The 57,125-nt window shown below is 67.8% G+C and carries 47 protein-coding genes and 1 tRNA gene (1 of these 48 only partly in view); 21 read left to right on the forward strand and 27 right to left on the reverse strand.

Annotated features, from left to right (window positions below; genetic code table 11):
* From ACXYMN_RS08865 to ACXYMN_RS08875, 3 genes are all read right to left on the reverse strand, one after another.
* A protein-coding gene (locus tag ACXYMN_RS08865) for a VCBS domain-containing protein (protein WP_459013216.1) crosses the window boundary here: on the reverse strand, window positions 1–2,533 show its 5' portion. 4,253 nt of this gene lie to the left of the window's left edge; 2,533 of the gene's 6,786 nt are visible here — the first part of the coding sequence; it begins with the start codon at window positions 2,531–2,533; the stop codon falls past the left edge of the window.
* A gap of 287 nt (window positions 2,534–2,820) precedes the next feature.
* Window positions 2,821–3,858 carry a phosphotransferase family protein gene (locus ACXYMN_RS08870; protein ID WP_459013217.1) on the reverse strand — a complete coding sequence of 346 codons (1,038 nt, stop codon included), beginning with the start codon at window positions 3,856–3,858 and terminating at the stop codon, window positions 2,821–2,823.
* 326 nt (window positions 3,859–4,184) lie between these two features.
* Window positions 4,185–5,294, reverse strand: a complete 1,110-nt coding sequence (locus ACXYMN_RS08875) for an extracellular catalytic domain type 1 short-chain-length polyhydroxyalkanoate depolymerase (protein WP_459013218.1) — start codon at window positions 5,292–5,294, stop codon at window positions 4,185–4,187.
* 229 nt (window positions 5,295–5,523) lie between these two features.
* Here ACXYMN_RS08875 and ku point away from each other — a divergent pair, with 229 nt between their 5' ends.
* Both ku and ligD read left to right on the forward strand, forming a co-directional pair.
* Window positions 5,524–6,354, forward strand: a complete 831-nt coding sequence (gene ku, locus ACXYMN_RS08880; RefSeq protein ID WP_459013219.1) for a non-homologous end joining protein Ku — start codon at window positions 5,524–5,526, stop codon at window positions 6,352–6,354.
* Between the two features lie 3 nt (window positions 6,355–6,357).
* A complete protein-coding gene (ligD, locus tag ACXYMN_RS08885) occupies window positions 6,358–8,820 on the forward strand; it encodes a DNA ligase D (RefSeq protein ID WP_459013220.1) in 2,463 nt (820 codons plus the stop codon).
* 42 nt (window positions 8,821–8,862) lie between these two features.
* Here ligD and ACXYMN_RS08890 read toward each other — a convergent pair whose 3' ends face one another.
* The 6 genes from ACXYMN_RS08890 to ACXYMN_RS08915 form a co-directional block, all read right to left on the reverse strand.
* Window positions 8,863–10,170, reverse strand: coding sequence for a TRAP transporter large permease (locus ACXYMN_RS08890; RefSeq protein ID WP_459013221.1), 1,308 nt, complete (start codon window positions 10,168–10,170; stop codon window positions 8,863–8,865).
* Window positions 10,170–10,676: a TRAP transporter small permease gene (locus ACXYMN_RS08895; protein WP_459013222.1), complete on the reverse strand. Its 507-nt coding sequence runs from the start codon at window positions 10,674–10,676 to the stop codon at window positions 10,170–10,172. Before ACXYMN_RS08895 ends, ACXYMN_RS08890 begins: the two co-directional genes overlap by 1 nt.
* Before the next feature lie 63 nt (window positions 10,677–10,739).
* On the reverse strand, window positions 10,740–11,759 hold the full coding sequence (gene dctP, locus ACXYMN_RS08900; RefSeq protein WP_459013223.1) for a TRAP transporter substrate-binding protein DctP: 1,020 nt from the start codon (window positions 11,757–11,759) through the stop codon (window positions 10,740–10,742).
* 111 nt (window positions 11,760–11,870) lie between these two features.
* A complete protein-coding gene (gene leuD / locus ACXYMN_RS08905) occupies window positions 11,871–12,458 on the reverse strand; it encodes a 3-isopropylmalate dehydratase small subunit (protein ID WP_459013224.1) in 588 nt (195 codons plus the stop codon).
* Window positions 12,458–13,855 carry a 3-isopropylmalate dehydratase large subunit gene (gene leuC, locus ACXYMN_RS08910; protein WP_459013225.1) on the reverse strand — a complete coding sequence of 466 codons (1,398 nt, stop codon included), beginning with the start codon at window positions 13,853–13,855 and terminating at the stop codon, window positions 12,458–12,460. The genes leuD and leuC overlap by 1 nt, the downstream gene beginning before the upstream one ends.
* Entirely contained in the window at window positions 13,852–14,649 is a 798-nt protein-coding gene (locus tag ACXYMN_RS08915) for a GntR family transcriptional regulator (protein WP_459013226.1), read from the reverse strand. Before ACXYMN_RS08915 ends, leuC begins: the two co-directional genes overlap by 4 nt.
* 150 nt (window positions 14,650–14,799) lie before the next feature.
* Between ACXYMN_RS08915 and ACXYMN_RS08920 the strand changes: the two genes are divergently transcribed.
* The 7 genes from ACXYMN_RS08920 (at window position 14,800) to ade (ending at window position 23,908) form a co-directional block, all read left to right on the forward strand.
* Entirely contained in the window at window positions 14,800–15,357 is a 558-nt protein-coding gene (locus ACXYMN_RS08920; RefSeq protein WP_459013227.1) for a nuclear transport factor 2 family protein, read from the forward strand.
* The gene (locus ACXYMN_RS08925; RefSeq protein WP_459013228.1) at window positions 15,354–17,063 is read left to right on the forward strand and encodes a hydantoinase B/oxoprolinase family protein; all 1,710 of its coding nucleotides are present in this window, start codon (window positions 15,354–15,356) and stop codon (window positions 17,061–17,063) included. The genes ACXYMN_RS08920 and ACXYMN_RS08925 overlap by 4 nt, the downstream gene beginning before the upstream one ends.
* Complete coding sequence (locus tag ACXYMN_RS08930) at window positions 17,060–19,138, forward strand: hydantoinase/oxoprolinase family protein (protein WP_459013229.1); 2,079 nt, start codon at window positions 17,060–17,062, stop codon at window positions 19,136–19,138. The genes ACXYMN_RS08925 and ACXYMN_RS08930 overlap by 4 nt, the downstream gene beginning before the upstream one ends.
* A gap of 1 nt (window position 19,139) precedes the next feature.
* Window positions 19,140–19,754 carry a cysteine hydrolase family protein gene (locus ACXYMN_RS08935; protein ID WP_459013230.1) on the forward strand — a complete coding sequence of 205 codons (615 nt, stop codon included), beginning with the start codon at window positions 19,140–19,142 and terminating at the stop codon, window positions 19,752–19,754.
* On the forward strand, window positions 19,751–20,617 hold the full coding sequence (locus ACXYMN_RS08940) for an isocitrate lyase/PEP mutase family protein (RefSeq protein WP_459013231.1): 867 nt from the start codon (window positions 19,751–19,753) through the stop codon (window positions 20,615–20,617). The genes ACXYMN_RS08935 and ACXYMN_RS08940 overlap by 4 nt, the downstream gene beginning before the upstream one ends.
* The gene (locus ACXYMN_RS08945) at window positions 20,610–21,974 is read left to right on the forward strand and encodes an FAD-dependent oxidoreductase (protein ID WP_459013232.1); all 1,365 of its coding nucleotides are present in this window, start codon (window positions 20,610–20,612) and stop codon (window positions 21,972–21,974) included. Before ACXYMN_RS08940 ends, ACXYMN_RS08945 begins: the two co-directional genes overlap by 8 nt.
* 239 nt (window positions 21,975–22,213) lie before the next feature.
* Window positions 22,214–23,908 (forward strand): adenine deaminase, encoded by a 1,695-nt coding sequence (gene ade, locus ACXYMN_RS08950; RefSeq protein ID WP_459013233.1) that lies wholly within the window; start codon window positions 22,214–22,216, stop codon window positions 23,906–23,908.
* Between the two features lie 155 nt (window positions 23,909–24,063).
* Here the strand turns inward: ade and rlmB are convergent, their stop codons facing one another.
* Complete coding sequence (gene rlmB / locus ACXYMN_RS08955; protein WP_459013234.1) at window positions 24,064–24,846, reverse strand: 23S rRNA (guanosine(2251)-2'-O)-methyltransferase RlmB; 783 nt, start codon at window positions 24,844–24,846, stop codon at window positions 24,064–24,066.
* A 127-nt stretch (window positions 24,847–24,973) separates the two neighbouring features.
* On the opposite strand from rlmB, the gene ACXYMN_RS08960 reads away from it, so the two are divergent.
* A tRNA-Tyr gene (locus ACXYMN_RS08960) sits at window positions 24,974–25,057 on the forward strand.
* A gap of 54 nt (window positions 25,058–25,111) precedes the next feature.
* Here the strand turns inward: ACXYMN_RS08960 and ACXYMN_RS08965 are convergent.
* The 3 genes from ACXYMN_RS08965 to ACXYMN_RS08975 are packed head-to-tail and all read right to left on the reverse strand — an operon-like array spanning window position 25,112 to window position 27,140.
* A complete protein-coding gene (locus ACXYMN_RS08965) occupies window positions 25,112–25,903 on the reverse strand; it encodes a metal ABC transporter permease (protein ID WP_459013396.1) in 792 nt (263 codons plus the stop codon).
* A gap of 11 nt (window positions 25,904–25,914) precedes the next feature.
* The gene (locus ACXYMN_RS08970; RefSeq protein WP_459013235.1) at window positions 25,915–26,661 is read right to left on the reverse strand and encodes an ATP-binding cassette domain-containing protein; all 747 of its coding nucleotides are present in this window, start codon (window positions 26,659–26,661) and stop codon (window positions 25,915–25,917) included.
* Window positions 26,658–27,140 (reverse strand): transcriptional repressor, encoded by a 483-nt coding sequence (locus ACXYMN_RS08975; protein ID WP_459013237.1) that lies wholly within the window; start codon window positions 27,138–27,140, stop codon window positions 26,658–26,660. The genes ACXYMN_RS08970 and ACXYMN_RS08975 overlap by 4 nt, the downstream gene beginning before the upstream one ends.
* A gap of 92 nt (window positions 27,141–27,232) precedes the next feature.
* Between ACXYMN_RS08975 and ACXYMN_RS08980 the strand changes: the two genes are divergently transcribed.
* Window positions 27,233–28,180 carry a zinc ABC transporter substrate-binding protein gene (locus tag ACXYMN_RS08980; protein ID WP_459013238.1) on the forward strand — a complete coding sequence of 316 codons (948 nt, stop codon included), beginning with the start codon at window positions 27,233–27,235 and terminating at the stop codon, window positions 28,178–28,180.
* On the opposite strand, the gene ACXYMN_RS08985 is transcribed toward ACXYMN_RS08980, so the two are convergent.
* The 6 genes from ACXYMN_RS08985 to ftsY all read right to left on the reverse strand — a co-directional run bounded on the left by ACXYMN_RS08985 (window position 28,177) and on the right by ftsY (window position 35,595).
* Window positions 28,177–29,436 carry an NAD(P)/FAD-dependent oxidoreductase gene (locus tag ACXYMN_RS08985; RefSeq protein WP_459013239.1) on the reverse strand — a complete coding sequence of 420 codons (1,260 nt, stop codon included), beginning with the start codon at window positions 29,434–29,436 and terminating at the stop codon, window positions 28,177–28,179. The genes ACXYMN_RS08980 and ACXYMN_RS08985 overlap by 4 nt on opposite strands.
* A gap of 120 nt (window positions 29,437–29,556) precedes the next feature.
* A complete protein-coding gene (locus ACXYMN_RS08990; protein ID WP_459013241.1) occupies window positions 29,557–30,024 on the reverse strand; it encodes a CoA-binding protein in 468 nt (155 codons plus the stop codon).
* Window positions 30,025–30,258: 234 nt separating this feature from the next.
* Window positions 30,259–32,565 carry a xanthine dehydrogenase family protein molybdopterin-binding subunit gene (locus ACXYMN_RS08995; RefSeq protein WP_459013243.1) on the reverse strand — a complete coding sequence of 769 codons (2,307 nt, stop codon included), beginning with the start codon at window positions 32,563–32,565 and terminating at the stop codon, window positions 30,259–30,261.
* A 143-nt stretch (window positions 32,566–32,708) separates the two neighbouring features.
* On the reverse strand, window positions 32,709–33,308 hold the full coding sequence (locus ACXYMN_RS09000; protein ID WP_459013245.1) for an inner membrane-spanning protein YciB: 600 nt from the start codon (window positions 33,306–33,308) through the stop codon (window positions 32,709–32,711).
* A gap of 39 nt (window positions 33,309–33,347) precedes the next feature.
* The gene (locus ACXYMN_RS09005; RefSeq protein WP_459013246.1) at window positions 33,348–34,250 is read right to left on the reverse strand and encodes an EamA family transporter; all 903 of its coding nucleotides are present in this window, start codon (window positions 34,248–34,250) and stop codon (window positions 33,348–33,350) included.
* 118 nt (window positions 34,251–34,368) lie between these two features.
* The gene (gene ftsY / locus ACXYMN_RS09010; RefSeq protein WP_459013247.1) at window positions 34,369–35,595 is read right to left on the reverse strand and encodes a signal recognition particle-docking protein FtsY; all 1,227 of its coding nucleotides are present in this window, start codon (window positions 35,593–35,595) and stop codon (window positions 34,369–34,371) included.
* A gap of 109 nt (window positions 35,596–35,704) precedes the next feature.
* On the opposite strand from ftsY, the gene ACXYMN_RS09015 reads away from it, so the two are divergent.
* Window positions 35,705–36,601 carry a lytic transglycosylase domain-containing protein gene (locus ACXYMN_RS09015; protein WP_459013248.1) on the forward strand — a complete coding sequence of 299 codons (897 nt, stop codon included), beginning with the start codon at window positions 35,705–35,707 and terminating at the stop codon, window positions 36,599–36,601.
* 154 nt (window positions 36,602–36,755) lie between these two features.
* On the opposite strand, the gene ACXYMN_RS09020 is transcribed toward ACXYMN_RS09015, so the two are convergent.
* The 4 genes from ACXYMN_RS09020 to ACXYMN_RS09035 form a co-directional block, all read right to left on the reverse strand.
* Complete coding sequence (locus ACXYMN_RS09020; protein WP_459013250.1) at window positions 36,756–37,229, reverse strand: hypothetical protein; 474 nt, start codon at window positions 37,227–37,229, stop codon at window positions 36,756–36,758.
* Window positions 37,230–37,269: 40 nt separating this feature from the next.
* Window positions 37,270–37,881: a hypothetical protein gene (locus ACXYMN_RS09025; protein ID WP_459013251.1), complete on the reverse strand. Its 612-nt coding sequence runs from the start codon at window positions 37,879–37,881 to the stop codon at window positions 37,270–37,272.
* A gap of 491 nt (window positions 37,882–38,372) precedes the next feature.
* Entirely contained in the window at window positions 38,373–38,768 is a 396-nt protein-coding gene (locus tag ACXYMN_RS09030; RefSeq protein ID WP_459013252.1) for a hypothetical protein, read from the reverse strand.
* Between the two features lie 39 nt (window positions 38,769–38,807).
* On the reverse strand, window positions 38,808–39,836 hold the full coding sequence (locus ACXYMN_RS09035) for an alkane 1-monooxygenase (RefSeq protein ID WP_459013253.1): 1,029 nt from the start codon (window positions 39,834–39,836) through the stop codon (window positions 38,808–38,810).
* 178 nt (window positions 39,837–40,014) lie between these two features.
* Between ACXYMN_RS09035 and ACXYMN_RS09040 the strand changes: the two genes are divergently transcribed.
* Complete coding sequence (locus ACXYMN_RS09040; protein WP_459013254.1) at window positions 40,015–41,700, forward strand: NAD(P)H-dependent oxidoreductase subunit E; 1,686 nt, start codon at window positions 40,015–40,017, stop codon at window positions 41,698–41,700.
* A gap of 77 nt (window positions 41,701–41,777) precedes the next feature.
* Here ACXYMN_RS09040 and ACXYMN_RS09045 read toward each other — a convergent pair whose 3' ends face one another.
* The gene (locus ACXYMN_RS09045; protein WP_459013255.1) at window positions 41,778–44,057 is read right to left on the reverse strand and encodes an NADP-dependent malic enzyme; all 2,280 of its coding nucleotides are present in this window, start codon (window positions 44,055–44,057) and stop codon (window positions 41,778–41,780) included.
* 553 nt (window positions 44,058–44,610) lie between these two features.
* Here ACXYMN_RS09045 and ACXYMN_RS09050 point away from each other — a divergent pair.
* From ACXYMN_RS09050 to ACXYMN_RS09075, 6 genes are all read left to right on the forward strand, one after another.
* Complete coding sequence (locus ACXYMN_RS09050) at window positions 44,611–45,003, forward strand: cytidine deaminase (RefSeq protein WP_459013257.1); 393 nt, start codon at window positions 44,611–44,613, stop codon at window positions 45,001–45,003.
* On the forward strand, window positions 45,003–46,316 hold the full coding sequence (locus ACXYMN_RS09055; protein ID WP_459013258.1) for a thymidine phosphorylase: 1,314 nt from the start codon (window positions 45,003–45,005) through the stop codon (window positions 46,314–46,316). The genes ACXYMN_RS09050 and ACXYMN_RS09055 overlap by 1 nt, the downstream gene beginning before the upstream one ends.
* Before the next feature lie 142 nt (window positions 46,317–46,458).
* A complete protein-coding gene (locus ACXYMN_RS09060; RefSeq protein WP_459013259.1) occupies window positions 46,459–47,667 on the forward strand; it encodes a phosphopentomutase in 1,209 nt (402 codons plus the stop codon).
* The gene (locus tag ACXYMN_RS09065) at window positions 47,664–48,674 is read left to right on the forward strand and encodes an adenosine deaminase (protein WP_459013260.1); all 1,011 of its coding nucleotides are present in this window, start codon (window positions 47,664–47,666) and stop codon (window positions 48,672–48,674) included. The genes ACXYMN_RS09060 and ACXYMN_RS09065 overlap by 4 nt, the downstream gene beginning before the upstream one ends.
* Complete coding sequence (gene upp / locus ACXYMN_RS09070) at window positions 48,671–49,303, forward strand: uracil phosphoribosyltransferase (RefSeq protein WP_459013261.1); 633 nt, start codon at window positions 48,671–48,673, stop codon at window positions 49,301–49,303. The genes ACXYMN_RS09065 and upp overlap by 4 nt, the downstream gene beginning before the upstream one ends.
* A gap of 69 nt (window positions 49,304–49,372) precedes the next feature.
* On the forward strand, window positions 49,373–50,341 hold the full coding sequence (locus ACXYMN_RS09075) for a hypothetical protein (RefSeq protein WP_459013262.1): 969 nt from the start codon (window positions 49,373–49,375) through the stop codon (window positions 50,339–50,341).
* 72 nt (window positions 50,342–50,413) lie between these two features.
* Here ACXYMN_RS09075 and ACXYMN_RS09080 read toward each other — a convergent pair whose 3' ends face one another.
* Window positions 50,414–51,442: a hypothetical protein gene (locus tag ACXYMN_RS09080; protein ID WP_459013263.1), complete on the reverse strand. Its 1,029-nt coding sequence runs from the start codon at window positions 51,440–51,442 to the stop codon at window positions 50,414–50,416.
* 148 nt (window positions 51,443–51,590) lie between these two features.
* Here ACXYMN_RS09080 and ACXYMN_RS09085 point away from each other — a divergent pair, with 148 nt between their 5' ends.
* Both ACXYMN_RS09085 and ACXYMN_RS09090 read left to right on the forward strand, forming a co-directional pair.
* Window positions 51,591–52,244: a sulfotransferase family protein gene (locus tag ACXYMN_RS09085; protein WP_459013264.1), complete on the forward strand. Its 654-nt coding sequence runs from the start codon at window positions 51,591–51,593 to the stop codon at window positions 52,242–52,244.
* A 209-nt stretch (window positions 52,245–52,453) separates the two neighbouring features.
* The gene (locus ACXYMN_RS09090) at window positions 52,454–54,346 is read left to right on the forward strand and encodes a propionyl-CoA synthetase (RefSeq protein ID WP_459013265.1); all 1,893 of its coding nucleotides are present in this window, start codon (window positions 52,454–52,456) and stop codon (window positions 54,344–54,346) included.
* Window positions 54,347–54,411: 65 nt separating this feature from the next.
* On the opposite strand, the gene ACXYMN_RS09095 is transcribed toward ACXYMN_RS09090, so the two are convergent.
* Window positions 54,412–55,920 carry a peroxidase family protein gene (locus ACXYMN_RS09095; RefSeq protein ID WP_459013266.1) on the reverse strand — a complete coding sequence of 503 codons (1,509 nt, stop codon included), beginning with the start codon at window positions 55,918–55,920 and terminating at the stop codon, window positions 54,412–54,414.
* Between the two features lie 376 nt (window positions 55,921–56,296).
* Window positions 56,297–57,058, reverse strand: coding sequence for an NAD kinase (locus ACXYMN_RS09100; protein WP_459013267.1), 762 nt, complete (start codon window positions 57,056–57,058; stop codon window positions 56,297–56,299).
* Window positions 57,059–57,125 lie beyond the last annotated feature (67 nt).

The raw sequence follows: 57,125 nt of genomic DNA on the forward strand, positions 1-57,125 counted from the left end.
CCGACCCGCTCGACGCCCAGACGACCATCAGGTCACCGTCCGCAAGCTGCGTCACCGATGCATATCGTTGCTGTCCATCCGTCACCGTGTTGACCTGAACATCGCCGCCAACAAGCTGCGGCGACATGCTCACGGGTTCCGCAACACCGTTCAACGCCAGATCCGGTGCATCCGCCACCGCGGTCACGTCGATCGCGACGCTGGCGGGGTTCGACGCTTCGACCCCGTCGCTGACCTGGTAGTCGAACCCGGCAGGGCCGCTGTAATCCGCGTCCGACGTGAAGGTAACGCTGCCGCCCGCGCCGATCCCGAGCGTGCCACCCGTGACCGACACGGTATCGCCCGCCGCGACGGCCACGCCATCTATCGCCACGATGGTCAGGGTCTGGCCCGCATTGGCATCGCTGTCATTGACCGCGAGATCCAGCACGGTGGCCACGTCCTCCAGAATCGCACCCGGCGCGGTGAAGTCGTCGTCCACCGCAACCGGCGGCGCGTTGTCGTCCGAACCGGCGATGCCGACCGTGATCGTCGCGCTGGCTGTGCCGCCATTGCCGTCGCTCACGGTATAGGTGAAGACGTCCGTAGCCGTCTGCCCCGCGACCAGCGCCTCGGTGTCGGGGTCGCTGTCGTCCAGCGCGTAGTCCCAGGTGCCGTTCGCCGCGAGGGACAGCGTGCCGTAGGTTCCGACAATTGCCGTGGCCACGCCCGTGGTCAGCGCTGGCCCGGCGCTCTGATCCCCCGCCGCAACGCCCTGAACGGTCAGGATGTCCGTCGCATCGGGATCGCTGTCATTGGCCAGCGCATTGCCGCCGGTCGCATCGTTCCCGGGAACGCCAAAGCCTGCCTCGATCAGTGGCTGACCGTCATCGACATCCGCGACAGCGGTGGGCGCATCGTTGGTTCCGGCGATGGTCACCGTCACCGTCTGCACCGCCGTCGCGCCGGACCCGTCCGTCACCGTCGCGGTGAAGCTCTCGGTCGCGACCTGGCCCTCGGCCAGCGCCTGCACCTGCGCATCCGCGTTGTCGATCTCGTAGCTCCAGACGCCGGTCTCCGGATCTACCGACATGGTCCCCAGCGCCGTGGTGTTGGCGGCATCCGCCGCGATGGTCCAGGTCGCCGTCTCCGCCGCATCCACGTCCGAGGCCGTGAGCTGGCCGGTCGCCTGCGCCACCCCGGGCACGGCGGTGCCGTCGTCGAGCACCCCCGCCTCGGTCACCGCCCCAAGCTCTGCGCCCGCCGCCGTGGTGATCTCGGGCGCATCGTTGGTTCCGGTAATGGTAATGCTTACCGTTGCGGTGTCCGTATCGCCGTTGGCGTATTCGATCTCGTAGTCAAAGCCGACCAGGGCCTCCTCGCCTTCCGCGAGCGCCTCGAACTGACCAGCAGGATCGAAAGAGAAGGTGCCTGCGCCGGGATCGCCCGGCGCGCCCTCGGTGAAGACCAGGACACCCGCCGCCGGTCCGCTTCCGGGCACCAGACGCACCGCAACCACGTCCTGGGTGCCGAGGTCGTTATCCAGCACGGAGGCAAAGGTGGTTGCGGCATCGTCTTCCCCGACGTCCGCGGCATCGTCCAGCGCGGCGTGGACGCTGACTGCCTCGAACGCGCTCGCCTGCAAGCCGAAGCTCGAGAAGGTGAAGGCGTTGCCGTTCGCTTCGCCTGTCGCGGGGTCGGTATTCGCGGCGATGAAGGCTTGATAGTCGGCGATCTCATCCGCTGCGGCGGCGTATTCCGCCTCGGTCAGGTAGAGGTGCAGCGTGTCGACCCCCGCACCGCCGGAATAGACATCCGTGGCACCGGCATTTTCCGCCACCACATAGGCTGCCGTGTCGTCACCGCCGCCTGCATAGACCAGATCGTCACCGGCACCGCCGTCGAGATAATCCGAGAAGCCCTCTCCGGAGCCAGAGCCAGAACCAGAACCAGAGCCAGAACCCGAGCCGGACCCGTGTCCACTGCCCGACCCCGACCCGCCGTCATCGCCGAACAGGATATCGTTCCCGGCACCGCCAAGCACCGTGTCCGACCCGATACCACCGATCACCAGATCATTCCCGGTGCCGCCGTCGAGATAGTCATCGAAGCCATCCGATGCGCCGGAACCGCTTCCCGAGCTGGATCCGGAACCGTCGCCGGTCAGCGTGTCATTGCCATCGCCGCCATACAGAACATCGGCACCGGCACCGCCCTCCAGCGCATCGTCACCGTCACCGCCATCGAGGCTGTCGTTGCCGTCGCCGCCCTTGAGTTCGTCGTCGCCCGCGCCGCCCTTCAGCGTGTCGGCACCATCACCGCCCTTGAGCTCGTCGTCGCCCGCGCCGCCATCCAGAACATCGTCGCCCTGACCACCATCGAGCTTGTCGCGGCCATCGCCACCATCGAGGCTGTCGTTGCCAGCACCGCCCTTGAGCTTGTCATCGCCCCCGAGCCCGATCAGGGTGTCATCGCCGTCCTTGCCGTCAAGCTTGTCCTTGCCATTCGTGCCTGACGCCGAATCGTCCGCTGCGGTGCCCTTGAACTTAGCCATGTGTTAACCCCCGATGGTCCAGTTTCGGGAGACGGTATGTGCAAAAATGCCAGCGGAATAATCCACTGGCAGACGGTCAGTTCATACGGTTGAACACTTGTTAACAAGCAAATCCAAATTCCACAAAAAACATGCGCCTTGCAAAAAAAACGTCACCCAACTCCCCGCAGTGGAGCCACGGGTCATGATTCTGTCAAGGGTGTGACCGCCGGGATCGCCGCCGCATTGAACCTGACAATAGCGTCGAACAAGCCGGGTAAAACATCTGTCGGTGCGACGATATGGCGTTAACGGGCGGAATCCAAAGACACTTCCCGGACTATCGCATGGCAGAGGTCCACAAGCGGGCGAAGTTCGACCGACTCTGCCGACCACCGCATCGCCCGGTCCGCGACAAGCACCATATGATCTGGCGTCACGCCGACGCGATCATGCTTCAAGCAGGCTGAATGGCACCACCATGGCCCGCTTGCCTTGCGCCGCAGGATCAATTCCATCCGGATGAAGCTGTGGATGACAGCCATTGCGATCAGGGCCGCATAGACATCGCGGCTGCTGTCCTCAAGGCTTTCAGCCGCATGCGCGAGCATGCCCGGAATATGCGGGCACCATTCATCGGCAAGCAACCATGCGGCGTCATCCACCGCCCGCCTGCGTCCGCAATGCTCCCAGTCGATCCAGCAGATCGATCCGCCCGGCGTCACGATGGCATTGCCCGGACGGGCATCCCACTTGATGAACGCCCACTGTGTCGGCGCAAGGATTTTCACCAGTCGTTCCATGTCATAGTCGGGCCTGCGCAGGGACAATCGGTCGGCCACACGCTGGGGGGTGGCAACAAGTGCCTCCAGCCAGCCGGGCCGCTCACCGATCCGCGGAGCCAGCCTGCTCAACTCGGTCTCCCCTGCGCATGCCTGAAAGTCGCCGATCGACCGGATGGCCTTTCGCGCCATGTCGGCGGCTTCCATTGGGTCCGCCCGGTCCAGGCTTTCGCTCAGACGCTGTCCCGCGACGGCCCTTTGCACGACGGTCTCGCCGCGCACCGCGACCACCTCCGGCACGGCCCCTGTCGGTGCCAGATGATGCAGTGCCGCCGCCTCCAATCTGGCTCTGCCGACAGACTTGCGCCGGGCAACGGCGAACCGTTCTCCGCCAATCTCTATCAGGCATGTTTTCCGCCGGACCCCGCCGGGATAGTCGATCGTTGTGGGCTGCGCATCGAATACCGCATTGCACAACTCGATGAGCCAGGCCTCCGGCTCCGGGCAAGCAAGGTTGTCTGGCTCCAGGATCGCTCGGTCCTTCCTTGGCGGTGTGCGGGTCATACCTTAGCGGTATTGCGCCATCAGAAAAGACCGTCGATGCGGATCGGTCGGTGGAATTGGCACCCGTTCGGTGCGAACCCGGGTGCGCGATACATCCGCCCATGTGGTCCGATACCGTGATGCCACTTCGGAGTTCACATCCGGAACATGGCCCCGGATTTTGGCATTGGTGCGAATACCGACCCGAAAGGCGCTTGCACGGGCTCCGCAAGGTCCGGTCATGGTCATGCCAATATACGTCCAAGCGTTGCCTTCAGGACTGCGCCGACATCACCCGCCCCGCGGGCATGACCACGCGGACGCCCGATCCCGGCCCGGGCATCCCGTCACGGCGCCGGAGCGGAGCGGCGCTTTTTCGTGGTGCGGTGGCGCAGGAAGAAGCGGATCATCTCGCGCGAGGCATCCGGACCGGCGGGGTCGGTGTAACTTGCGCCCGCGTGGCCGCCGGACCAGCCATGGCCGGACCCGTGCACCACCCAATGTTCGGAATAGGGCCGCCCGCGTCCGATACGGTGCCGGGTCCGGGTATAGGCATGACCGCCGGACACCCGGCCGGTGACCTCGCTCCGGTCGAGCCGGGCATAGGGGGCCACCGCCCGAAGCGCCACGAACCGACCGTTGCGCGGGTTGACGACCTTGTCCGCATCGCCGTGGAAAACGATTGTCGGCATCCGGACCGCGTGCCGCCGCCCGGGCGCACCGCCCTGCATGGCATGCGTCGCCGAGGCCGCATCCTGCGCCGCCCCGACCGGCAGGCCCGAATGCACGCCCACTGCCGCGAAGATATCCGGATAGGCGGTTGCGACGATCATCGCCGCCGACCCGCCCGCGGACAGACCGGCGACATAGACCCGGGCCGGATCGACCCTGTGGGCGCCGACGATCTCGCGCGTCAGCCCGGCGATCAGTGCCGGTTCCCCGGCCCCGCGCGCCTGGTCCTCGCGCTTGAACCAGTTCCAGCACCGATTGAATTGCGCCTGGCGCGACTGGGCCGGGTAGAGCACCAGAAAGCCGTACTCTTCGGCCAGCGCGTTCATGCCGGTACCGCGGGCGAAGTCCTGCGGCGATTGCCCGCAACCATGCAGCATCACCACAAGCGGCAGCGGCGCGTCGGCCGTCTTCACCAGCTTCGGCACGTAGAGCTTGTAGGCCCGGCGACCGAAGGCGCTGTCATGGGTGCCGTTCCGGAACGTCGCGCCGCGCGCACCGGTGGGCCTGGATCGCAGGGTGGCGGGCACGCGGTCGGCACCGGTTCGGGGCGGGGCGGTCTTGGCCGACCCACGCCGGGTCGTCGCGGGCTTGTTCGCCTTGGCGGGTTTGCGCGCTGGCTTGGCAGGGGTCAGCAACGCCCCCCACATGTCCGTGATCGCCGCCACCGAGGCGCGACGGAGTTTCCTGTGCGCCTTCGCACGGCTGCGCTTGAACGGGTCGTACATCTGGCCTCACCGGTGAAAAGGCGCGATCCGTGGTCCCGGCGGGACCGGCGACCGCCTGCCGTCGTCGGCGGTATATGGCAATCGCGCGGCGGCAATGCCAGCCCCGTGCGGTCTGACGATCCGCGCGGCGACGCCGTAAGCTGCGCGCCCCGTTTCGCACCACTGTTGCGCGCCGCAAGGAACCGCAGCCCCGCCCGCGCGTTTCCTCAGGTCGGAGAGGGAAACAGCCATGGCACCGCGCGCACTCTGGAAGGGACAGCTTCGCCTGTCACTCGTGTCCATCCCGGTCGAGATCTTCTCGGCCACCAGAACCGGGGCCCGGGTGTCGTTCCGGCAGATCCATGAACCGTCCGGCAAGCGCATCCGCTACGAGAAATCGGTGCCCGGCATCGGCCCGGTCAAGACCGACGACATCGTCAAGGGCTACGAGCTGGGGGACGGCGAATACATCCTGCTCGACCCCGAGGAGATCGATGCGATCAAGCTGGAGACCAAGAAGACCTTCGAGCTGGTGCAATTCGTCGACGCCTGCGAAATCTCGCCGCTCTATTTCGACAAGCCCTACTATATCTCGGCGTCGGACGATCTGGCCCAGGATGCCTACCGGGTGGTGCGCGATGCGCTGCGCAAGGCCGGCAAGGTCGGGCTCGGTCAGGTCACCATGCGCGGCAAGGAACACCTCGCCGCCGTCAAACCCTGCGGCGACGGCCTTTTGATGGAGACGCTGCACTACGAGGACGAGCTGCGCGAGGCGGACGAGATCTTCACCGACATCAAGGACGAAAAAGTCGACGCGGACCTGCTCGAGGTGGCGACCTCGCTGATCGACCGCAAGAGCGCCCCGTTCGATGCGGGCGCCTATCGCGACAAGTATGCCGAGGCGCTGCAGGCGCTGCTCGACGCCAAGATCAAGAACCGCAAGACCCCGCGCGTTCATGCGGGCGACGACGACGACGCAGGGGGCGACAATGTCGTCGATCTGATGAGCGCGCTGAAGCAAAGCCTCAAGGACGCGGGCGGCCAGACCAAGAAGAAGGCCCCGCGCAAGAAGGCCTCTTGACTGGTGCCCCGCCCGGACTCTCTGGCCGAATACAACCGCAAGCGCGACTTTTCGCGCACCGCCGAGCCGGTCGGGAAAACCGGTGCACCGCGCGCGCGGCGGCGCTTTGTGGTGCAGAAACACGCCGCTTCCCGCCTGCACTACGATTTCCGTCTCGAATGGAACGGCGTGCTTCTCAGCTGGGCCGTCACCAGGGGCCCCTCGCCCGATCCCGGCGAAAGGCGTCTGGCCGTGCGCACCGAGGATCACCCGCTGGACTACGGCGACTTCGAAGGCACGATCCCCAAGGGGGAATACGGCGGCGGCACGGTCATGCTGTGGGACACCGGCACTTGGCTGCCGCAGACCGACATCGACGCGGGCCTGGCAGAGGGCAAGCTGAAATTCACCCTGCAGGGCCAGCGCATGAAGGGCGGCTGGACGCTGGTGCGATTGCGCGCCAAGGCGTCTGATCGGCGCGAGAACTGGCTGCTGATCAAGGAACGCGACGATTATGCCGACACCCGGCCCGATGCCTTCACCGCGACACACTCGGTTTCGGTGAAGACCGGCCGGACCATGGCCGAGATCGAAACCGGCGCGCCGGGCAAGACCCCGCCCGCCACCGCGCCCCGCCGGAATCGCAAGCGACCGGCCTTCCTCAAGCCGCAGCTTGCGACCCTTGTCGATACCGCCCCGGACGGCGACGACTGGCTGCACGAGATCAAGTTCGACGGCTATCGCTGTATGGCCGCGCTCGGCACCGGCGGCACGCGGCTTTACACCCGGTCGGGGCTTGACTGGACCGACCGGTTTCACGCGCTGGACGGCGCGTTCGATCCGCTGCCCTGCGATGCGGCGATGATCGACGGCGAGGTCATGGCGGCCCGCATCAAGGGGTCGGCGTTCTCGTCGCTGCAAGACGCGCTGAAGCGTGGCGCGCCTTTGGTGTTCTTTGCCTTCGACCTGCTGCATATCGACGGCGAGGATCTGCGCAAGACACCGCAGATCGACCGCCGCGACCGGCTCGCGCGGCTGCTTTCGGGGGTGCCCCGGGACGGACCGCTGCGGCTGAGCGATTGCAATGCCGGCAATGGCCCCGAGATTTTCGCGGCGGCCTGCAAGGCGGGTGCGGAGGGCATCGTCAGCAAGCGCGTCGATGCGCCCTATCGCGGCACTCGCAGCAAGGCCTGGCGCAAGGTCAAATGCACCCGCAGGCAGGAATTCGTCATTGTCGGGTTTTCGCCCTCGGACAAGCCGGGGCGCCCCTTCGCGTCGCTGCTGATCGCCAGCCATGACGGCGGCGCGCTGCGCTACCGGGGGCGCGTCGGCACGGGATTTTCCGCCGCCGACATGGCGGCGATCGTGACCGCGACCGTGCCGCGCAAGACATCGCCCTGCCCCGATGTGCCAAGGACCGTCGCGCGGACGGCACGCTGGGTCCGTCCCGACCGTCTGGCCGAGGTGGAATTTACCGAACTGACAGCCGATGGCCATGTCCGGCACGGCAGCTTTCTCGGCCTGCGCGACGACAAGCGCGCGGTCGAGGCACCTTTGGAGGAACCGATGGCAGACAGCTCCGAAACCAGCGTCGGCGGCATCCGGATCAGCAACGCGGACCGGCCCGTCTTCGGCGACGCGGGCTGCACCAAGGGCGACGTGGCACGCCATTACGACCGCGTCGGCGCGCGCATGATCGCGCTGGCCGGTCACAGACCCCTGTCGCTTTACCGCTGTCCGACTGGCATCGACGGCACCTGCTTCTTTCAGAAACACGATGGCGGCGGAATGCCCGATGCACTGTCGCGGATCGCCATCGAGGAAAGCGACGGCGACACCGCCGATTACCTCTATGCCACGCGCCCGGAAAGCCTGATCGCGGCGGCGCAGATGGGCAGCATCGAGTTCCACATCTGGGGCGCGCGCACCGACCGGCTGGATCGGCCCGACCGGCTGGTGTTCGATCTCGACCCGGACGAGAGCCTTGATTGGAATGACACCCGCGATGCCGCCATCGACGTGCGTGACACGCTGGCGGCGCTGGGTCTGGAGAGCGGCGCAATCGTCACCGGCGGCAAGGGTGTGCACGTCTGGCTGCCGCTGCGCCGCACCCGCGGATGGGACACGGTCACGCTGTTCTCGAAGATTTTCGCGCATGTGATGGCCGCGCGGGCGCCCGACCGCTACACCGCGACCATGTCCAGGGCCAGGCGCAAGGGCCGCGTCTTCATCGACTGGCTGCGCAACGACCGCGGCGCGACGGCGATCGCCCCCTATTCGCTGCGCGCGCGACCCGGCGCACCTGTCGCCGTGCCGGTGACATGGACCGAGCTGATGCAACTGGACGGCGCCAACCGGTTCTCGATGTCCGACATGGCGGCACGGATGAAAAGGGACTGCCCCGCACTGGCCATGCAGGACAGGCTGCAGACCCTTGGCAATGGCGTGATCGACGCGCTTCAGTCCCTGGCCGAAAAGCAGCGCTGACGCGCCGCGGCGTGGGGCCCCGGCCGCTGGGGTGAAGGCCGCTCAGCGCCCCGGCAGCCACAGCGCCAGATCCGGCACCAGGATCAGCAGCGCCACCAGCAGCAGCGAACAGCCGATGAACGGCATCGCCGAAGTGTAGATTTCGCGCATGGTGGTCTCGGGCGGGGCCACCCCCTTCATCACGAACAACAGCAATCCGAAGGGCGGCGTGGTAAAGCTGATCTCGAGCGCCAGCAACATGATCAGACCGAACCAGACCGGATCGAAGCCCAGGCTTGCGGCCAGCGGAAAGAAGATCGGCACGGTCAGCAGCATCATCGAGATCTGCTCCATGAACATGCCCAGCACCAGAAGCACCGCGAACATCACCAGAAGCATCGCGATGGGGGCCAGATCAAAGCCCGTGGCCCAGTCGATCAACCCCCGCGAGGCCCCGGAAAACGCCAGAAGCTGGCTGAACGTGGCTGACCCGAAGACGATGAGATAGGCCATCAGCGTCACCTTCAGCGCACCGACAACCGACTTCTTCGCCGCATCCCAGTTCAGCCCGCGATAGATCGCCGCAAGGATCAGCACGCCCAGCGCCCCGAAGGCCGCCGCCTCGGACGGGGTGAAGACCCCGCCGATCATGCCGATGACCGTGAACACCATCACCGACAGCATCGGCACCACGTCGCGCAGGATCAGCATCAGCTTTTCGCCCAGCCCCATCTCGGCCACCTCGTAGGCCGGGGCGGCGTCGGGATCGATCCGGGTCTGCACCCAGATCAGCACGATGTAGAAGCCCGCAAGGATCAGCCCCGGAATGACGCCCGCGATCAGCAGTGCACCGACATCGATCTGCGCCAGCGTCGCCAGCAGCACCGCCAGCGCCGAGGGCGGAATGATGATCGCCAGCCCGCCGGTGCCCAGGATCGGCCCGATCGACATGTGGGTCTTGTAGCCGCGCTTGTTCATCTCGGGCACCATCAGGCTGCCCAGAAGCGCGGTCGACCCCATGGACGACCCCGACAGGGTCGAAAACCCGGTACCGCCGATCACCGTCACATAAGACAGACGCCCCGGCAGTCGGCCCAGCAGCTTGTCGATGGCGGTGAACATGCGCCCGCCCAACCCGGTATAGAAAAAGATCTCGCCCATCAGCAGGAACAGCGGGATCGGCACCAGCGCGAAACTGGTCAGCGACCCGAAGCCGTTGTTGAGAAGCTGGGTAATCCCGGCCTCTCCCCCCATGAAGATCCAGGCGCCGACGATATTGGCCGCCAGAAACGCCAGCGCCACCGGCATGCCGATCCCCATCAGGACCATGATCGTGCCCAGAAGCACGCCAAGCGCCGCATACCATTCCATTATTCGCTCATCCCCGCTTCGCCCGAATGCAACAGCTCGGGCCCGAAGACGAAGCGCGCGAACTCGACCGCCATCAGCGCGAACGAGATCGGGAACGAGATCGTCAGGATCCATTTCGGCGTGAAATAGGCGCGCACGTCGAAGTCGTTGCGCTCGATATTGGTCAGGAACAGCTCCAGCCCCTTCCAAGCCAGGATCACCGCCACCACCGTGCAAAGCGCCGCCACCAACCGGCTGACAACAACTTGCCCGGAAGGCGGCAGCGTCGCGGTCAGAAGCTCGATATGAACGTGCCCCTTTTCCCGCACCAGCCAGGGCGCGCCCAGCATCGTCATGTAAAGAATGGCGTATTCCGACGAGGTGAAAAGCCACGCATAGGGCTGCACCCCGAGATTCCGCATCGTCACCGACACGACGACCGAAACCATCAACCACAAAAGCATGAACCCCGCGATGATCGCCATCAGCGTCAAAAAGCCATCATATAGCCGCGAGATATGCCGCATCGCCCCTCACCTTGTCGGTTGTCGTTGCGGGGCCGCCACCCTCGGCGGCGGCCCCATTGGCGCTCAGTTCTGAAGGGCGGCCTTGTCGTAGAACAGCTCGATCAGGCGGTCGTAATTCGCAAGGCCCATCGGGTGCTCCTGCATCTGCGTCTGCATCCGCGCCCAGGTCTTGTCGCGCGCCGCCGCGAGGTAGTCGGCACGGGCCTGCCCCTCAAGCTCGATCACCTGCATGCCCTGTTCTTCCAGCGCCGCGAAATCCGCGTCCCGCTTGGACTTCAGCGCCTCGACCGAGGCTTTCTCATGCGCGATGGCCTGCTCCGACAGGATGGTCCGCGCCTCCTCCGACAATTCGTTCCACGCATCGAGGTTCACGATTACGCCAAGGTCGGTCGAAAAGAAGCACGGCTCGATCCGGTAATTCAGGAACTCGTTCCATTTCAGGTCGATCAGTCCGATCTGGGTCCAGCCGGTCGCATCCACCACGCCCCGCTCGAGCCCGGAATAGACATCCGTGGTCGGCAGGTCGATCACCTGCGCGCCCAGGTAATCGGTGAAGAACGCGTTGTAGACGGCGTTGCCGCGCAGCTTCAGGCCCGACACGTCAAGGTTGCCGTCGTCATCGAGCGTCGGCGCATCGCGGGTCCAGAGGTTGTAGCAGACGCCCGAGTCGAACCAGCCGAGGTATTTCACCCCCATCTTTTCCTGATGGATCTGGTCGATCAGCTCGATGCCGCCGTTTTCGCGGGTCTCCACCGCCGTCAGGTTCGACGCGACCAGCGCGTCCTTTTCGGGCAGCGCCCCGGCGTAGAACGATCCGGGCGTGTAGACCATGTCCACGACGCCGTTGCGCACCGCGTCGGGTTGCTGGAACATGCCGATGGCCTCGGGTCCGCCGCGCACGTCGATCTGGATCACACCCTCGCCCGCCGCGTTCACCTTGTTGACGAAATCCAGAAAGCTTTGCGTATAGATCAGCGTTTCGGGGAAGGCATGCACCGCGGTGATCGTCTGCTCTTCCGCGCTTGCCGCAACGGCCATCACCAGCGCCGAGGCCAGCGTGCCGCCCTTCAGGAACATCTTCATAACGTCTCTCCTTGTCAGATGCGCCGGGTGTGTCCCGGGCGCTGTTGGTTGCGTCCGTGTCGGGGCCGGTTTGCCCGGGCCTCCTCTTGGCACCGATACCCCCGGTGCGGATCAGTCCTGCCGGGGCCAGGCCCAGGCAGCGTCTCGGGCGCGCGCGGTGCGGAACGCCGCGATGGCGTCCACATGGGCGCGAGTGAGATCGATATCGTCCCATCCGTTGCGCAGCTTTTCCGCCCAGAGCGGGGGCAGGTCGAAGCCGTATGGCTGGCCGTTCACGCGCAGCGTCGCCACATCGAGGTCGACCTCGACCCGCGCGGTCGCGTCCCCCATCGCGGCAAGGATCGCATCCGTGTCAGCGACGCGCGCGGGCAGCAGACCGTTGTTGACCGCATTGCCCGCGAAGATGTCGGCAAAGCTGTCGGCGATGACCACGCGGATGCCCGCATCGACCAGCGCGTAGACCGCCGCCTCGCGCGACGACCCGCAGCCGAAATTCGCACCCGTCACCAGCACGCTTGCTTCCGGATGCCGGTCCAGCAGAAATGCCGCATCGCCTTCGCGCAGGTCGCGCATCAGATATTGCCCGTAGCCTTCGGCGCGGCTGGCCGACATGAAGCGCGCGGGGATCAGCTGGTCGGTGTCGATATCGGCGCGCGGCCACGCCACCGCCTGCCCCTTATGCGTCGTCCAGCCGGCCATTACAGACGCCCTTCCAGCAAGGGCCGCGCATCCGTCAGCGTGCCGGTGACCGCCGCCGCCGCGACCATGACCGGCGACATCAGATGCGTTCGCGCGCCCTTGCCCTGCCGACCGCGAAAGTTGCGATTGGTCGAGGACGCGCAGCGCTTGCCGGGTGCCACGATATCGCCGTTCATGCCGACACACATGGAACAGCCCGACGCGACCCATTCCAGCCCCGCCTCGGTAAAGACGCGGTCCAGCCCCTCGCGTTCCGCCTGCGCCCGGATCAGCATCGAACCGGGCGAGACGACGCCCGGCACCTTCGCCTTTCGCCCCTTCAGCACCGCCGCCGCCGCGCGCAGATCCTCGATCCGGGCGTTGGTGCAGGACCCCAGAAAGACCTGATCGACCGGCGTGCCCTCCAGCGTCTGGCCGGGGCTCAGCCCCATGTAGTCGATCGCCGCGCGCACCGCCTCGGCCTGCGCCGCGGGCAAGTCCCCGGGGTCCGGCACGCGCCCGGTGATCGGCAGCGCCTGCTCCGGGGTGGTGCCCCATGTCACCGTCGGCGCGATCTCGGCGGCGTCGAAGACGGCCTCCCTGTCGAACCGCACGTCCGGGTCGCTGTGCAGATCGCGCCAGGCGGCGCAGGCCGCGTCCCATTCCGCCCCCCGGGGCGCGAAGGGTCGATTTTTGACATATGTAAAGCTGGTATCGTCCGGCGCGATCATGCCGAAGCGCGCACCGCCCTCGATGGACAGGTTGCACAGCGTCATGCGCGCCTCCATCGACATGGCCCGCACCGCGGCGCCTGCGTATTCGACCGCGTGCCCCGCCGCCCCCGCGGTGCCCAGCGCCGCGATCCAGTGCAGCGCGACGTCCTTGGCCGTCACCCCCGGCCCGAGCGTGCCATCAACGGTGATCCGCATGGATTTCGGCTTGGCCTGCCAAAGCGTCTGCGTCGCCAGCACATGCGCCACCTGCGTTGCGCCGATGCCGAAGGCCAGTGCCCCGAAGGCGCCGTGGGTCGAGGTGTGCGAATCGCCGCACGTGATCAGCAGCCCCGGCAGCGTCAGCCCCTGTTCGGGACCGATCACATGCACGATGCCCTGCCGGGGATCGCCAAGGCCGAACAGCGGAATGCCGTGCCGTTTGGTGTTTTCCTCCAGCCGTGCCAGCATCTTGGCGATCTGCGGATCGGCGACATGCTGACGCCCCCGGGTCGGCGCATAGTGATCCGCGACGCCGAAGGTCAGCCCCGGCTCCGCGACGTCCAAGCCGCGTTCTGCCAGCTTGGCAAAGGCGTGGTGCGATCCTTCGTGCACCAGATGCCGGTCGACCCAAAGCAGCGACGCGCCCTCGGCGTTGCGCGTGATCTCATGCGCCTGCCACAGCTTGTCGAGCAAGGTCCGGCTCATGTCTCCGCATCCCCGCCGTCGTCGTCCGGATCGCCCACCACCGGTTCCCAGTGGCGCGCCTGCCCCTTGCCCACCCGCGTCAGGGTCATGTCCAGATGGAACTTGTCGGGCCGATAGAGCGCCGAAAGATATTCGATCCCGCGCCCGTCCGCATCGCGCACCACCCGCCGCAACCACAACAACGCCGATCCCGTCGATACCTCGAGCGCCGTGGCGACATCGGGCGAGGCCAGCGTGGCGCTGACCGTCTGATGCGCCGTCTCGACCGCGACGCCCGACCGTTCAAGCAGCTGGTAAAGCGGCGTATTGGCCAGATCGGCCTCGGAGTAGTTGCGCGCGATATCCTCGGGCACATGGGTGGTCAGATGCGAAAACGGGCGCTCATCCGCCAGCCTGACACGGACCGCCGTCTGCACCCGCGCCTCCGGCCCCAGGGCCATGGCGCGGGCCACCGTATCCGGGGCGCTGCCATAGGAAAACGACAGCAGCCGCGCCGAATGCCGCCCCATCTCGACGATCTGCGGGATCAGCGAGGTCACGTCCGCCGCCATCGCCCCGGCCTCGCCGTTGCCCAGCACGCGGGTGCCGCTGCCGGCCCGTCGCGCGACCAGACCATCGGCCTCGAGCGCATCGAGCGCGCGGCGCACCGTCACCCGGCTGACACCGTATTCGCGGGTCAACCGCTGCTCTCCGGGCAGCAGCGATCCGGGGCTGTGCGCGCCCGATGTGATATCGTCGCGCAGCAGCAGATAGACCCGCCGGGCCTTGCCGCCTTCCGGTAGACTGGATCGCATGTGATCGCCCATCGGCACCTCTCGAATCCCGTCAAACCGTAACGGGGTCGCTTGGAAATGCAAGAAATATGCTGTCAAAAATGGCCTTGATTTGTTTTCTGTATGCCGTAATTTCTGTCCTATATAAAATACATTGTTGCGAGGTGTCCGGTGCCGATTGTCGAACTGCACGTTCTCGAAGGCTATGACGACGACGCCCGAACGCGTCTCGCCGAAGGCCTGACCGATGCTGTCCGCGTGGTGGTCCCGGCCGACCCGGATGCCGTCACGGTGATGATCCACGAACGCACGCCAACCCAATACATGCGCGGCCGCGTTCCCCGCGTCGGCGCCCCGGCCCTGCCCGATCCCTGCGACCTCGTGCGCCGCTATCTGGCCACGATGGAAGCCCGCGACCTGGCCGCCGCCGAGGCGATGCTGGGCCCGGATTTCACCATGACGTTCCCCGGCTCGGGCCCGATGACCACCCTGGCAGAACTGATCGACTGGTCCGCCCCGCGCTACCGCTTCGTGCAGAAGACCTACCAAGGCTTCGATCTCGCGCCGACGCCCGGACCCGCCGTGGTCTATGCCCGCGGCACGCTGTCGGGCGCATGGCCGGACGGCACCGCCTTCGACGGCATCCGCTTCATCGACCGGTTCGAGGTGACGCGCGGCCTGATCACCCGGCAGGACGTCTGGAACGACATCGCCGAGGTGCGCCCATGAGCGACCCGACCCCGGATATCGATCCGATCACGCTCGCGGTTCTGGCCGGGCGGATGGAACAGATCGCCGACGAGATGGACGCGACCCTGTTCCGGTCGGCCTTCAACCCGATCATCGCCGAAGCGCATGACGCCAGCCACGGGCTCTACCACGCCACCACCGGCGACACGCTGGTGCAGGGCAAGTCCGGCCTGCCGATCTTCGTCGGTGTCATGTCCTTCGCGGTGAAGGCGGTAATCGACAAGATCGCCACCGACGGGCACGACCTGCGCGATGGCGACATCTACATCTTCAACGACGCCCATATCGGCGGCACCCACCTCAATGACATGCGGCTGGTGCGGCCCTGTTTCCGCGACGGGACACTGTTCTGCTGGCTGGCCTCGGTCGGGCACTGGCACGATCTGGGCGGCGGCGCGCCGGGCAATTACAACCCCGCCGCCAAGGACGCCTTCCAGGAGGCCTTCATCCTGCCCCCGGTGCGGCTGGCCCGCGCGGGCGAGATCAACCAGGACATCGTCGATATCCTGATGCGCAACACCCGGTTGCCGCAATCGGCAGAGGGCGACCTCAACGGCCAGCTCGGTGCGCTCGACCTCGGCACGCGGCGGATGAACGAACTGCTGGACGAATATGGCGGCGCGACGGTGAACGCCGCTCTCGAGGCGCTGTCGAACCGCGCCGAAACCCTGATGCGCGAAGAACTGAAGGACCTGCCCGATGGCCGCTGGGAGGCCGAGGATTTCCTCGACAATGACGGCATCTCGCCCGAGGCGCTGCGGATCCGAGTGGCGCTGGAGATCAGCGGCGACCGCATGGTGCTGGACTTCGCGGGCACCGCCGACCGCTGTCAGGGGCCGGTGAACATCGCGCTGCCGACCGCCGTGGCGACCGCCTATGTGGCGATCAAGCACATCTTCCCGATGCTGCCCGCCAATGCCGGTGTGATGCGCCCCATCGACGTCAAGATCCCCGACGGCTCGTTGCTGGCGGCGGAATTTCCCGCCCCCGTCGGCGGCTATACCGAAACCATCATGCGGATGATCGACGTGATCTTTTCCGCCGCCGCACAGGCCGCGCCCGAGCGGGTCGTCGCCAATGCCTATGGCACGATCAACGCGCTTTCCATCGCCGGGCGACGCAAGAACGGCCAGCCCTGGGTGATGTTTTCGTTCTATGGCGGCGGGCACGGGGCCTGCATCGACTCCAACGGGCTCAACCACGGCAACGCGCCGATCTCGACCGCGACGATTCCACCGATGGAGATCCTCGAGGCGGCCTATCCGGTGATGTTCCGGCAATGGGCGCTGCGCCCGGACAGCGCCGGTGCGGGCCGGCATCGCGGCGGCTTGGGCGCCATCTACGAAATCGAGGTGCTCGAGGAAAACGGCGCCGAGGCGTTCCTCTTCGGCGAACGCGGGCGGTTTTCGCCCAAGGGCATCGCGGGCGGCGGGGACGGCGCGATGAACGTCTTTTCCTATCAGACCGGCGAAGGCTGGGCGCACCCGCCGATGGTCTCGAAGATGCGCGGCATCCAGCTGGCGCAGGGCCAGTCGGTGCGGCTCGAGACACCCGGGGGCGGCGGTTACGGCCCCGCGTCCGAACGGCCCCCGACCGACGTCGCGGGCGATGTGGCCCGGGGGTTCCTCAGCGCCGGGGAAGCCACCCGCCTTTATGGCGACGCATGGCAGAAGGTGCCGACATGAGCGCCGGGACAGCAACAGGCAAGCGCATGATCGGCGTCGACGTGGGCGGCACCTTCACCGACGTCTTCGTGCTCGACGAAGCGACCGGCAAGGCATCCGTCGCGAAGGTGCCGACCACGCGACCAGACCAGTCGGGCGGCTTTCTCGACGGTATCGGGCGCGAGGTCGCGGACCTTTCGACGGTGTCGGTGGTGATCCACGGCACCACCGCGGGCACCAACGCGCTGTTGGAACGCAAAGGCGCGAAAGTCGGCGTCATCACCACCCAAGGTCTGCGCGACGTGCTTGAGATGCGCCGCCGCGACCGGCCCCGGACCTGGGGCCTGCGCGGCGATTTCGACCCCGTGGTGCCCCGCGAATTGCGCATCGAGGTGCCGGAACGGACGCTGGCCTGCGGCACCATCCGCACGCCGGTCGATCTGGACGCGGTGCGCGCCGCGGCGCAGCAGCTCATCGACGCCGACTGCGCGGCAGTCGCCGTGCTTTTCGCCAACGCCTATGCCAACCGTGAAAACGAGGACCGCGCCACCCGCGCGATCCGCGCCATGTGGCCCACCCCGCATGTCTCGGCCTCGTCCGAGATCCTGCCCGAGATCCGCGAGTTTGAGCGGTTCTCGACCACCGCGCTCAATGCCTATCTGCAACCCGAGGTGTCGGGCTACATCAACCGGCTCGATACCGCGTTGCGCGATGGCGGCTTCGGGTCGGAATTCATGATCGTGCAATCCAACGGCGGCGTCATGGCCACCGACACCGCCTGCCAGGTGCCGATCCGCACGGCGCTTTCGGGACCTGCCGCGGGCGTCATCGCCGCCGCGCATATCGCGACCGAAGCGGGCTTTCCCGACGTCATCACCGGCGACATGGGCGGCACTTCGTTCGACGTGTCGCTGATCGCCGAGGGACGCTCGATGCTGGCGCCCGAGACCTCGATCGACTTCGGCATGGTCGTGCGCACCCCGATGATCGAGATCACCACCATCGGTGCGGGCGGCGGCTCCATCGCCTGGGTCGACAAGGGCGGACTATTGAACATCGGCCCGGAAAGCGCGGGCAGCACCCCCGGCCCGGTCGCCTACGGGCAGGGCAACACCCGCCCCACCGTCACCGATGCCAACGTCGTACTGGGCCGGATCGACCCGGAAAACCCCATCGGCGGCAAGCTCAAGCGGCTTGATGTCGACGCCGCCGCCCGCGCCATCGACGCACATGTCGGCACGCCCCTCGGCCTGACCACGACCCAAGCCGCCGAGGCGATCCTGCGGGTCGCCAATTCGCGCATGGCCGGTGCCATCCGCCTGGTATCGATCGAGCGCGGCTTCGACCCAAAACGCTTCGCCTTCATGCCCTTCGGCGGCGGCGGCGCGCTGCACACCGGCGCGATGCTGGACGATGTCGGCATCGGACGGGCCATCGTGCCGCGCTATCCCGGCGTGACCTCGGCGCTGGGCTGCGTCATCGCCGACATGCGGCAGGACTTCGTGCAGACCATCAACACCACGGTCGACGCGATGGATGTGGCGGCGCTGGGCGCGTTCATGCAGGCGCATGTGACCCGGGGCCTTGCCATGCTCGACGCCTCCGCCAGCGCGTTCGACGCCCGCGAGACGGTGTTCGAGCTGGACATGGCCTATGTCGGACAGACCCATACCGTCGCCGTGCCGATCCCGGTCGCGGTGCGGGACGGCACCGTCACGCCGCCCTCGGTCGCGGCTGTCGCAGAGGCCTTCGATACAGCCTACCACGCCGCCTACGGACGGCTTCTGAAGACCGGCACGCGGCGCGTGATGAACCTGCGCTCGGCGGTGATCGGCAAGCGGCCCAAGTTCGACCTCTCGACCCTGGCGCCCGACGATGGTGACGCCGCTGCCGCGCTCAAGGGGCACCGGCGGGTGCATTTCGGCACCACATGGCACAAGACGGCGATCTACGACCGGCTCGCCCTGCCGGTCGGCGCGGTGGTCGCGGGCCCCGCCATCCTGGAACAGGCCGACACCACCGTACTGATCGAGCCGACCCTTACCGGCACGGTCGACCGCTTCGGCAATACCATCATCACCCGAAAGGACGCCTGACATGGGCCATGCCTTCGACCCCGGGCGCACTGCCCTGCTGACCATCGATCTGCAGAACGACTTCCTGCATCCCGACGGAGCCTACGGTCGCGCGGGCCAGCGCGCCGACGCCATCGCCGGGCTGCCGGGCTGCATCGCGCCTGTGCGCGACGCCCTGCGCGCGGCGGGCGGCACTTACATTTCCGCGCAGTTCACGCTGGTCCCCGGCCCGGGCGGTGCCCCCCTGATCGCACCGCACCTCAAGGCGCTGCGCCCGTTCCTGACCACGGGCGATTTTGCGCCCGGCGGGTTCGGACACCAGCTGGTCGATGCGCTGGCCCCTGCCGATTACACCGTCGAAAAGGTCGCCTATTCCGCCTTCTACCAGACCCGCCTGGAATACATCCTGCGCGCGCTAGACCTCGATACGCTGATCATCGGCGGCATCGTCACCAATGGCGGCGTCGCCTCCACCCTGCGGGACGCGCATCTGCGCAACATCGACACCGTGCTGCTGACCGATGGCTGCGCCGCGTTCAAACCCGAGGTCCACGCCGCCACGCTGATCTCGCTCGGCTCTCTGGGCACCCAGATGACCTGCCAGGACGCCATCACAATGATCGAGGACGCCACATGAGCCTGCGCCAACGTCTGCAATCCGACCGCATCCTCACCGCCCCGGGCGTCTATGACGGGCTGACCGCATCGCTGGCCGCCGAAGCCGGGTTCGAGGCGCTGTACCTGTCCGGCGCGGCGGTGGCCTATACCCGCCTCGGACGCCCCGACATCGGCTTGTCCACCGCGTCCGAGATGGCCGACACCATGGCGCTGATCGCCGACCGGGTGAACCTGCCGGTGATCATCGACGCCGACAACGGCTTCGGCAACGCGCTCAATGCCCAACGCACCATGCGGATGTACGAACGCGCCGGTGCCGCCGCCCTGCAGGTCGAGGATCAAAGCTATCCCAAGCGCTGCGGTCACCTGGCCGACAAGACGCTGATCCCCAAGGCCGAGATGGCGGGCAAGATCGCCGCCATGGCCGACACCCGCGCCTCGGACGAGACGCTGATCATCGCCCGCACCGACGCCATCGCCGTCGAGGGCATCGACGCCGCCCTGGCACGCGCCGATGCCTATATCGACGCCGGGGCCGATGTCCTGTTCATCGAGGCCCCCCGCTCTGCCGCGGAACTGGCCCGCATCGCGCACGCCTACAGCGACCGCATCCCGCTGCTGGCCAACATGGTCGAAGGCGGCGCGACACCGGTGTCGTCATCGCGCTATCTCGAGGAACTGGGCTTTTCCATCGTCATCTTCCCGGGCGGGATCGTGCGCGCGCTGGCCAGGACCGCACAGGACTATTACGCCAGCCTCGCGGCGCATGGGTCGAACACGCCCTTCGCCGACCGGATGTTCGATTTCAACGGCCTGAACGATGTCATCGGCACGCGCGCCATGCTGGACGAAGGCGCAAAGTGGGAAACACGCGATGGCTGAGATCGCCGCGCCCCCGGACAGCTACGATCTCGACGTCGAAACCCTGATCGTGGGCGCCGGTGCCTGCGGCATGGTGGCAGCCCTTGCCGCCCAAGAGGCGGGCCAGGACGTGCTGATGATCGAGGCCGATCCGGTGCCGCAAGGCTCTACCGCGCTGTCCGCGGGCCTGATCCCCGCCGCGGGCACCCGGTTCCAGCGCGCCGCGGGCATCGACGACGATGCGACCCGCTTTGCCGCCGACATCCAGCGCAAGGCCCATGACGAAAACGACCAGCGCCTGGTCGACGCGCTGGCACAGGGCTCCGGCCCGGCGATCGACTGGCTGGCCGATCGTTTCGATCTGCCGTTCTCGGTGGTCACCGATTTCGACTATCCCGGCCATTCCCGCCGCCGCATGCACGGCCTGCCGTCGCGCGCCGGGCGTGAACTGATCGACCGCTTGCGCACCACCGTCGAGGCGCAGGGGATCATGCTGCTCTGCAACCGCCGCGCCACCGTCCTGCACCACGAGGGCCGCAGGATCTCCGGCGTCACCCTGACCCGCCCCGACGGCGGCCGCGAAACCGTGGGCTGCGAAAAGCTGATCCTCGCCTGCAACGGCTTTGGCGGCAATCGCGCCATGGTCACCGAACACATGCCCGATATCGACGGCGCGCTCTGGTTCGGCCATGACGGCAATCGCGGCGACGCGGTCATCTGGGGCGCGGCGCTGGGGGCCGCGACGCGCCATCTCGGGGCCTATCAGGGTCACGGCAATGTCGCCCACCCGCATGGCATCCTGATCACCTGGGCGGTCATCGGTGCAGGCGGCGTGCAGGTCAACCGCGACGGCGCGCGCTTCTGGAACGAGGCACAGGGCTATTCCGAAGCGGCGCGTGCGGTGCTGGCCCAGCCTGGTGGCGTGGCCTTTGCGATATTCGACGGGCGCATCGCGGAAATTGCCCGCCAGTTCGAGGATTTTCGCAACGCCGAGGCGCAGGGCGCGGTCAGAAAAGCCGACACGCTGCCGGGTCTGGCCGCGGCCCTCGGGCTGCCGGCGGACCGTCTGGCGCAGACGCTGGCGGCGATCCCCCGGGACGGCACCGACGCACTCGGTCGCGGCTGGTCGGGGCAGACGCTCGCCCCGCCCTATTGCGGCGTGCGGGTGACCGGCGCGCTGTTTCACACCCAGGGCGGGCTCCGGACCGATGGCAGGGGCCTTGTGATCGGCACCGATGGCACCGCCTTTCCCAACCTCTACGCTGCCGGAGGGGCCGCCTGCGGTGTCTCGGGCTCGGGCGATGCGGGGTACCTGTCGGGCAACGGCCTGCTTGCCGCGGTCGTCCTGGGCCGCGCCGCCGGGATGGCCGGGGTCTGACCGTCGCAGCCCCCGGCCCGGTGGCACACCGACCCGATGCCACGCATGATGCATCCTCATCCCCGGCCGCCCCACCCCCTGCCCGGGGCCCGCTCCGGCGCCTCGTCCACACCAAACCTGCGGCCCCGGACCCCGCGCCGGGGCCCCGTCAACAAACACCGCAACCGGCGCGCAATGCTCTCGCCCTCCGCGGCGAAAACCGCCACACTCGGGCCAGCCGCAACCGAAAGCCTGCCACCATGTCCGATCTCGAAAACCGCATCGCCGCCGCCCGGGGCGACAGTCCCGCCGATATCGTCCTGCGCGGAGGCCGCGTGCTCGACCTTGTCACCGGCGATCTGCTGGAAGGCGACGTGGCCATCCTTGGCGACCGTATCGTCGGCACCTCGGCCTCCTACGACGCGGCGCAGATCGTCGACGTCAGCGGCCTGACCCTCGTGCCCGGCTTCATCGACACCCACCTTCACGTCGAGTCGTCGCTGGTGACCCCCTACGAGTTCGACCGCTGCGTCTCCCCGCTTGGCGTGACCACCGCGATCTGCGACCCGCACGAGATCGCCAACGTGATCGGTGCCGAGGGGATCCGCTATTTCCAGCGCGCCGCCGGGCACCTCGTCATGGACCTGCGCGTGCAACTGTCGTCCTGCGTGCCCTCGACCGACATGGAGACGGCGGGCGCCGAACTGACCGCTGACGATCTGGCAGCGTTGATGCACCACCCCTCGGGCATCGGGCTTGCCGAATTCATGAACTATCCCGGCGTGATCCACCGCGATCCCGCCGCGATGGCGAAACTGGCACTGTTCGCGGGCGGCCATGTCGACGGCCATTGCCCGCTGCTCTCGGGCAAGGATCTCAACGCCTATATCGCCGCGGGCATCCGCACCGAGCACGAGGCCACCAACCCCATTGAGGCGCGCGAGAAGCTGCAAAAGGGCATGCGCGTGCTGATCCGCGAGGGCTCGGTCTCGAAGGATCTGCACGCGCTGGCACCGCTGCTGACCGAACGCACCGCGCCCTACATGTGCCTGTGCACCGATGACCGCAACCCGCTCGATATCGGCGAGGAAGGCCATCTCGACCACATGATCCGCACGCTGATCGGGCTTGGCGTGCCGCAGCTTGCGGCCTATCGCGCCGCGTCGCTATCGGCCGCCGAGGCGTTCGGGCTGAAGGATCGCGGGTTGATCGCGCCCGGCCTGCGTGCCGATATCGTGGCGCTGCCGGACCTCGACGACTGCCGCGCCGCGATGGTCTTTGCCGGGGGCCAACTGGTCGACGAGGCCGCCTTCGCCACGCGTCAGACACAGGACCCCGTGGGCCGGCATTCGGTGACCGCCCCGACGCTTTCCGCCGCATCCTTCCGCGCGCCCTCGAACCGCGCCGAGACGCCGGTCATCGGCATCCGCGAAGGCCAGATCCTGACCGATCACCTGACCGAGACGATCACGCCCGAGGACGGCGACAAGCGCCCCGACCCGGCCAGCGATCTCGCCCGCATCGCGGTGGTCGAACGCCACGGCAGGAACGGCAACATCGCCACCGGCTTCGTGCGCGGCTTCGGGCTGCGGGCCGGGGCCATCGCCTCGACCGTCTGCCACGATCACCACAATATCGCCTGCGTCGGCATCGACTACGCCGACATGGCGCTGGCCGCGACGCGCCTGTCCGAGATCGAGGGCGGCTTTGTCGTGGTGCGGGACGGCACCGTGCTGGCCGAACTGGCGCTGCCGGTCGCGGGTCTCATGTCGCTGGAGCCGTTCGAGACGGTCCGCGCCGACCTCGAGGCCCTGCGCGCCGCGGCGAAAACCCTCGGCGTCACGCTGGCAGAGCCGTTCCTGCAACTGGCCTTCCTCGCCCTGCCGGTGATCCCGTCGCTGAAGATCACCGATCGCGGCATGGTCGACGTCGACAGGTTCGAACTGCTGCCCTGACGCCACACAGGTCCCGACACCGCGCACAAAGCACCGTCATCCTCGGGCGCGACCCGAGGACCTCCAGCCACCCAACGCCGCCCCTGCCCCGGACTTGATCCGGGGCCTCGCCTCTCGCTTTTTCCGGACTTGCTCCGGGGCCTCGCCTCTCGCCCCTACCGCACCCGCGCCGCATAGAGCGCCACCGCCGCCGCGTTCGACACGTTCAGCGATCCGAAGCCACCGGCAAAGTCGATCCGCACCAGCGCGTCGCAACTGTCCTTCGTCTTGGGCCGCAGACCCGGCCCCTCGGCCCCGAGCACCAGCGCCACAGCGCGGCTGCCCGCGTCGTCCACCGCCGCCTCCAGCGTCGTCTCGGCCTCTCCGTCCAGCCCCAGCACCACGTACCCCATGTCCTGCAACTGCGCTATGGTGCGCGCCAGATTGACCTCTCGCAGATAGGGCTGCCGTTCCAGCGCGCCGGACGCGGTCTTGGCCAGTGCCCCGGTCTCGGGCGCCGAATGGTGCTTGGTGCCGATCACCGCACGGGCGCCGAACACCTCGGCCGAGCGCAAGATCGCGCCCACGTTATGCGGATCGGTCACCCGGTCGAGCAGGACCACCCGCGGCGCCGCGACCCCGTCGCCCTGCGCCACTTCCTCGAGCCGCCCCCAGTCCAGCGGCTTGACCTCAAGCGCGGCCCCCTGGTGCACCGACCCGGGATCGAGCGGTGCGGCGAACTTGCGCGGATCGCTGATTTCGGGTGCCATGCCACTGGTCGCGATCGCCTCTGCCAGCTTCTCGGCGGCATTCGGCGTCACGATCAGGCGCAGCTTTTCGCGCCGGGGATTTTCAAGCGCATCGCGCACCGCGTGCAGGCCGAACAGCCACAGCGTCTGCGCCGCGTCCAGCTTTTTCGCCTGCTCCTTGTCGACCACCCAGCGGGGCTTTTTCGCCATCTCTCGCGCCTTTCGCTTGTCCCCGATTGCCTGACCGAGCCGGGTCCCCGTTGCAAGGGATTTTCCGGTTGACGTCGAAAAGGGCCATCTGTATTCGACGCCTCACTTGTCGGGTCCGCCCGACGATGGGCGACGGGCTGCAAGGTGCGGCAGCGGACTGTAACTCCGCCGGGGAGACCCACGCCTGGTTCGATTCCAGGGTCGCCCACCATTCCCCCAACCGAAACCCCACTTACACCCACACCGACACAGCCCGCCAGCGCGATCAGAGTTGGTGCGGCCCGCGTTTCAGCGTCGACAGCACAAAGACGATGGCGGCGACCGTCACCATTGACGGGCCCGCGGGTGCGTCAAGGACAAACGCCCCCCACAACCCCAGAAGCGCCGCCGCCGCACCGATCCCGGCGGCGATCAGCGCCATCGCTTCGGGGCTGCGCGCAAACGGGCGCGCGGCGGCGGGCGGGATCAGCAGCATCGCCCCGATCAGCAGCACGCCCACCACCTTGATCGCCACCGCCACCACCACCGCGAGGCCCAGCATCAACAGCAGACGTTCCCGGCGCGGGTCGATCCCGCTGGCCTGGGCCAGATCCTCGGACAGGGTCGCGGTCAGCAACCGCTGCCAGCGCCAGACCAGCCCCGCCACCACCAGCGCGCCGCCGCCCCAGATCACCCCGACATCCGCCGCGGACACCGCCAGGATGTCACCGAACAGATAGGCCGACAGGTCCAGTCGCACGCCCTCGATGAAGCTGACCGCGACAAGGCCAACCGCCAAGGCCGCATGCGCCATCACGCCCAGCCCGGTATCCAGCGCCAGCCCGCGCTCGGACAGCGACGACACCGCCACCGCCATGATCACCGCCACCAGCAATGCGCCCAGCGTGATCGGCAGCGACAGCGCCAGCGACAGTGCCACCCCAAGGATCGCCGCATGCGCCGTGGCATCGCCGAAATAGGCCATCCGCCGCCAGACCACGAAGGACCCCAGCGGCGCCGCGGCAAGCGCCACGCCGATGCCGCCCAGTGCCGCGCGCACCAGAAAATCGTCCAGCAAGGTCGTCAGGGTCATGCGTTTTCCCGTGCGTGGTCATGCCCGCAGGCGTGATCGTGGCTGTGCTGGTGTTCGTGCCGATAAAGCGCCAGCGCCCCCGCCGTGCCGGTGCCGAACAACGCGCGATACTCGGCGGAATTGGCGACCACCTCGGGCGTACCGTGGCAGCAGACATGCCCATTGAGGCAGATCACCCGGTCCGACGCCGACATCACCACGTGCAATTCGTGACTGACCATCAGCACCGCGCAGCCCAGCGCATCGCGCAGCTCTTCGATCAACTGGTAGAACGCCGCCGAACCCGGCTGGTCGAGCCCCTGCGTCGGCTCGTCCAGTATCAGAAGCTGTGGCGCGTCCAGCAAGGCACGCGCCAGCAGGATACGCTGGAACTGCCCGCCCGACAGCCCCGCCATCGGCCTGTCCCAAAGCGCCGACGCCCCGGCGCGGGCCAATGCCGCCTCGGCTACGGGCCGGGTGACGCGATGCGGCAGGTTCAGGAACCGCGCCACGCTCAGCGGCAGCGTCGTGTCGATCGCCAGCTTCTGCGGCACATAACCGATGCGCAGCCCCGCCGCCCGTGTGACCCGCCCGGTCGTCGGCCTGATGGCCCCGATCAGGGTGCGCAGGACTGTCGATTTGCCCGACCCGTTGGGGCCGACGATGGTGACGATCTCGCCCGCCGACACGCTCAGGTCGACCCCGGTCAGCACCTGCTGGCCACCCAGCCGGACACCCACCCCCTCTGCCGCGATCAGGCTCATGCGGATGCGCCCTGCTGGCAGGCGGGGCACAGGCCCTCCGCCTCGATCGCCATCCGCTCGACGGCGAAGCCGGCCCTGGCGGCTGCGCTTTTCACTTCCTCGACGGGCGGGCGCGCGTCGGCCTCGGCCACCGCCGAACAGGCGCGGCAGATCAGGAAGGTCGGCGCGTGCCGCTCGCCGGGATGGGCGCAGGCGACAAAGGCGTTCAGCCGCTCGATCCGGTGCACGAAGCCCTGCGTCGTCAGAAACTCGAGCGCGCGATACGCCACCGGCGGTTGCGCGCCATGGCCCTCCGCGCGCAGCACGTCGAGGATCTCATAGGCCCCCATGGCACGATGCCGCTGCATCAGGATCTCGAGAACGCGGCGGCGCACCGGGGTCAGCTGCACACCGGCGCTGGCGCAATGCGCCTCGATCGCGGCAAGCCCGGTTTCAATGCATTGCGCGTGGTCATGGCGTTCAAATCCAAGCGTTTCCATCGCTGTCCTCCTCGCGGCCATTTCCGGCTTGATATGTTATACTATACACAGTAGCAAGCCGCGCAAACAGCACCCCAAGACAGGAGCGCGACATGCGTGCCATCCTTGCCCTCGTGTTCCGCGCCCTGGCCCCCGCCGCCCTGGTCCCCATCATACTGACCACCGTCACCCTTCCAACCGCCGCGCGCGCGGCCCCGCCTCAGATCGTCGCCGACATCCCCCCCGTGGCCGCCCTTGTGGCCATGGTCCTGGGCGATGCGGACGGCGTCTCGACGCTGCTGCCGCCGGGGGCATCACCGCATGACTACGCGCTGAAACCGTCGGACGCCCGCGCGCTTGCCGCCGCCGACATCGTCGTCTGGATCGGCCCCTCCCTGACCCCGAACCTGGCACGCCCCATGGCCAACCTCGCCCCGCATGCCAGCCGCCTCGATCTCTCCGCGATACCGGGCGTGCACCGCCTGCCCGCGCGCGACTCCGCGCTTTTCGACACCGGGGCGCATGACCACGATCACGACCATGGCCATGACGCAGACACCCCTTTCGACCCGCATCTCTGGCTCGATCCGGACAACGCGACGCTCTGGCTCGACACGCTGCGCGCAACCATCACCGCCGCCGACCCCGACAACGCCGCCACCTACAGCGCCAACGCCGCCGCCGCCCGCACCGCGCTGGAAGAGGCGGCCATGCGCGCCCGCGCCACGCTGGCCGGCGCGGACCGCCCGCTTGCGGCGCTGCATGACGGCTTTCAGTATTTCGAGGCCGCCTTCGGCCTGACCACCCTCGGGGCGCTGACCGCCAGCGACGACGCCAGCCCCAGTCCGAAACGGCTGGCCACGCTGCGCGATGCGCTGCCGCCGGGCACCTGCCTGCTGGTCGCGCCGCAATACGACCCCCGCCTCGTCAGCGCCCTGGGGGCCGACATCCACGCCGTCGAGATCGACACCCTGGGCGCGGCGCTGCCGCCGGATGCCGCGTTCTACCCCGCCCTGCTGCACGACCTCGCGACCCGTATCGCCGCCTGCGCCAAGCGCTAGGCGCGCGCGAACCGCGCCGCCCCGTAAGGCGCAAGGTCGCGGTTGGGTCGCCGCCCCGTCAGCGCCTCGGCCAGCAAGCGCCCGGTCGCGGGCCCTGCCGTCAGCCCGACGTGATGATGCCCGACCGCGCCCCAGACCCCGGTGGCACCCACCTCGCCCAGAAGCGGCAGGCTGTCTGGCAAGGCGGGCCGGTGCCCCATCCACTCCTCGGCCCCGACAAGGTCGAGCCCCGGACACGCCAGCATCGCCTGCCTGCGCAGCAACCCGAAGGGGGCGCGCTGCGGCCCGGCCTCAAGCCCGCCGAACTCCAGGATCCCCGCCAGCCGCGCGCCGCGCGCCATCGGTGTCACCACGAACTGCCCGGCATCCACCATGACCGGCTGGCGCGGCGCACCGCGGTCGCTGCGCAGCTGCAGATGATAGCCGCGCTCGGTCTCCAGCGGCAGCCGCAGTCCGACCTGCGCCAACAGCGGCGCCGACCCCGCGCCCATGGCGATCACCGCCTGATCGCAGCGCAGCGTTTCGCCGTCCGCGACGACACCGGCGATGCGCCCGTCCCGCAGCACCAGATCGCGGACCCGCGCCTGCCGGTACACCCCGCCCTCGGCCTCGAACGCCTGCGCCAGCGCCTGCACATAGGCCTCGGGATCGGTGACGAACCCATGCGCGCCCATGACCGCGATGCACCCGACCCCGGGCCCCAGCGCCGAATCATAGGCCTGCACCTCCGCACCGCTCAGACGCTCATGGGCAAATCCCGCCGCGGCCTTCACCGCCAGCCCCGACGCCGCCGCCGCATAGGCCCGCGCGTCGCGAAACGCATAGACGTAATCCGACCGCCGCAGAAACCGCGCCGCATGCGTGCCGCGCGCCAGCGCCGCATGCGCCTCGACCGCATCGCTCAGCAGCGGCGACAGCGCGTCGGTGATCCGGGCCACCTCGGACGCGCCCAGATGCCGTGCCGCGCGCAGCAGCCACGGCAGCAGGCGCGGCAAATAGGCCCAGCGCAGAAACAGCGGTGCATCCCGGTCAAGCAACATCCCCGGTGCCGCCCGCAGCGCCGCCGCATCCATCGACGGACGCACCGCCGAGACCGCCAGCACCCCGGCATTGCCCGCCGACGCGCCCGCCCCCGGGGCCGCGCGATCCACCAGCACCACCTCGGCGCCGTAGCGGCGCAACCACACCGCCGCCGACACGCCGACGATCCCCGCCCCGATCACCACCACCCGCATCGCGCGCCCTGCCCTTTCCATTTTGCAAAATACGCCGGGGGTGAATTCGGGCCCTCAGGCCCGAAGAGGGGGCTGGCCCCCTGCCCGCCTGCCACCGGCACCCCTGTCGGCCCGGGGTACCCGACCCGATCGCGCGCCCGCTCACAGCTTCGACGAGATGACACCGGTCGCAAAGCCGCCCTTGCGCAGCTCGCCGAACAGGCGCTGATACTCGATTTTGGGGCAGCGGTTCTGCACCACGTCGACGCCGCGCGCCTCGGCCAGCCTTGCCGCCTCCGCGCTGACCACCCCGATCTGCATCCAGACCGTCCGCAGCGCCGGAAACACCTCGAGCGCCTCCGCGACCACCTCCGGCACGGCCTCCGAGCGGCGGAAGATATCGACCATGTCGACCGGGGCGTCGATCTCCGACATCGAGGCCACGATGGTGCGCCCGAACAGGACCTTGCCCGCATGGCCGGGATTGACCGGATGCACCTCGAAGCCCCGCAGCGACAGATAGCGCGCGACAAAATGGCTGGGCCGGACCGGGTTGGGCGACACGCCAACGACCGCGATGACCCGGGTACGGCGCAGCACATCGCGCAGGAAAGCGTCGCTTGCAGTCATGCCCCCGCCCCCGCGCCGACCCTGACGCCGGTGTCCGCAGCTGCTGCAAGGCCGGTCCCCGGACAGGAAAAAGGCGTCCGGACGGGGGTCCGGACGCCAGTAGCGGAACGAGGGACAGTGAAGGTGTCGCAGGCGTTCCGTGCCCGCGATCCTGCTCTAAAGATGGGTATGTCTGTCACAGTTTAAAGCCCAATCGCAAAAGCGTGATCTTTTCGCTTGTATATCCGGAATCGCCTACTCCGCCGCACGCGGCACCTGATTCAGCATCTCCCAGACCCGGTGCGGGGTAAAGGGCATGTCCGCCTGCCGGACGCCCCGCGCCCAGAGCGCATCCTGCACCGCGTTCGACACCGCCGCCAGCGCCCCGACCGTGCCGGCCTCGCCGCAGCCCTTCATGCCCATCGGGTTCGCGGTTGACGGCACCGGCTCGAAGCCGGTGCGGAAGAACGGCAGATCGGCGGCGCGAGGCATCGCGTAATCCATCAGCGACGCGGTCAGAAGCTGGCCGGTTTCGTCATGGACCACCCGTTCCATCAGCGCCTGACCCACGCCCTGCGCGATGCCGCCATGCACCTGCCCCTCGACCAGCAAGGGGTTGATAAGGTTTCCGAAATCGTCAACCACGACGTAACGGTCGATCTCGACCACGCCGGTTTCGGGGTCCAGTTCGACCTCGACCATGTGGCAGCCATTGGGAAAGGACCGCGCGGGCAGCGTCTCGTGCGCCGCAAAGACCAGCAAGTCGTCGCGTCCCCTGTCGCGGGCCAGCGCCGCCACATCCAGCATCGACGGCGTCTCGTTCGACCCATCGATGCGAAAATGCATGTCGTCGAAGCGGACGGCCTCTGGCGCAACGCCCGCCTCTTCTGCCAGGAACGCCGAAAACGCGCGCACCACGTCGCCGAGTGCCGTCAGCGTCACGTTGGCCTGCACCGTGACCGAGCGCGACCCGCCGGTGCCGCCGCCCCGGGCGATCAGGTCCGAATCGCCCTGCACGACGCGAATGCGGTCCACCGGGATGCCCGACTGGTCCGACAGGAACTGCGCAAAGACCGTCTCGTGGCCCTGGCCGTTCGACTGGGTGCCCACATAGATCACCGCCCCGCCTGCCCCGTCCACGTCCTCGAATGCGATCCGCACGCCCTCGTCCGGCGCGCCCAGAATGGCCTCGATGTAGCAGCACGTGCCCTGCCCCCGCAGCTTGCCCCGCGCCTCGGACGTCGCCCGGCGCGCCTCGACCCCGCCAAGGTCCGCCGCCGCCTCGGCACGGTCCAGCACGCGCGCGAAATCGCCGACGTCGTAAACCTCGCCGCCGACGGTCCGGTAGGGAAAATCCGCAGGCGCGATGAAGTTGCGCCGCCGCAACTCGGTGGCGCTGACGCCAAGGTCGCGCGCGGCGCGGTCCATCATCCGTTCCAGCAGATAGATCGCCTCGGGTCGGCCCGCCCCGCGATAGGCGTCGACCTGGCAGGTATTGGTAAAGAACGCCTCGGATTGCAGGTAGGCGGCGGGGATGTCGTAGACCCCGGTCAACACCCGACTGAACAGCTGGGTCTGCATCAGCGGCCCGAACTGGCTGGCATAGGCCCCGAGGTTGAAGCGCGTGTCGACGCGGTAGCCGGTGATCTTCAGATCCGCGTCAAAGGCCAGCGCCCCGGTCGAGACCAGATCGCGCCCCATGTTGTCCGACAGCATGCCCTCGCCGCGTTCGGCGGCCCAGCGCACCACCTCCCCCAGCATCCGCGCCGCCTGGGCGATGGCGAAATATTCGGGATAGACCATTGTCTTCATGCCGAAGCCGCCGCCGACATCTTCCGTGACCACGTGCACCGCATCCGGATCGAGGCCCAGAACCTTGGCCAGTTGCGTCTTGTGGGTCCAGACGCCCTGGCTCGACATGGTAACCGTGAGCCGCGCACCGTCCCAGCCCGCGACAAAGGCCCGCCCCTCAAGCGGATTGGCAATGACCTTGTTGTCGGACACCGCCATCCGCACCACGTGGGCGGCCTCCGCAAAGGCGGCCTCGGTCGCGGCCTCGCAGCCCAGCCCGAAGATGAAGGACCGGTTGTCGGGGGCTTCGGCGTGCAGCGCAGCGCCACCCGGCGCCATGTCAAGATGCACCGGCAGGTCTTCCAGATCGAGCAGGACACATTCGGCCGCGTCCTTGGCCTGTTCCAGCGTCTCGGCAACGATCAGCGCCACTGGCTCGCCGACGAAACGGACCTTGTCCTGCGCCAGGATCGGGCGATGCGGCGCGATGCCCGGCGTGCCATCGCGGTTTTTCACCATGATGGTGAACAGCCCCCTGGTGATGCCCGCCTCGGCCAGGTCTTTCGCGGTCAGGACCATCCGCACGCCCGGCAGCGCCAGCGCTTCCTCGGTATCGAGGCCGGTAATCCGGGCATGGGCGACGGGCGCGCGCAGGAAATAGCCGTAAAGCGCGCCCTCGGGTACGATGTCATCTGTGTAGCGGCCCGCCCCGGTCAGAAACCGCAGGTCTTCGCGGCGGGTGACGGGCTGGCTCTTGCCGAATTTTTCCATGCGAGGCTCCGTGCTGCGCGCTGTGCCCGGAGACTAAGCCGCGGCACGCCGGTGTCCAGTCGCCGGGCGGTGCAATGTCGCGGCAGCCGGGGGCGCACTATCGGGCCAGCCCGGGGCGATGCGGTCCGCCGCGGGGCCTTGCGTCATTCGTCTTCGACACCGTAATCGCGAAACAGCCCGCCCTGCGCCATGAAGAAGGCAAACAGCGCCGCCGTCAGCCCGAAGGTCTTGAAATAGACCCAGCTTTCGGTCGACATGGTGCGCCAGACCACCTCGTTCAGCACCGCCAGCGAGAAGAAGAAGGCGCAGAGGCGCTGCGTGAGCTTCATCCAGCCCTCGTGGCGCAGCGGCATCAGCCCCTCCATCACCACCCGCAGATAGCTTTGCCCGCGCATGAGCCCGACCGCCAGGACACCGCCGAACAGCAAATAGATCAGCGTCGGCTTCATCTTGAAGAACCGGTCGTCGTTGAGCCAGACCGACAGCCCGCCAAAGACCACGATCAGCACCGCGGTGACCACCTGCATCCGGCTCAGATGCCCGGTCAGCCGCCAGGACGCGGCGGTGGCCGCCAGCATCAGCGGGATGAACCCGGCGGTCACCACGATGAACCCCTCGTAATCGGTGCCGCCGATGGTAAAGACGTGGTCCTTCAGCCAGATGTAGGCCGCGAAGAACACGATGATCGGCCCCAGCTCGAGCGCTGTCTTCAGCATCGGGTTGATGTCGCGTTTCTGGGCCATGGGCACGGATCCTTCGGTGTTCGCAGCTATATGGGGCACTCAGCCGCCCATCTCAACAATAACCGCGCCCGCCGCGATCAAGCTCATGAGAGCGATCCGGCGCGGCCCCACGGTTTCCTTCAGCACGAGCCAGCCGATCAGGGCGGCAAAGACCGTCGAGGTTTCGCGCAGCACCGCCGCCTCGCCGACGCTGTCGAGCCGGGTGGCCAACATGATCGAGCCGAAGCTGAACACGGCGACGACGCCGCCGATGGCCCCCCGCGCCGCCAGCGGCCCCGGCGCCGGACGGTCCGCCATGCGTCGCCAGCGCAGATAGGCATAGGGCGGGATGGCCAGGCTGTCGATCAGGAAGAACCAGGCCAGAAAGGTGAACGGATCGGCCGTCGCCCGGATGCCGTAGGCGTCATAGGTGGTGTAAAGTGCCACGAAAAACCCGGTGACGACCGCGAAGACCAGCGCGATCCCCAGCGTGTCGCGTTCGGATTCGAGGAACACGAGGTTGTAGACCGCAAGCCCGAAGATCCCCGCGAGCAGCACCGCGACGCCCAGCCATTGCGTGCCGTTGAAGGTCTCTCCGAAGACGAGGCCCGCGCCGATCACCGCGAACAGCGGCCCGGTGCCGCGCACCACCGGGTAGACCACCGTGTAGGCCCCCTTGGTGTAAGCCAGCGCCTGCATGATCTTGTAGCCGAGATGGATCGCGAAGACGCCGACGAAGATCGGCCACATGTGCGGCTCGGGCCAGGGCACGACGAAGAGCGCGATGGGGGCCGCGACGATGCCGTAGGAGGCGTCGATCGCCCCCCGCGACAGCCACGGATCGTGCCGCCCCTTCTGCAGGGCGCCGAAGACCGCGTGCAGGAAGGCCGCAAGCAGCACCAGCATCAGCGCTGCGCGATGTCCGGCCTCGGTGCCGTCGAGCGACAGGATCAGATCGCTCATGGGCCCGCCGCGCGTCCGGCACCGTACGCGCAGAGGGGGGCCAGCCCCCCCTTCGGCGTGCCGCCGAATTCACCCCCGGCGGTATTTGCCGAAATGGAAAGAGCAAGGGTGTGGCGGTTCATCCGATCCCCGTCAGCGCGGCGGCGAATTCCTCGGGGTCGAAGGGGGCCAGGTCGTCGATCTGTTCGCCCACACCGATGGCGTGGATCGGCAGGCCGAAGCGGTCCGCCAGCGCCACCAGCACGCCGCCCTTGGCGGTGCCGTCGAGCTTGGTCATCACCAGGCCGGAGACATTGGCGAGTTTCTGGAAGGTCTCGACCTGGCTGAGCGCGTTCTGGCCGGTGGTGGCGTCCAGCACCAAAAGCGTGTTGTGCGGCGCGTCGGGGTCCTTCTTGCGGATGACGCGGACGATCTTGGCCAGCTCCTCCATCAGGTCGGCCCGGTTCTGCAGCCGCCCGGCGGTGTCGATCATCAACAGATCCGCGCCGTCGGCCTGGGCCCTGGTCATGGCGTCGAAGGCCAGGCTTGCCGGGTCGGACCCTTCCGGCGCGGTCAGCACCGGCACGCCCGCGCGGTCGCCCCAGATCTGCAACTGTTCGACGGCGGCGGCGCGAAAGGTGTCGCCCGCGGCGATCACCACCGACTTGCCCGCGGCGCGGAATTGCGACGCCAGCTTGCCGATGGTCGTGGTCTTGCCCGAACCGTTCACGCCAACCACCAGCACCACCTGCGGCTTGGTGGGATAGAGCGGCAGGGGTTTGGCGACCGGCTCCATGATCCGGGCGATCTCGGCGGCCAGAAGTTCGCGGATCTCGCGCGCGGAGAGCCGTTTGCCCATCCGGCCTTCGGCCACGTTGGCGGTCACGCGCAGCGCTGTTTCGACCCCCATATCCGCCGAGATCAGCAATTCCTCGAGGCTTTCGAGCATGTCGTCATCAAGTACGCGCCTGACCTCGGCCGCACCGCCGGAGCGCCCGAAGAGCCGCGACAGGACGCCGCCGGGCTCGGGCGCCGCCGCAGGTGCCGGGTCAGGCAGAGCGATCGGCGCGAGTGGGCGGGCCGGGGTTTGCGGCGCGGGCGGCGCCGGCGGCGCGGCTAGCGGTGCGGACGGGGCGGGTTGCGGGGCAGGATGTGGCGCGGGCGGCGCGGCTTGCGGTGCGGACGGGGCATCCTCATCGCCATCCCGGGTGGCAGGTGGCGTGCGGTCTTCGTCCGGCTGCGGCGGCGCGACCGCTGCCTCCGCGGGCTCTGCCGTCCCGCCCTCCTCGACGATGGCATCGAGGCCTTCCTCGAGCTTCGAGGAGGACTTGAAAAGCTTCGATTTCAGCTTGCCGAAAAAGGACATCGGACCCCCTGCGCGATGGGTAGAAAAGACCCCACTCCCCTATCCGCTCGTCCGCGCAAGGAAAAGGGCGATTGACCGCGCCCGTGCCGGAGGCCTTAGACTTGGCCCCATGCGTCACGTTCCTTTCATCCTTCTGATCTGCCTTCTGGCCCTGCCTGCCCAGGCCCGCACCGGACGCGCGCCCGGCACCATGTGCAGCGCCGGCAAATGGACCCAGGTGCACTGCATCAGGCCCGCGCATTTCGTGCATGACACCTGCCAGGCGATCGAGGCCTTCTCCCGGGCGCACAGGCTCGATCCGCATTTCTTCGCCCGCCTGCTCTGGCAGGAAAGCCGGTTCGACCCCAACGCCGTGTCCCCCGCCAAGGCCCGCGGGATCGCCCAGTTCATCGATGCGACTGCCGCGAGACGCGGCCTTGCCGACAGCCTCAACCCGGCCCTCGCCCTGGAGCATTCCGCGCAATACCTGGGCGAGCTGATCGCGCGTTTCGGCAATCCGGGTCTAGCGGCGGTGGCCTATAACGGCGGCGAGTCCCGCGCCGAGGGTCTGATCGCCGAAACCGGCGGGCTGGCGCGCGAGACCGTGCAATATGTCCAGATCATCACCGGGCTGACCGCCGAGACCTGGCGCGACGCGCCGCCCGACACTCATGATTTCGACCTGCAATCGCAGCTGGATTTCCAGCCGGCGTGCCACGATCTTGCGCGCAATCGCCGCCTGACCGCCTATCCACCGCCGGAACCCCGCCACGCGCCATGGGGCGTGCAGGTGGCGTTCGGGCGCAGCGCCGATGCCGCCCGCGCGGCCTTCCGCCGCAAGACCCGCACCTGCCAGCGCGCGGTGTCATCGGCGGAACTGGATCTGGTCTTCGTGAAGAACCGGGTCTCTGGCCGCCAGGGGTATTACATGGCGCGGCTTGGCGCGGACGATGCGCGCGCGGCGGGCAAACTCTGCGACAGGATCCGCGCGTCAGGCTGCGTCTGCGCCGTCTATCGCAACAACTGACCGGCTTGCGCCTTCCGGCCATCGCCCCCCCTGCGCCCCGCGATGTAGCGCTAGACCGCCGCGGCATGACCGGCCCCTCGGCGCCGTCCTGCCCGGTCCGCGGTCACCGCAGGACAGACGCCCCCTGCGGCCTGCTGATGGCACGATCCCCGCGCTACGACGACAGCGCGCGCAGCGCCGCACGGATGCTTTCCAGCTCGGCGCTGGCGATCGACGGATCGATGCCACGGTCGATCTCCGCCTGCACCGCCGCGGCCTGCCTGTCCAGTTGCCCGAGCCGTGCCGTATCGGACGCGGAGGCACCAACCCTGGCGCGCGAGATTTCCTGGCGCACGGACGCGACCTGCCCCCGCAGCGCTGCGATCCGGCTGGAATTGGCCGCGCTCTGCTGCTCGAGCGTCGCGATATCGGCGCGGATGTCATCGCTGTCCCAGCCGATCGCCGCCGCCTCGGCCTCTTTCTCCGCGAGTTGGCGATCATATTCGCCGCTGTTGGTATTGGCCATGTTGTCGAACACCGTGGCGGTCTCCGGATCGGTGGACCCGGTGCATCCGGCCAGCGTCAGGACCAGCGTCGGGACCAAGGCCAGTGTCGCCACCGAAGGCACCGCAAGGGCACGCGTTTTCATCACTTGATACTCCCCCAAGTCGATCCGCCGCCGCGGGGCCTCAGATCGACGCCATCGCAATGCTCTTGCGCATGGACGCGATGCGGTTCTGCGTGCTGCCGACGGCGTTCTTCGCCTGGCTCAGCGACTGCCCGCTCTGCGTTTCGACAGCCACCAGCCGCGCGCGTTCTTCGGAGACGTTGCGTTCGCTGGCCAGAAGGCCGTCGATGACCGCCGTGCGGTTGTCGTTGATCGCGCTGACCCGTGCATTTACCGACTGTGCCGACACCTGGCCCGCCCCCAACTGCCGCTTCAGCGATGCGATTTCACTGTCCTGACGGTCGATGACCATGCGCAGGTTCGCCTCGACACCCGACAGCTTCCGGTTGATCTCCTTGAGATTGGCGATGGTCTGGTCCGCCTGCACCAGATCGCGTTTGACCTGCGCGGCCTGCTGGCCCACCTGATTGCCCCTGATGCCGCCAAGCATGCCGCCCCGAAGCGCCCCGGAGCCGCAATCCCCGTTGGTCAACCCGCTTATGACACACCCGCCCAGCGCCCCCGCGAGGCCCCCCTGAACGGTATTGGACGCGATGATGGTCCGCGTCACCTGGTCGAGGTCCTGCACCTCTTTTTCAAGCTCGATTTCCGCGCTGGTCTTTCCGGTCGTCACCGATGCGCTTTCGGACGCGTCCGGGACCGAGGTGGATGTCGCGCCGGACGTATTCGAAAGGGATGCATCGCAGCCGATCAAAGCGAAAGAGCACAGGCTCAAGAAAAACAACGCGTTACGATCAACCATCTGCATCCCCGGAATTCGTCGAAAAGTCGTGCTGCCGCGCAGCGATTCCCCCATGGTAAGCAGAAATGCGCCGATGCGTAAGCGTCAAAGTCCGGGGCTTATTTCCGAATTGGCAATGCCGGTTCGATCGATGTTCCGGCCTCGCGATTGTCCAATTCCATCGCTTGAGCGCAATTGCATATGCGGCGCATCGAACATGCGCATTGCGCGAAAGGGCCGTTCCAGTCCGGATCTGCAAACGCCCGGGGCCCGGGTCACACCCTGCGATGCCCGGGTCGGGTGCCGGGCTTTGCGGTTGTGCCTTCGACCCGCTCGGGCACAACCCGGACGGTCGTTCTGGCGGGGGGCAACCCGGTTCAGGCTCAGACGCCGACGTCCGGGCCAAGGCATTCCAGCTCGGCCTCCTCGCCCGCCTCGTAAAGCTCCGTGCCCGTCTCCGCGCCGTCGAACAGGGCGCGCAAACCGCTGCCCTCCTCGAAAAAGCGCCAGCATTGCGGGGTCAGGTCGTCCTCGTAGACAAAGCAGATCTGGTCGCCTTGCGGATACCAGATCCCGTCCTTGCACTGGCCGTCCAGAAACGACCAGCGCACGCGGCGGTCGGACATGTACCGTTCGATCCCGTAGGGCGCGCCGGCCTCCGAGAACGTCAGGGTCTTGCCGCGCGTATAGGCCCCGAACTCCGCCGCCGTCATCGGCGTGTCAGACTGCGCCCACGCGCCCGAGGCGATCAGAATCGAAATGAGACAGGTCCGGATCATGACCCGATTCTGCCACGCCGCGACAGGCTGCGAAAGATGTCAGGCCGCGGCATTCCGCGCCTCGGCCCAAACCCGCGCACGACGGTCCATGACCCGGCGCCACCATGGCGGCACCAGCGCGATCACCGCCATCACCGGCAGCGAATGCGGCAGCATCGGCATCGCCGCGCGATCCAGCCGCAGCCCCGGATAGGACCGCGACGGGTTGGCGTGATGGTCGGAATGGCGCGGCGCGTTCAGCATCAGACCCGACGAAAACCCGTGCGGCGCGTTCCAGCTGTGCTCGGGCCCGATCGGGGCGGCCTTGCCCGGGGCCCGCTCTGCCCGGCGCAGACCGTAATGCTGCACATAATCCGACAGCAAAAGCTGCAACTGCGCGTAAACACACAAGGCCAGATACACGAAAAGGCCCGCAGGGCCGATGAGTTGCGCCACCGCCAGCACCGAAACCAGCCCCCCGGCGCCGTAAACCACGTAAGGATGCAGACCGCCGGTGCCGCGTGCGCGCAGCGCCGTTTCGGCCCGAAGCCCTTCCCGGAACGACCCCCGCCAGGCGCGCAGCGCATAGCGCCAGAACCCCTCGCCCAGCCGGGCCGAGTTGGGGTCGCGCTCGGTCGCGGCATGCACGTGATGCACCCGCGGATGCGCCGAGGCGTGATGCCCGAACAGAAGCGACACATAGACCGCAACGCCCAGCCGCCGCGGCCAGCGGGCGGCGCGATGGATCAGCTCATGCGCGTTCGAGTTCGAGACCTGCCCGAGAAACAGCGCCAACGCAAAAAACAGCGCCACCTTCTCGCTGGGCCCAAATGCCCCCCGCGCGATCACCGCCGTGCCGCCGTAAAGCAGCGGAAAATGCAGGCATCCCAGCGCCACGGACAGCCCGTGCCCGGCGGGAAACTCCGCCCCTTCGGGCGCATCCGGCGCGGCCAGCGCCGCGATCCGGTCCATCGCGAAGGTGAACACCGTGATATAGGCCAGCGCCGCCCAGGAAAACGGTCTGCCAAGGACCATCGCAAGCGCCAGAAGCGCCACCATGGTCAGTGTGATCAGGGTGAACCGGGCCATGAACCTGCCTGTGTTTGCCGTTGCGGCCGGACCCTATCCGATAACTTCGACCGCACTAAGACCTCTTTTCGGCGTCCGAACGTCGCATCGGGCGACCAATGCGCCGTTTGGCACCTGACGAAACCTGACCGGACCGGTAGAACTGCTGCAGGGATAGCGGCGACACGGGAGAGACGACATGGCGCTCGATCAAGGCAAGGGGGTCTGGAAATCGGGCCGTGGCAAGGGCCGCGCGGTGCCCAAAGGCCGTCCGCTCGACGATGCCGCCCTCGCGGATGTGCGCGCGCTTCTGGGCGATGCGCCGCGACGGCGCGATCTGCTGATCGAACATCTGCACCGCATCCAGGACGCGCATGGCCATCTTTCGGCGGCCCATATCCGCGCGCTGGCCGACGAGATGCGGCTGAGCCAGGTCGAGGTCTACGAGGTCGCCTCGTTCTATGCCCATTTCGATCCGGTGCGCGACGGCGAAGCGCCGCCCCCCGCGCTGACCATCCGGGTCTGCGCGTCGCTGTCTTGCGAACTGGCCGGGGCCGAGGCGCTGCACGCCGCGCTTGAACAGGACCTCGATCCCGCCAAGGTCCGCGTGCTGCGCGCGCCCTGCATGGGACGCTGCGACATGGCGCCCGCGCTGGAACTCGGGCACAATCATATCGACCGCGCCACGCCCGAAAAGGTCGCCGCCGCCATCGCCGCGGGCGACACCCATGCCCGCCTGCCCGACCACGAATCGCTCGACGCCTACCGCGCGACCGGCGGCTATACCACGCTGACCGACCTGCGCGCTTCCGGCGATTGGTCGGCGGTGCAGGACACGGTGCTGGCCTCCGGTCTGCGCGGGCTTGGCGGCGCGGGCTTTCCGTCAGGCAAGAAATGGGGTTTCGTGCGCGGCAATCCCGGCCCGCGCTACATGGCGGTCAATGGCGACGAGGGCGAACCGGGCACCTTCAAGGACCGCTACTACCTCGAACGCACGCCGCACCTGTTCCTCGAAGGCATGCTGATCGCCGCCTGGGCCGTCGAGGCCGCGCGCGTCTACCTCTACATGCGCGACGAATACCCCGCCATCCACGAGATCCTGCGCCGCGAGATCGCCGCACTGGAAGCCGCCGGTATCGTCGATGCCGGATATATCGACCTGCGCCGCGGGGCCGGTGCCTATATCTGCGGCGAAGAAAGCGCGATGATCGAATCCATCGAGGGCAAGCGCGGCCTGCCCCGGCATCGACCGCCCTATGTCGCGCAGGTCGGCGTCTTCGGCAGGCCCACCCTGGTCCACAACATCGAGACCCTCTACTGGGTCGCGCGCATCTGCCGCGAAGGGCCCGAGGTCCTGTCGTCCGTCGAAAAGAACGGCCGGACCGGCCTGCGGTCGTTTTCCGTCTCGGGGCGGGTCGCGACGCCCGGGGTCTACCTGCTGGCGTCGGGCTCCACCATCCGCGACGTGATCGACGCGGCCGGCGGCATGGCCGAGGGGCACAGCTTCAAAGCCTATCAGCCCGGCGGTCCGTCCTCGGGCCTGCTGCCCGCGACGATGGGCGACATCCCGCTCGATTTCGACATGCTTCAGCCGCACGGAACCTTCATCGGCTCGGCGGCGGTGGTGGTGCTGTCGGAACACGACAGCGCCCGCGACGCCGCGCTGAACATGCTGCGCTTTTTCGAGGATGAAAGCTGCGGGCAATGCACGCCCTGCCGGGTCGGTTGCGAAAAGGCGGTCAAGCTCATGCAGGCCGAGCACTGGGATCAGACGCTGCTGGAAGAGCTGAGCACGGCCATGGTCGACACCTCGATCTGCGGTCTGGGACAGGCCGCGCCAAATCCGATCCGGATGGTGATGAAGCACTTCCCGGACGAGATCTGAGGCCCGATCGGGCCGTCGCATCGCAGGCCCGCACGTCGCCAGGGGGGGGGCGGGAGCGCCCGCCCCTCCTCCCCGGCTCAGCTGTATTTCGACACCGGCGTTCCGGCCAATGCTGCCATGTTGAGCAATCCGCGCGCCGTGATCGACGGCGTCACGATATGCGCGCGATTGCCCATCCCCATCAGGATCGGTCCGACCTCAAGCCCCTGCGCCTTCATCTTGAGGATGTTGCGCACGCCCGACGACGCGTCCGCGTGGGCAAAGATCAGCACGTTTGCCTTGCCGATCATGCGGTTGGTCGGCAGAAGCCGCGCCCGCAGATCGGGGTCCAGCGCCGTTTCCACGCTCATCTCGCCCTCATAGCTGAAATCGCGCGGCGCATGATCAAGCAGCGCCATCGTGGCGCGCATCCGCGCGGCGGCATCGCTTGACTGGCTGCCGAATTGCGACTGCGAACACAGCGCGATGTTCGGCTCCAGTCCGAATCTGCGCACATGCCGCGCGGCCCCCACCACGGTGTCGGCGATCTGTTCGGGCGACGGCGCGCTGTGCACATGGGTGTCGGCGATGAACAGCGGCCCGTCCTCGAGGATCATCAGCGACAGCGCCGCCAGCGGATGCAGCACCTCGGTGGCCAGCACCTGCTCGATGTAGTTCAGATGCCAGCTGTATTCGCCGAAGGTGCCGCAGATCAGGCTGTCGGCTTCCCCGAGATGAACCATCACCGCACCGATGGCCGTGGAATTGGTGCGCATGATCGCGCGGGCCAGGTCGGGGGTCACGCCGCGCCGCGCCATGACCTCGTGATAGGTGCCCCAGTAGTCGCGGTAACGCGGGTCGTTGGCCGGGTTCACGATGTTGAAATCGCGCTCGGGCCGGATGTCGAGGCCAAGGCGTTCGCAGCGCGCGTTGATCACCTCGGGCCGCCCGATCAGGATCGGCTGCTCGGGGGTTTCCTCCAGGATCGCCTGCGCCGCGCGCAGCACGCGTTCGTCTTCGCCCTCCGCAAAGACGATGCGCCGCGCCGCCGTCGCCGCCGCCTCGAAGACCGGCCGCATCAGCAGCGACGACCGGAACACCGATGCGCGCAACTTCGCCTTGTAGGCTTCCATGTCCTCGATCGGGCGCTCGGCCACGCCGGACGCCATCGCGGCCTGCGCCACCGCCACCGACACCGTGGCCGACAGCCGCGGATCGAACGGCTTCGGGATCAGGTAATCGCGCCCGAAGGTCAGGCTTTCCCCGGCATAGGCCGCGGCGGCCTCGGCACTTGTGGTTGCCCGCGCCATCGCGGCGATGCCCTCGACACAGGCGATCTTCATGTCGTCGTTGATGGTTGTCGCACCGACATCCAGCGCCCCGCGAAAGATGAAGGGAAAGCACAGCACGTTATTGACCTGATTGGGAAAATCGGATCGCCCCGTGGCGATGATCGCGTCGGGCGCGACCTTGCGGGCAAGGTCCGGCATGATCTCGGGGTTGGGGTTGGCCAACGCAAATATGATCGGGTTCGACGTCATCTTGCCGACCATTTCGGGCGTCAGTACATTCGGTCCGGACAGGCCGAGGAACATGTCCGCGCCCTCGATCGCCTCGGCCAGCCCCATCGCCTTTGTGCCCTGCGCGTAGGCCGCTTTTTGCGTCGTCATGTCCGTTTCGCGGCCCGCGTAGACCAGCCCCTCGATATCGCAAAGCCAGACATTCTCGCGCTTGACGCCAAGCTTCAGCAACATGTTCAGGCACGCGATCCCCGCCGCGCCGCCGCCGGTCGAGACGATCTTGATCTCCTCGAACGTCTTGCCCGCGATCTTCAGCGCATTGACCGCGGCGGCCCCGACCACGATCGCGGTGCCGTGCTGGTCGTCGTGGAACACCGGGATGTTCATCCGCTCGCGGCAGATCTCCTCGACCACGAAGCAATCGGGGGCCTTGATATCCTCGAGGTTGATCGCCCCGAAGGACGGCTCCATCGCGCAGACGATCTCGGCAAGCTTCACCGGGTCCGCTTCGTTCAACTCGATGTCGAAGCAATCGATTCCGGCGAACTTCTTGAACAGGACCGCCTTGCCTTCCATCACCGGCTTTGATGCCAGCGCGCCGATATTGCCCAGACCCAGCACCGCGGTGCCGTTGGTGACCACCGCGACAAGGTTGCCGCGCGCGGTGTAGCGCGACGCGTCCTTCGGATTGTCGCGGATCTCGAGGCAGGCCTCCGCCACACCGGGCGAATAGGCCCGCGCCAGGTCACGCCCGTTGGCCAGCGGCTTGGTCGCCCGGATCTCGAGCTTACCGGGCTTGGGAAACTCGTGGTAATCGAGCGCAAGCTGCCGCTGAGTGTCTGACGTCTGATCGGACATGACGAACCCCTTCCCTGTGGTCGCAATCAGAGCTATCCGAATTCAAACGCGCCGGGAAGACGCAAGCGGCCTCGGCCTTCAAGGCCCGCACGGCGCGCGGCGTCGCACCTTGGCCGGATGACCCGGTGCCGCCTTGGGTCCCGCGCAGGCTGCCCGCGCTGGCTATTCGCACTGGCAATTCGCACGGATTTCCGCGCGGACTTCGCGCAATTCCTCGCGCCTTGCAGGGGTGCAACCATCTGCGCGGCGGTTCCCGCCAGTGGCAGTGGGCATCGCGCCCCTTTCCGGGTGCCGCCCTTCGCCGCGCGCAGTCCGCGTCGCCCGCCCATCGCAGTCCGCGTCGCCCGCCCATCGCAGTCCGTGTCGCCCGCCCATCATCGTACCCTGTCGCCCGCCCGTCGCAGCACGGTGTCGTCGCTCCAGGCGCGATGGCGTTTCCGCACCGCACTCGAAAGAGCCATGCGCACCTCCGATTGCCGCGGGTTCAGCCTTGCAGTGTCGCGGCGAAGGTTTCACCATATGCTTCGACCCCGACACGAAAGGTCCCTTTTTCATGTCCCTTCGCGATGCCGCCCTCGCCGTGCGCCGCCATGCCTATGCCCCCTACAGCAACTTCCAGGTGGGGGCCGCGCTGACCTCTTCTTCGGGCGCCGAGTTTCGCGGCTGCAACGTCGAGAATGTCGCCTACCCGGAGGGCACCTGCGCCGAGGCCGGTGCCATCGCCGCCATGGTGGCCGCGGGCGAAACCGAGATCGCGTCGCTCTACGTCGTGGCCGACAGCCCGGCGCCGGTGCCGCCCTGCGGCGGTTGTCGGCAAAAGATCGCAGAATTCGCGGGACCCGGCCTGATGGTCACGCTGGCCACGCTGGACGGAACCGAGGTCACGCTCAGCATGGGCGAACTGCTGCCCGGTGCCTTCACCACCGCGCATATGGACCAACCGTGATGGAACCCGCCCGCCTGCTGGCCGGATTGCGCCGGGGTGAAGCGCCCGATGAGGAGGATCTTTGCGCGTTTGCGCTTGGCCTGGCCGACGGGTCCGTCTCGGATGCGCAGGCCGGGGCCTTTGCGATGGCGGTCTGTCTGGGCGGCCTGTCGGATGACCTGCGCACCGCCCTGACCCGCGCGATGCGCGATTCGGGTCACAAGCTTGCCTGGGACCTGCCGGGGCCGGTGCTTGACAAACACTCCACCGGCGGTGTCGGGGATTGCGTCAGTCTCGTTCTTGCGCCTGCGCTGGCAGCGCTCGGCATCTATGTGCCGATGATATCCGGTCGCGGGCTTGGACATACCGGCGGCACCCTCGACAAGCTCGAATCGATCCCCGGATTTCGCACCGCGCTGCCCGAGGCCGAATTCCGGGCCGTGGTGCGCGAAACGGGCTGCGCCATCGTCGGCGCATCGGCGGATATCGCACCGGCCGACCGCCGCCTCTATGCGGTGCGCGACGTCACCGGAACGGTCGCGTCCATCGACCTGATCACCGCATCCATCCTTTCGAAAAAGCTGGCCGCCGGGCTTGAAGCGCTGGTCCTCGACGTGAAGGTCGGCAGCGGTGCGTTCATGAAATCCGAAGCCGAGGCCCGCGCGCTCGCAACATCGCTTGTCACGACCGCCAACGACGCCGGATGCCCGACCGTGGCGTGCCTGACGGACATGAACGAACCGGTCGCTCCGGCGCTGGGCAACGCCCTCGAGATGGTGGAAACGATGCGCGTTCTGCACGGCAAGGCCGACGAGGACTGCCGCCTCAAGGCGCTGACGGTGCATCTTGGCGGCGCGCTTCTGGTCCGGGCGGGCCAGGCGTCCGACATCGCCTCGGGCGCCCGGGCCATCCGCGCCACCCTCGATGACGGTCGCGCCGCGGAAAGCTTCGGGCGCATGGTCTACGCCCAGGGCGGCCCGCTGGGCTTTGCCGACACGCCGATGCGCTTTCTGCCCGAGGCCACCGTGATCCGCGAACTGAAGGCCGACCGCGCCGGCCATGTCGCCGGTATCGACGGCGAGGCACTTGGCCTTGCCGTGGTCGCCCTTGGCGGCGGCAGGCGGGTCGAAACCGACGCGGTCAACCCGGCTGTCGGCCTGTCGGACCTGCTGCCGCTGGGCGCGCGTGTCGACAAGGGGCAGCCGCTTCTGCGCATCCACGCGGCCCGCGTCGCGGATGCCGATGCCGCCGAGGTGGCCTGCAGGGCGGCGCTGCGCATCGGCAAGGCCGGGGCCATCGGCCCCCTGGTGATCGACACCATCGGGATGACCTGAGGGCCCATATGCCCGATGCCGCCACCTGTTCACGCCCGCCGCGGCGCGCGCCCGCCACAGGGTCAGGCAGTGTCTCGCCTTGCTCAAAACCGCTGCCCGCGCTAGGCCGCTGATCACCCGTTGCATTTGTTCAGGTAGCCGCATGCCCCGTGCCTTTCTTGTCGTGATGGATTCTGTCGGTATCGGCGGTGCGCCGGATGCGGATGGATTCTTCAATGACGGCACGCCCGATATGGGGGCGAACACGGTTCTGCATATCGCCGAGGCATGCGCCACGGGCCGCGCCGAAGAGGGGCGCAGCGGGCCGTTGCACCTGCCCCATCTCGATGCGCTGGGCCTGGGCCGGGCGGTCACGCTTGCCTCTGGTGCCGTTGCCCCCAATCTGACGGCCACGCCCCACGGGTTGTGGGGGGCGGCAACAGAAGTGTCGCGCGGCAAGGACACGCCATCGGGCCACTGGGAACTGGCGGGCCTGCCGGTACCTTGGGATTGGCACTATTTCCCCGATGCCAACCCCGCCTTTCCGGATGCGATCACGCAAGAGGTCTGCAAACGTGCCGGAACCGACGGCATCCTGGGCAATTGCCACGGCTCCGGCACCGTCATGCTGGACCGATTCGGTGAAGACCACGTAAAGACCGGCTGGCCGATCTGCTACACCTCGGCAGACAGCGTCTTCCAGATTGCGGCGCACGAAGAAAGGTTCGGACTCGAACGTCTGTTAACACTTTGCAAGGACATCGCCCCCATACTGCACGAGATGCGTGTGGGCCGCGTCATCGCCCGCCCCTTCGTGGGCACACCCGGTGCATTCCAGCGCACCGGCAACCGGAAAGACTATGCGATCCGACCGCCGAAACCGATCCTGACGAACTGGGTTCAGGATGCCGGGCGGCATGTCCTTGCGATCGGCAAGATCGGCGATATCCTGTCGATGGAGGGGATCGACGAGGTGCGTAAAGGCACGGATGCGGCATTGATGACGCATCTTTCGGATGCGCTGGGCACGCAGCCCGACGGCAGTCTGACATTCGCCAATTTCGTCGAATTCGACAGCCTTTACGGGCATCGGCGCGACGTCTCGGGCTATGCCCGCGCGCTGGAATGGTTCGATGCCGAACTGGGCAAGCTGTTGCCAAGGTTGCGCCCCGGCGACCTGTTGTGCCTGACCGCAGATCACGGCAACGACCCCACCTGGATCGGCACCGACCATACCCGCGAACGCGTGCCGGTGCTGGTTGCCGGTCTCGGATCCGGCCAGTTGGGCCACATCGCCTTCACCGACGTCGCGGGGCGGATCGCCCGCCACCTCGACATTCCCGTGCCACCCGCCGGAGGGACTGCGCCATGAACCACACCGAGGACACGCTTGCCGTCATCGCCGACCTGCCCAAGCTGGAGCTGCACCTGCACCACGAAGGGGCGGCCCCGCCGGCCTTCATCCGCGGCCTCGCGCAGGAAAAATCCATATCGCTCGACGGCGTGTTCGACGCATCCGGAGGCTATGCGTTCAGCGGTTTCGAGCGGTTCCTGCGAACCTACGAGGCCGCGACATCGGTGCTGAAATCCCCGCAGGATTACGCCCGGCTGACCACCGCGCTGCTGGAGGAATGCGCGGATAACGGCGCCGTCTATGTCGAGTCCTTTTTGTCGCCGGATTTCTGCGGCGGCGGCGATCTGGGCGCGTGGCGCGAATACCTGCACGCCATCGAAGAGGCCGCCGCGGCCGCGGAGCGCGACATCGGCATCACCCTGCGCGGCATCGTCACCTGCGTGCGCCATTTCGGGCCGGACAAGGCCCGTCGCGCCGCCCGCTGCGCAGCGGAAACCGCCGGCGGTTTCATCACCGGCTATGGCATGGGCGGGGATGAAAACATGGGCGAGCTCGGGGACTTCGCCTACAGCTTCGACATGGCGCGCGAAGCCGGACTGCACCTGACCGTGCATGCGGGCGAATGGCGCGGCCCCAGCGAAGTGGCGGCGGCGCTCGACGAATTGCGGGTCGCGCGTATCGGCCACGGGGTGCGCGCGATCGAGGATCACGCGCTGGTCGCGCGCCTGGCCGAAGAAAACATCTGCCTCGAGGTCTGCCCCGGCTCGAACGTGGCGCTCGGGGTCTATGACAGCCTGTCGCGGCACCCGATCCAGGCCCTGCGCGACTGCGGCGTGCCGGTGACCGTCTCGACCGACGACCCGCCGTTCTTCCACACCACCCTGCGCGACGAATACCGCGCCCTTGCCCAGACCTTCGACTGGCAGGCGGATGCGTTTCGCGCCCTCAATCAAACCGCTCTGGCACATGCGTTTTGCGACGACGACACCCGCAAGACCATTGCCAAACGACTGGAGGCCGCATGACTGACATGCTCAAGATCGTCCAACACCCGCTGGTCCAGCACAAGCTGTCGCTGATGCGCGAGAAAGAGACCTCGACAGCGCTGTTCCGGCAGCTTCTGCGCGAGATTTCGCAGTTTCTGGCCTACGAGATCACCACCGACCTGCCGATGACGACCAAACGGATCGAAACGCCGATCCAGGCGATGGATGCGCCGGTGCTCGATGGCAAGAAGCTGGCCCTGATCTCGATCCTGCGGGCTGGCAACGGTCTTCTGGACGGCGTACTTGAACTGGTCCCCTCGGCGCGGGTCGGCTTCGTCGGCCTCTACCGGGACGAAGAAACGCTCGAGCCGGTGCAATACTACTTCAAGGTGCCCGAAGATCTGGCGGATCGGGTGACCATCGCGGTCGATCCGATGCTGGCGACCGGCAACAGCTCGGTCGCGGCGATCGACCTGCTCAAGCAGGCCGGGGCAACCAACATCCGGTTTCTCTGCCTTCTCGCCGCGCCCGAGGGGATCGCCCGCATGCAGCAGGCCCACCCCGACGTGCTGATCGTGACCGCCGCGGTGGACGAAAGGCTGAACGAAAAAGGCTATATCGTCCCGGGCCTTGGCGATGCCGGGGATCGCATGTTTGGAACTAAATAAGCCGTGAGAGCGCTTTACAGGCGCTAATTGTTGGGGCATCGTGCCTGAAACGCCTGTGGGGGGCCCAATATGAAAATGACACGGTTCGTGGCGCTGACCTATATGGCGGTCGCGCTTGGTTTTGCAGGACATGTGCAGGCGCAGCAAAGCGCCACCGATGTGCCGCAGGAATTTCCACCGGCAAGCTATGACGGGCGGCAATATGTCGACAGTCGCGGCTGCGTCTACATTCGCGCGGGCATCGACGGGGCGACCAGCTGGGTGCCGCGGGTGGACCGGGGGCGCAAGCATGTCTGCGGTCAGACGCCCACCCTGGCGCGGTCCGCCACCACCCGCACCGCCGCGCAGCCGACCTCCGGCGCCGAGCAAATCACCCTGAACCCACCGGCATCGTCCGCGCCCCGGACCGCGCCGCCGCCTGCCCCGGCGCCCCAGCCCGTGGCGCGTCAGGCCCCGGCGCCGAAACCGCAGGTGGTCAAGCCCGCGCCCCGGATCGTGCGCACCGCACCGGCTCCGGCACCCAAGCCCGCGCCTGCGCCGCAGCGTGTCGTGCGCCGGGTCGCCCCGGCACCGGTTCCGGCCCCGACCGCCCAGGCCACCGGATGCCGCGGCGCCTCGGCGGTGTCGCAGCAATATATCGGCAACAGCCAGGGGCTTCCGGTGCGCTGCGGATCGCAGCAAAGCGGCCATGTGACCGTCATTCGTCGCGGCGAAGCGCCGACCGAGGGCAAGAACGTCTACATCCTGCGCGGCTATGACGACAGCAACCTGCGTCTCGCCCCGAACCGGCCCGAACGCTACATGGTGCCCGATCAGGTCTATGCGACGCTGCGGGTCGAACAGGAAACCGTGGTGCCCCCGGGCTACACGCGCGCCTGGACGGACGACCGCCTGAACCGGTTCCGCGCCTATCAGACCATGTCGGGGTTCTTCGACACCCAGCAGGTCTGGACCAATACCGTGCCGCGCAAGCTTGTCGCCACCGCAAGCCGCCACAGCATCAAGCCCGCGGTCATCGTGATGAACGTGCGCAACTGACCGCGACGCCGCGCAGGGCAGATCAGGCCGCGGACCCTCGGGTGCGCGGCCGTTTCACATCTTGGGGGCGCGTCAGCCGCCGCAGATCGCCTGCAAGCGGATCCATTCGGCATCGGTCAGCACCGGCAGGCTGCCTTCCGCCTTGCGCGGATCGGCCTCGATCAGGGGCAGCGTCGTTTCGCCCGTCATGTCCAGCGCGTAGGCGTACGGGGTCGATCGCAGCTCGGCTCCGGCAAAGGCGGCAAGCAGCCTGTCGCGGTCGACATCGGGGCGGGCGGCAGACAGCAGGTTCTCGGCATAGGCGTCAAGCGCGCCCTCGGGCAGATCGCCGGTGGTCAGCAGTTTCAGCGTCGCGAACAGTCCGGCGGTTTCAAGCAGGTCCACCAGCGGGTCCGACACCTGCGCCCGCACCGCTTCGGCCAGCACGTAGCCCGCGGTCACGTCCGGGTCTTCGGGGTCCTCGACCAGCGTGTGGTTGATCAGGATGCGGCCCCCCGGCAGATGCGCGGTCTCGGCCACGCCGCCGCGCAGCACCGTCAGATCGCCGCCGCGTTCGGGGCCCAGCACCCGTCGGCCCAGCGCACGCAGCGCCTCTTCGGCCTCGGGCGCGGCGCAGGGGCTGCCCGCCACGCGCGCGATCCGGTCAAGCAGCGCGGTGCCGATCTCGTCGCGTTTCACCGCGGGCACGACGTTGGACGAGTAGTTCAGCAGCGCGCCCGGCAACCAGAACACCGCCCCCGCCAGCACCGCCGCGGCGATGCCGCCGCCGATCCAGACCCGCACCTTGCCGGGGTGCGGGCGCGATTTCTCGATGGCGCGCAGGACCTTGTCGATCCCGGCGATCATCTCCTCGGCATCCGCCCCCAGTTCAAGCGTTTCACCGGGATCGCCGTCGGGATGATACAGCGCGGGCACCTCGCCCCTTGGTGTGGCACGCCGGACGGCGGCCAGCGACCAATGCGCCTGCGGCTGATCCCTGAGGTCGGCGATCGTCAGCGTCGCATCCCCCAGCGACACGACGACCTCGCGCCGCTGGGCGTCGGCACTCGCGCGCCAAAGGCCGGACGCCTCAAGGCGTTGATATTGCGTAAGTGCTGTCATGGCGTGGCGGGGCTGCTCTGCCTCATTGGTTTGCGCAAAGCTATCACGAGCACGCGATGGTGGGCAATGTCCCGCGCCCCGGTCTGCGTCGCCGGCTATTCCGCGCCCGGGGCATTGCGTCCGCCCGCCCGCGCCCTATCGTGGCGCTATGATCATCTCGCCCGGGCGCGGCTATCTTTTCGTGCACATTCCCAAGACCGGCGGCACCTCGTTTGCGCTGGCGCTCGAGGCGCGGGCGCATCGCGACGACATCCTGATCGGCGACACACCGAAAGCGGTGGCGCGCCGGGGCCGGTTGCGCAAGCTGACCGCGCGCGGACGGCTCTGGAAGCATTCGACGCTGGCCGATATCGACGGCGCGCTGCCCGACGAGACGCTGACCCGCCTGCAGGTCGTCACGCTGATCCGCAACCCTTGGGACCGGATGGTCAGCTACTATCACTGGCTGCAGATGCAGACGTTCGACCACCCCGCCGTCCGCCTTGCCCGGGCCAGCGATTTCGCCGGGTTCCTGAACGATCCGGCCAATGCCGCCGCCATCGCGCGCGCGCCCTACCCGTCCTACGTCACATGGCCGAACGGCGCCGAGGCGCGCACGCTGTTCCTGCGGCTCGAGCACCTGACCGAGGATCTGCCGCGCTTCGAGGCGCGCTTGGGCTTTACGCTGGATCTGCCGCATGCCAACCGGTCCGGGCGGGCGCGCGACTGGCGGGGCTACTACACCGATGCGACCCGGGACCGGGTGGCGGCGATCTGCGCCAGCGACATCGCGCGCTTCGACTACCGGTTCGACGCCGACTGATTCTGTTTCTGCAAAGCATGACTTTGCAAACTCGTCGAAATTATACAGGATTTGCGCGAAAACCGGCGGCTTTGCAAAAGTTTGCAGGCGCTAACAGGCCAATCGTGCAAATTTATTTTTCGACCCCGCGCCGAATCCGACCGCGACGCTTGCCAGAAGGCCGGGCACGCCCCTAACTCGTCGCACAAAGACCCCGAGGAGGAAACATCATGTCTTACGCAAGCGTTTATCAGGCCTGGAAGGATGATCCAGAGGGCTTCTGGCTCGAGCAGGCCCGCGCGATCGACTGGGACGAGGCCCCGACACAGGCGCTCTTCGATCGGGGGAACTACATCTACGAATGGTTTTCGGATGCCAAGGTCAACACCTGCTACAACGCCGTCGACCGCCATGTGGAACAGGGCCGCGGCGAACAGGCCGCGATCATCTATGACAGCCCCGTCACCGACACCAAGCGCACCATCACCTATGCCCAGTTGCAGGAAAACGTGGCCCGGCTTGCGGGCGCGCTCAAGGCGCGGGGCATCGGCAAGGGCGACCGCGTCATCATCTACATGCCGATGATTCCCGAAACCGCCGAGGCCATGCTTGCCTGCGCGCGGCTCGGCGCGATCCATTCGGTTGTCTTCGGGGGCTTTGCCGCGAACGAACTGGCGGTGCGGATCGACGACGCCCAGCCAAAGGCGATGATCGCGGCCTCCTGCGGGATCGAGCCGGGCCGCACCGTGGCCTACAAGCCGCTGCTCGACGGGGCAATCGAGCTGGCCAAACACAAGCCGGATTTCACGCTGATCTTCCAGCGCCCCGAGCTTGAAGCCGACCTGATTGCGGGCCGCGATCACGAATGGCACGCCTTCCAGCAGGATGCCGACCCCGCGCCCTGCGTGCCGGTCGAAGGGTCGCACCCGGCCTATATCCTGTACACTTCCGGCACCACCGGCGCGCCAAAGGGCGTCGTGCGCCCCACCGCCGGGCATCTGGTCGCGCTCAACTGGACGATGAAGAACATCTACAACGTTGACCCGGGCGACGTCTTCTGGGCCGCTTCGGATGTCGGCTGGGTCGTCGGCCACAGCTATATCGTCTACGGTCCGCTGATCGCGGGCAACACCACCGTCCTGTTCGAGGGCAAGCCCGTGGGCACGCCCGATGCCTCGACCTTCTGGCGCGTCATCGCCGAACACAAGGTGCGCAGCTTCTTCACCGCGCCCACCGCCTTCCGCGCCGTCAAGCGCGAGGACCCCAAGGCCGAGATGATGAAGGGCCACGACCTCAGCCAGTTGCGGGCCATCTACCTTGCCGGCGAACGCGCCGATCCCGACACCATCGAATGGGCGCAGAACGTCACCGGCAAGCCGATCTACGACCACTGGTGGCAGACCGAAACCGGCTGGACCATCGCCGGGATGCCCGCCGGGATCGAGGCATTGCCGGTCAAGATCGGCTCTCCCTCGGTGCCGATGCCGGGCTATGACGTGCAGATCGTCGACGAAGGCGGCCACCCGGTCGCGCCCGGCGAACTGGGCGCCATCGCCATCCGCCTGCCGCTGCCCCCGGGCACGGTGCCGACGCTGTGGAACGCCGAGGACCGGTTCCGCAAAAGCTATCTGACGCATTTTCCCGGCTTTTATGAAACCGGCGACGCGGGCCGCATCGACGAGGATGGCTATCTCTACATCATGGCGCGCACCGACGATGTCATCAACGTCGCCGGTCACCGGCTGTCCACCGGCGGCATGGAGGAAGTGCTGGCCGGGCATCCGGACGTGGCCGAATGCGCGGTGATCGGCGTGGCCGACGACTTCAAGGGCCAGTTGCCCATGGGGTTTGTCTGCCTGACCAAGGGCGTCGATCGCCCGCATTCCGAGATCGAGGCGGAATGCATCAAGCGCGTCCGCGACCAGATCGGCCCGGTCGCGGCGTTCAAGCTCTGCCGCGTGGTCGACCGTCTGCCCAAGACCCGCTCGGGCAAGATCCTGCGCCGCACCATGGCCAATATCGCCGATGGCACGGAGTTCAGGATGCCCGCCACCATCGACGACCCCGCCATCGTCGACGAGATATCCGAAGCGCTCAAGACGCTGGGCTATCCCAAGGGCTGACCACGAGGCCCCGGATCAGGTCCGGGGCCCGCCATACCCCGCCTCCGGTCGCGGGTCGCGGGCGACTACGGGGCGCTCCCCCGCGGCTCGAACCCGATCCCGTCCGCCTTGATCCCCGCCAGCCGGATGATCGACGCCAGCGTCCAGCCGGGATCGTCGCGGTCGTCCTCGCCATCGCGCAGCAGCGCATCGCCCGCCGGCGTCCAGCCCGGATCGCGGCTGATCCAGGACGACGGATCCGCCTTCAGCAGCCCCGCAAAGACCGCCGCCACGATGATCGACCCCACCCGGCCCAGCCCGGTGCCGTCCGTCGCTTCGGCCTCGCGCAGGATGTAGAACCACAGCGCATCCGGCTCTGCGGTTTCGAGCCGGATCGGCGCGACGCTGAACTTGCGCGCCACCGCGGTGCCGCCGGGCAGGCCGCACGCGATCCCGTGCTTGAGGGTGCGGAACGCCAGATCGTTCATCGCCGCGTTTTCCGGCCCCTCGTGCATGTCCGCCAACGCGGGCGCGAGCCTCGTGGCGATCCGGCGCGCCATCTGCGGAAACCGCGTGCCCGAGCTTTGCATCGGCAAAAACCAGTCCCATTGTATCGCCGTATCCGGCGTGATCGGGCGAAAGCCGCGCAGATCGTCGGCCGTCCCAAGCCCGCTATCGTCGAACACCGGCGTCGCCTTGCCCCCGCCCTGGGCGCAGCCGTTGGTCTGATAGCCGTTGCGCATCATGGAATGGCCAAAGCGATAGGCCGCCGCCGAAAACTCGACCGGAATACCGGGCTGGCTCTTTTCGTCCCAGACATCGCCAAGCCCGCAGGTCCACACCTGCCGCCCGCCGCAGACCTCTTGCCGCCGCAGCGCGCATGCGTGGATGTCTCCGGTCAGCACGCGCGGCAGGAAGTCGAACCAGACGATATACTGGTACAGCCAGCGCAGCGTGGTGCGCGCCCTTTCGAACAGCGCCCGCGTGTCGGCGCGCGGATCGGCCGCCCGCGCCCGATCGACCAGCGTGTTATGAGCCAGCAGGAAGGCCAGCTGCAACTGGCTGACCATCGCGATCCCGTCGTTGCGCATGTCGCCGATCAGCGCCCGCCCCTGAAACCGCGGCAGATCGGGCAGCCCCGGCGCGCCCATGACCTCGCCTATGGCCATCTTCGCGCTGTCCGTCGGATCGTAGAGATAGGGCTGATCGTCCGGCCCGGCCCCGTAAAGGGTGTCCAGATCGAGCCTTGGCGCGCGACCGCCCGACAGCCCGCCGGGCTCATGCGCCCGCATCCCCGACGCGGCCGGATCGAAGGTGATGTCGTGCTCGACGAACTGCCCGAAATAGGTGTAGCCCGCCGGAATGCCGGCACTGTGGTCCGGCGCCCGCCCCGCATCGCCACCCGGTTCCCGAACTTGTGCTTGGGGTGTGTCGCCGGGTCGCTCGACCATGCGCGCATTGGCGAAGGCCAACAGCTCCGTGTCGGTCAACCGGCTGTCCCAGGCCGGAAGATCGCCGCAGATCCGGGCGATCGGTCGATGATGAAAGATCGCTCTCGGGGCCAGAAAATCAAGCTGCGTCAGGCCGTGCGCCATGCCCGCTTCTCCTTCGCTGAAATGCATCGTTCAAATATCCGCAGCCGGAAATGAATGGCCGCGCGTCTGAAAAGCAGGTGCAGTGTAGCGCAGAACCGGCACTCTCCCTATACGGTACTGCGGATTGCGCGAATTCCGGCCATCACCCGCGCCCGGGCCATCCGCCAGAAGGCCGCCCCCTCGGACCGGCCCTGCTCCGTCACCCTTCCAGAACGTCGCCCCGGGTCAGAATTGGCGGCCCCAAGCCAACCGCACAGCGCCCTTCACCCGCGCGCATGATGCGCGCGCCGCGCCTTCTGGCATGCCGCCCTGGGTCCCGCCCCATGGCAGCGCAGCGGCGCGACGCCGCCCCGGTACACCCACATCCTGCGCGAGCTCAGACGAACTGCTCGCGGATCAGCCGTTCCTCCAGCCCGTGACCCGGATCGAACAACACCCGGTGCGCGATCTCCGGCGCCGACCGGATGTCCACCTCGACCACGTCGCGCACCGACCGGCTGTCCGCCTCGGCCATGACCGGACGCTTGTCCGGGTCGAGCACCTCGAAGGTCACCCGGGCGGTTTTTGGCAGCAACGCCCCGCGCCAGCGCCGCGGCCGGAACGCCGCCATCGCGGTCAGCGCCAGAACATCCGACCCGATGGGCAGGATCGGACCATGGGCGGAATAGTTGTAGGCCGTCGACCCCGCGGGCGTCGCCACCAGCGCACCATCGCAGACCAGCTCGGCCATGCGCAGCTTGCCATCCACCGAAATCCGAAGCCGCGCCGCCTGCGGCCCGGCGCGCAAGAGCGACACCTCGTTGATCGCCAGCGCTTCCGCCACCGTGCCATCGACGCAGGTCGCCCGCATCGACAGCGGATTGATCACCGCCTCCTCCGCCGCGCGCAGCCGTTCCTCCAGCCCGTGCTCGGAATACTCGTTCATCAGAAACCCGACCGTGCCGCGATTCATCCCGTAGACCGGCGCGTGCAGATCCTGTGTCCGGTGCAGGGTGTGCAGCATGAACCCGTCGCCGCCCAGCGCCACGATCACATCCGCATGCGGCTCCGCATGATCGCCATAGCGCCGCGACAACCCGGCCTTGGCCGATTGCGCGATGGGCGCGTTCGACGCCGCAAATGCGATCCTGAGCCCCATGCGCGCTGTGTCCTGTCCCGCCCCAAGCCACCATGACCCAAACATACCCGCCCGCAAAGCGCCAGCA

The sequence above is a fragment of the Roseivivax sp. CAU 1753 genome (genome assembly GCF_054482575.1).

What these genes read in the sequence shown, in the direction of transcription:
- ACXYMN_RS08935 (WP_459013230.1), top strand. Translation starts at nt 19,140, where the DNA reads ATGGGCCATGCCTTCGACCCCGGGCGCACTGCCCTGCTGACCATCGAT.
- ACXYMN_RS09055 (WP_459013258.1), top strand. Translation starts at nt 45,003, where the DNA reads ATGGAACCCGCCCGCCTGCTGGCCGGATTGCGCCGGGGTGAAGCGCCC.
- ACXYMN_RS09035 (WP_459013253.1), bottom strand. Translation starts at nt 39,836, where the DNA reads ATGGCCCGGTTCACCCTGATCACACTGACCATGGTGGCGCTTCTGGCG.
- ade (WP_459013233.1), top strand. Translation starts at nt 22,214, where the DNA reads ATGTCCGATCTCGAAAACCGCATCGCCGCCGCCCGGGGCGACAGTCCC.
- ACXYMN_RS08970 (WP_459013235.1), bottom strand. Translation starts at nt 26,661, where the DNA reads ATGAGCCTGATCGCGGCAGAGGGGGTGGGTGTCCGGCTGGGTGGCCAG.
- ACXYMN_RS08940 (WP_459013231.1), top strand. Translation starts at nt 19,751, where the DNA reads ATGAGCCTGCGCCAACGTCTGCAATCCGACCGCATCCTCACCGCCCCG.
- ACXYMN_RS09080 (WP_459013263.1), bottom strand. Translation starts at nt 51,442, where the DNA reads ATGACAGCACTTACGCAATATCAACGCCTTGAGGCGTCCGGCCTTTGG.
- rlmB (WP_459013234.1), bottom strand. Translation starts at nt 24,846, where the DNA reads ATGGCGAAAAAGCCCCGCTGGGTGGTCGACAAGGAGCAGGCGAAAAAG.
- ACXYMN_RS09085 (WP_459013264.1), top strand. Translation starts at nt 51,591, where the DNA reads ATGATCATCTCGCCCGGGCGCGGCTATCTTTTCGTGCACATTCCCAAG.
- ACXYMN_RS09005 (WP_459013246.1), bottom strand. Translation starts at nt 34,250, where the DNA reads ATGAGCGATCTGATCCTGTCGCTCGACGGCACCGAGGCCGGACATCGC.
- ACXYMN_RS08945 (WP_459013232.1), top strand. Translation starts at nt 20,610, where the DNA reads ATGGCTGAGATCGCCGCGCCCCCGGACAGCTACGATCTCGACGTCGAA.
- ACXYMN_RS08875 (WP_459013218.1), bottom strand. Translation starts at nt 5,294, where the DNA reads ATGTACGACCCGTTCAAGCGCAGCCGTGCGAAGGCGCACAGGAAACTC.
- ACXYMN_RS08890 (WP_459013221.1), bottom strand. Translation starts at nt 10,170, where the DNA reads ATGGAATGGTATGCGGCGCTTGGCGTGCTTCTGGGCACGATCATGGTC.
- ACXYMN_RS09095 (WP_459013266.1), bottom strand. Translation starts at nt 55,920, where the DNA reads ATGGCGCACGGCCTGACGCAGCTTGATTTTCTGGCCCCGAGAGCGATC.
- ACXYMN_RS09040 (WP_459013254.1), top strand. Translation starts at nt 40,015, where the DNA reads ATGGCGCTCGATCAAGGCAAGGGGGTCTGGAAATCGGGCCGTGGCAAG.
- leuD (WP_459013224.1), bottom strand. Translation starts at nt 12,458, where the DNA reads ATGGCCGGCTGGACGACGCATAAGGGGCAGGCGGTGGCGTGGCCGCGC.
- ACXYMN_RS08980 (WP_459013238.1), top strand. Translation starts at nt 27,233, where the DNA reads ATGCGTGCCATCCTTGCCCTCGTGTTCCGCGCCCTGGCCCCCGCCGCC.
- ACXYMN_RS09030 (WP_459013252.1), bottom strand. Translation starts at nt 38,768, where the DNA reads ATGATCCGGACCTGTCTCATTTCGATTCTGATCGCCTCGGGCGCGTGG.
- dctP (WP_459013223.1), bottom strand. Translation starts at nt 11,759, where the DNA reads ATGAAGATGTTCCTGAAGGGCGGCACGCTGGCCTCGGCGCTGGTGATG.
- ACXYMN_RS08930 (WP_459013229.1), top strand. Translation starts at nt 17,060, where the DNA reads ATGAGCGCCGGGACAGCAACAGGCAAGCGCATGATCGGCGTCGACGTG.
- ACXYMN_RS09100 (WP_459013267.1), bottom strand. Translation starts at nt 57,058, where the DNA reads ATGGGGCTCAGGATCGCATTTGCGGCGTCGAACGCGCCCATCGCGCAA.
- ACXYMN_RS08985 (WP_459013239.1), bottom strand. Translation starts at nt 29,436, where the DNA reads ATGGAAAGGGCAGGGCGCGCGATGCGGGTGGTGGTGATCGGGGCGGGG.
- ACXYMN_RS09050 (WP_459013257.1), top strand. Translation starts at nt 44,611, where the DNA reads ATGTCCCTTCGCGATGCCGCCCTCGCCGTGCGCCGCCATGCCTATGCC.
- ACXYMN_RS08895 (WP_459013222.1), bottom strand. Translation starts at nt 10,676, where the DNA reads ATGCGGCATATCTCGCGGCTATATGATGGCTTTTTGACGCTGATGGCG.
- ACXYMN_RS08995 (WP_459013243.1), bottom strand. Translation starts at nt 32,565, where the DNA reads ATGGAAAAATTCGGCAAGAGCCAGCCCGTCACCCGCCGCGAAGACCTG.
- ACXYMN_RS08975 (WP_459013237.1), bottom strand. Translation starts at nt 27,140, where the DNA reads ATGGAAACGCTTGGATTTGAACGCCATGACCACGCGCAATGCATTGAA.
- ACXYMN_RS09000 (WP_459013245.1), bottom strand. Translation starts at nt 33,308, where the DNA reads ATGGCCCAGAAACGCGACATCAACCCGATGCTGAAGACAGCGCTCGAG.
- ACXYMN_RS09015 (WP_459013248.1), top strand. Translation starts at nt 35,705, where the DNA reads ATGCGTCACGTTCCTTTCATCCTTCTGATCTGCCTTCTGGCCCTGCCT.
- ftsY (WP_459013247.1), bottom strand. Translation starts at nt 35,595, where the DNA reads ATGTCCTTTTTCGGCAAGCTGAAATCGAAGCTTTTCAAGTCCTCCTCG.
- ACXYMN_RS09090 (WP_459013265.1), top strand. Translation starts at nt 52,454, where the DNA reads ATGTCTTACGCAAGCGTTTATCAGGCCTGGAAGGATGATCCAGAGGGC.
- ACXYMN_RS08990 (WP_459013241.1), bottom strand. Translation starts at nt 30,024, where the DNA reads ATGACTGCAAGCGACGCTTTCCTGCGCGATGTGCTGCGCCGTACCCGG.
- ACXYMN_RS09065 (WP_459013260.1), top strand. Translation starts at nt 47,664, where the DNA reads ATGAACCACACCGAGGACACGCTTGCCGTCATCGCCGACCTGCCCAAG.
- ACXYMN_RS09045 (WP_459013255.1), bottom strand. Translation starts at nt 44,057, where the DNA reads ATGTCCGATCAGACGTCAGACACTCAGCGGCAGCTTGCGCTCGATTAC.
- ku (WP_459013219.1), top strand. Translation starts at nt 5,524, where the DNA reads ATGGCACCGCGCGCACTCTGGAAGGGACAGCTTCGCCTGTCACTCGTG.
- ACXYMN_RS09075 (WP_459013262.1), top strand. Translation starts at nt 49,373, where the DNA reads ATGAAAATGACACGGTTCGTGGCGCTGACCTATATGGCGGTCGCGCTT.
- ACXYMN_RS09060 (WP_459013259.1), top strand. Translation starts at nt 46,459, where the DNA reads ATGCCCCGTGCCTTTCTTGTCGTGATGGATTCTGTCGGTATCGGCGGT.
- ACXYMN_RS08915 (WP_459013226.1), bottom strand. Translation starts at nt 14,649, where the DNA reads ATGCGATCCAGTCTACCGGAAGGCGGCAAGGCCCGGCGGGTCTATCTG.
- ACXYMN_RS08925 (WP_459013228.1), top strand. Translation starts at nt 15,354, where the DNA reads ATGAGCGACCCGACCCCGGATATCGATCCGATCACGCTCGCGGTTCTG.
- ACXYMN_RS09020 (WP_459013250.1), bottom strand. Translation starts at nt 37,229, where the DNA reads ATGAAAACGCGTGCCCTTGCGGTGCCTTCGGTGGCGACACTGGCCTTG.
- ACXYMN_RS08870 (WP_459013217.1), bottom strand. Translation starts at nt 3,858, where the DNA reads ATGACCCGCACACCGCCAAGGAAGGACCGAGCGATCCTGGAGCCAGAC.
- upp (WP_459013261.1), top strand. Translation starts at nt 48,671, where the DNA reads ATGACTGACATGCTCAAGATCGTCCAACACCCGCTGGTCCAGCACAAG.
- leuC (WP_459013225.1), bottom strand. Translation starts at nt 13,855, where the DNA reads ATGAGCCGGACCTTGCTCGACAAGCTGTGGCAGGCGCATGAGATCACG.